Source organism: Pseudomonas sp. FG-3G, from assembly GCF_901007645.1.
GTDB classification, from domain to species: Bacteria; Pseudomonadota; Gammaproteobacteria; order Pseudomonadales; family Pseudomonadaceae; genus Aquipseudomonas; species Aquipseudomonas rhizophila.
The window spans coordinates 1-57,671 of record NZ_CAAKGZ010000042.1 but is presented as its reverse complement, the minus strand read 5'-3'; the positions used below and the strand labels follow the sequence as shown (position 1 = coordinate 57,671).

The following is a 57,671-nucleotide window of genomic DNA, read 5'->3' as shown; positions in this document are numbered from 1 at the left end:
TTGAGGCCCGACTGCGCCAGGCCATACAGCCCGGCACTCAACAAGGCCGCCAGTGCGGCGCTGTAGAGCGCCTGCAACACCACGAACAACAACAGCGCCGCCGTAGAAACCCCCAGCAGGCGCAACACCGACAGTTCCCGGCGCTTACGCTCGACCGCCGCCAGGGCACCGGCAAAAATCGCCGCGAACGCTCCCGCCAACGCCAACCCAGCGATGATCCAGAACACGATCGACAGGTTGCGGCTCAGCGATTGCACCTGTGCGATGGTCTGGGCCTGGGTGGACACCAGCAGGTTCTGCGCCGCGAAATACTCGCGCAGCGGCTCCACATCACCCAGGCTGCGGGCGTACAGGCGAAACGCCGGGTAGACCCGCTGCGCGCTCTGTCCCACCGCGTCGCCCGGCCAGCCGAATGCGGGCACGGCGCGACCGTCGCGGTAATCCTCGGCCGCTTCCAGCAGCGCCAGCGGCGCGAACAAACCATCCCGGGCAAAGGCTTGCAGCGGCAGTACGTGCAACACCTGCACGCGCGTGCGCTGCGCCTCGCTACGACCGGCCACCTGCCGAGCGAAACTGGCCTGCAGCCAATCACCGGCCCTGGCGCCGAGCTTTTCGGCGGCGGTGTGGCTGAGCACCACTTGATCCAGCCCTTGCGGCACCGGCAGGCGCTCAAACAAAGGATCATTGGCCGCCGTGGGGATCATCTCGACGGTGACGGGCTCAGCCTCGCGGCTCAAATCCGCAGTGGCCGCAATCTGCCGCGTGCGGGCCAGGGCAAACGCCACGTCGTTGCGCCGGCCCAATTGCTCGACGAACTCAGCGCTGAACCGGCCGCCGCCCAGCGGGATGATTTCCCGGGTAGCCGGGTCATTCTCGAGGCGCTCGGTGAGGCTGCTGACCAGACCGAATTTCAGGCCGAACAACACCAGCAACGGCGCGACCACCGCCACCAGCGCCAGCACCGAACAGGCCGACAGCCAGGCATCGTTGCGGTAATCCTGCCAAGCCAGGGAAGCCACCAGCGCGCCGCGCATCAGCAAGCCTCCCCAAGGGTTGCGGTGACACCACCATCGGCGTCGCGACGACAACTGATGCGCCGCACCTGCAAACCGCTGGCGCGGGCCAGTGACTCATCGTGGGTGGCGACCACACAACACACACCGTGATCGCGGGCCTGGGCCACCAGCAACTGCATGACCCGCTCAGCGTTCAGTGGGTCGAGGGCTGCGGTGGGTTCATCCGCCAGCAACAGGCGCGGCCCATGCGCCAAGGCGCGGGCGCAACTGACCCGCTGGCGCTGGCCGACGGACAAATCCGCCGGCTTCTTGCCCAGTTGGTCGGCGATGTCCAGTTGACCGACCAGGCGCGTGACGCTGCCGTCATCCGCCATGCCAAGCAGTTTGCGCGACAACTCGATGTTGCCGCGCACGTCCAGAAAACCCAGCAAACCACCGGTTTGCAGCACATAACCCAAATGCCGGCTGCGCAGGTCCGCCAAGGCGCCCTGCTGCCCCGCACGCCACAGCGCGGCGATGTCCAACGGCGTGTTGGCCGGTGTGAAGTCAAACTGCCCGGCCTGATCCGGCGCCAGCACCAAGGCCAGCAGATCCAGCAAAGTGCTCTTGCCGCAACCGCTGGGGCCGACCACCGCCAGTTGTTCGCCGGCACGCAATTGCAGCCGTGGAATCACCAGGCTGTAGCGCTGGCTGCCGACGCCCCGGCTTTTGTGTACGGCGCTCATATTCAGCATCACGGCAGCGTCGACAATGGAACGCGGTACAGGGCATCGCCCGGCTCGGCATCGCCGAACCGCACCCAGTTGGCCAGATCGTTGTGGAAGGTCTCGTAGAGGCGGATTTTCGAATCCAGCTCGTCGATGAAATCTTCCTGCTCGGCCACGCTCAGGGACAGCCACAAATCCTGGGTCATGTTCAGCGACTTGCTGCGGTACGGCAGCCCTTCGAGGTACTCACCGAGAATCCCACCGTCAGCCAGGTTGCCGCCCTTGCGCAACGCCGAAGGATCGCGGCTCATGTAGGCACTGGCGCTGGCGATTTCCTGGAAGAAATCCTTGGGCGAAGTCTGGGTCTTGCGCGCCGCATCGACGATCAGCTTCAGCGACTGCTGCAAGTCGTTGAGTTGCAGTTTGGTCAGCATCACGCACACCTGGAACGCCGGCAGCGCCGGGTTGGTCAGGTCACGGTCGGCGGTCCAGGCGCTGACCAATTGCGGGGCCTGGCTGGCGGATTTGCGCCCCAAAAAGTCCATGTGCATCGCGTAGCCCACCGCCGCCGATTTATCGCTCAGGCTCGGCGCCGCGCCCAACTGCGGCACGCTTTGCGGTTTGTTGCTGCGCACCTGGTGCACCAGGTCGGCGAACACCGAGCCGATCTCGTCGACGCGCTCACCCAACTTGCGCACATCGGCGCCCGGCACCGGAATGTACAGGTCACCGATCTGCGGGTTGGCGTCGGCGGTCAGGGTGCGATATTGGCTCTGCGCACCGCCGTGGGTTTTCTTGCCAGCGTCGCTGAGCAGGTGGAGGGCGTAGATCTTGATCTGTTTACCCAGCGCCGCCTGCCGCACTTCGGCTTCGTTCATTTGCGTGGCGGCAAACGGATCGTTCTTGCGCAGGGCGCCAGCGTCGGTGACCAACAGAATCAAGCGCCCGCCATAACCGGACCAGTCCATGCCCTCCACCGCCTCCATGACGCCGGCAAACGCATCCTCGTTGAACGAATGACTCGACACCGTGGACGCCTTGACCTGTCGCGCCATCTCCATGAAGCGTTGCGGGTCGCGGCCCTGCTCCAAGGTGATCAGGGTCTTGGCGACGTATTCCAGGCCGGGGGTTTTCTGGGTGCTGCTGCGAAAACCCACCATGCCGAAGCTGACACTGTCCAGCTCGCCACGCTCGGCGATGCGGCTTTGCAGTTCGTGGACCACGTCGCGAACCTGATCGATGTAGGGTTGCATCGACACAGTGGTGTCCACCACCAGCACCACTGCGGTACGGAACGCGTCGGCGTTGGCGTTGGCGGTGCTGATCGGCGTGTTGGTGGTAGCCCTCGGCGTATTGCCAGGGTCGATGGACGCCACGTTCAGCAACTGCACCGGCTGGCCGGTCTCGTCGAAGCTTTCGCGGGAATCGAAGATCGGCAACAGATAGAACTGATTCTGCGGCACAGCGCTGGCGGCCGGTTCCAGGGCCAGCACTTGCTGATTGTCTTCTCGGTTCTGCTGGGCCTTGAGCAAGACATTCCTGGCCGCTGAAGGGTCGGCCAGCAGCTTTTCCACTTCGCCGGGCTGGCGCAGGAACATTACCGGCGCACGACCGGAACGCTCGGTGAACTTGAGCACCAGGCTTTGCTTCCAGTCGCTGACCTGCGTGGCCGGCAACCAACCGTCGCTGCGCCCGTCCGTGGCCGCGCCGACCCGCAACCAGGGGCTGCCATCGAGGTCTTTGCGCTCATACACGTAGAGCACGGAAAACGCCGGCAACGCCTTGCCCGGCGCAGCGCCCGCTTCTTCAGTGAGCTTGGCGCCCGGTTTGCTCAGCACTCGCTGGAACAGGGTTTTCTTGCCAGCCATCAACAATGGACGCTGGCCGCCATCGGCCTGCGTTGCCACAGGCGGTTTTGCCGGGGGCACATCTGGAGTTTTCACCGGCGGTGGATTTACCGGCGGCGTCGAGACAATCGGCGGCTTCGTGGCTTCTCCACCATCGCCCGACAGCCACCAATAAGCCCCACCCCCCAACGCCAGCGCAACGGCCACCGCAACGGCGGCCAGGGCGAACAGCGGAGTCTTGGGCTGCGACGAAACGCTAGGGCGTTGAGTCGGGTTCACCGGCGGCGGGGTTGGCTTGGGCTGGGATTGCGGCTGTGCCGGCCCTGTCGGAATATCGATGGACACCGGAGTCAATCCAGCCAGGTCAGCGCCGCTCGGTGGCGTCGATACGGGCAGCGGCAACGGCCGGATCAGCGTCGCTTGCGCCGATTCCTCAGGCAGATTGTCCAGCGCCCGCAAGAGAGCCGCTGCATCCGGGAAACGCTCCGCCGGGTCTTTGGCCAGCAGTTTGCGCAGTACGTCCTGGTAATGACCGTGATGCACCGGCAACTCCGGCAGCGGTTCGGTCAAGTGCGCCAGGGCCGTGGACAGCGCGTCGTTGCCGGTATACGGCAGTTTGCCGACAAGGATTTCGTAGAGCACCACGCCCAGGGCATACAGGTCGGCCCGACCGTCGATGTCTTGCCCACGGGCCTGTTCCGGGCTCATGTAGCTGGGCGTGCCGACGGCGAAACCGGCCTGGGTGAATTGGGTGCGGTCGTCCAGGGACTTGGCGATGCCGAAGTCCGAGAGCACCGCCGTACCGTCAGCGCGGAACAGGATGTTGGCCGGCTTGACGTCACGGTGCACCAGACCCAAGCCATGGGCGTAGCCCAGGGCCGAGGCAATCTGGCGGATGTAGATCAGGCCCTGCTCCGGCGACAGGCCGGCGGCGATGCGCTCCTTGAGCGTGCCGTTGGGCAGGTATTCCATCGCCATGTAATACAGCTCACCGACGTTGCCGATGTCATGGATGGTGACCGTGTGCGGGTGGGACAGACGCGCCAGGGTCTTGCCTTCGCGCAGGAAGCGCTCGCAGAACGTCGGGTCGGCAGCCAACGCGGCCGCCATGACTTTCAACGCCACCTTGCGCTCCAGGGAACGCTGGGTCGCCAGGTAGACGCTGGCCATCGCGCCTTCACCGATCGGCCCTTCGATGTCGTAGCCAGGGATGACAATGTTCAAGGTCAAGCTCATGACGGCACCTTCACGACAACCACGGTGATGTTGTCCGGCGCGCCACGCATCAGGCCCAGGGACACCAGGCTACTGGCGATCTCGCCGGGATCATCGTGGTTCAGGACTTCACGGATTTCATCGTCCTCGACGGTCTTGGTCAGCCCGTCGCTGCACAGCAGGTAACTGTCGCCGGGCACCAGCAGCAGCTCGACCATCGCCAGATTCAGTTGCGCCTCGACCCCGATGGCACGGGTGACGATGTTGGCCCGTGGATGCACCCGGGCTTCGGCCTCGCTGAGCAGGCCACTGTCCTGCAGGTCCTGGACGTAGCTGTGATCGCGGGAGATGCTGTCGAGCTTGCCGTCGCGCAGGCGATACAAACGACTGTCACCGGCCCACAGGCACATGCCGCGCAGGTCCCGCGTAACCAGCACCACCACAGTGCTGCCCATCATGGTCACGCCACGGTTGGCGGTTTCTTCACGCACGGCGGCGTTGACCCGCAGCAAGTCGCTGTGCAGCGCGGCGACGTATTCGTCCAGCGAGCGGCCCGCGGCAATGCCGCGCAGGCTGTCGACGATCAGGCTGCTGACGTAGTCGCCCGCCGCGTGCCCACCCATGCCATCGGCGACCACCCACAGGCCGTTTTCCGGCAGTTCCAGGCACGCGTCTTCGTTGACCTGGCGAACCATGCCGACATGGCTCTTGCTTGCAGACTTGAAGGCTTTCCCAGCACTTGGACGCATCTACACAACACCTTCTTGGCCGAGCAAAAATTGCGCAAAATCAGCGGCGGCCGGCAAACCCTGGCAGCGCATCAGACCGGGCGCGATACGTTCCGAACCCTGGCCCCACCACACGCTCACGCCTTCGCAGGCCGCTTCGGCCAGGGCGCTCATGCGCCGCTGCGGGTCGGTGGCATCGAAGCGATGCAGGCTGGCAAAGCGGCTGCTCGGCGTGCGCGGCAGGTACATAGGGCTGCCGAGGGTCTCCAACTGTTCGTTGAACGCCTCGAAACTGGCCTCCACACTCAACGTGCTCAGCAACAGGTTCTCCACCCGCTCAAACCACTCGTCCGCACCGCCCACCACGGACGCCGGGTCCGCGTCGGGCTCCAGCAACACCGCGACGGTCAGCGGAAAATAGCGGCCGACCCGATCGATACTCGGCATCACCACGCCCACGGCGGCGTCGGGCCCACAGACCCCGGGCGCGACCATGAAGCGCCACAGCGGGCTGACCAGATAGGCATCCAGCCAACGCTCGCCCAGGCCGGTCTGGCTGGCGAGCAATCCCGCCGCCAGCCACGAATCCCACGGGCCGATAAAACTCTGGGGCAAGCCCCGGCTGACGAAGTCCCCGCGGCTGGCCAACTTTCCATAGAAGCCCGCTGTACTCATAGACGCTCCGGCAGGCTGAAGCCGCTGAGCACGCGGCTCTTGAACGGGTTGAAGGCACTGTTGGCCCGCAGCTCGTAAGAGGCGCTGGCGCCGTCGACCCGCAGCCGCAGGTTGAAGCGGTCTGGCGAGTTGCCGGCGGTCAGGTCCGATTGTTCCAACAGGCGGAACCAAGCCCACGGGCCGTCCAGAGTGATACCGGAGCGCCCATTGGCCGAGGGCGGCAGGATCGAGATCCGTACCACGCCGATGCTGCCGGGGTTGGGCCACTGCATGGCGGTCGGACGACTCGGGCCGTGGTCGTAGCTCAGTTGCTGGCCGTCGAGGTCGAGCAAAAACTGGGTGATGGTCGAGTCCATCGCCACCGGCTTGAGCTCGAAGCGCACCATCGGCTGGGTGCCGCCGGAACGGAAAAACGCATCGCGGATGGTGGCCGCACGCTGGAAGGTTTGCAGCACGCCAGGGGCGATACCGAGCTTCTGTGCCGCACCCGGCTGCCAGCGCCAGGCCGGAGTCGAGGTGTCGACGTAGGGCTGCAGGTATTTGCGGAAGTAGTTGTCCATCACCCCGCCGACGCCGAAGAACTGACCGAAGTCGTCCAGGGTTGCGTCCCGCGCACTGCCCGGCGACATGGGATAACGACCGGCCAGGGACTGGCGGTAGATGTTCACCACTTCGCTGGTCCAGGCGGCGTTCAGTTGATTGCGCACCCCGCCCATCATGCTGTTGGTGGTGGAGTTGACCACCGATTTGACCAGGCCTTGCACCAGCGGCGGCTGGCGTTCGGCGTTGAGGCTGACCCTTGTGGCAGCAGCCTGGGCCTGGTTCTTGGCTTCGCCGAGCAGGGCGTCGCCGCTGGCGCCGACCATGGCGCTGACCTGCACGTACAAGGCATTCATGTCGGCGAGCAGGCCATCGATAGCCGCCGGTTCGCCTTCGTTTTTGCTGACGATGCTGTTGAGCTCGGCGAAATGCGCAGTGACCGGGTCAACGCTGGCCTGGGGTGCGTTTTGTGCCGCCTGCTCCTGGCCGAGCAAGCTGCCCAGGCGCTCCTTGAGCTTGTCCACACCGCCTTCGACCTGCTCGCCTTGGGCCGCCAGCAAGCGTTCCTCCTGCTGTAGGTCGGTCTCTTTCGCCACCGCCACCAGCAGTTTTTTCAACGGCGAACTTGGCCCGGACAGAACCCGCAAGACATCGGCGGCCTGAGCCACGCTGGTGATCGGCACAAAGTCGATGTCGGCCAGCAAGGCGTCCCATTGGCGCTGATAGTCCTGGAAATACAGGCGGCGCACTTCGGCGGCCAGGCTGGCGACGTCCTGCTGCCCGGCCTCGTCGCGCCCCAACACCCATTGCTCTTCAGCCAGCGTTCCAGCCTGGTTCAGGCTGGTGAGCAAAAAGCCCTGGCGGTAGCCCTTGACCGTGAAGAACCCGCTCAGTGGCTCGCCCAAGGGTTTGCCGCTCTTGCGGCTGAACACCAGCGCAGCGTCGCGCCCGGCGGCTTCGTTGAGGCGAAAATCGGCGATGCCCTCGGGCAGTTTCTGGCGCTTGACCCGGTCATAGACGCGCTGGGCCACGGGCAGTTGCTGCAACTGCCGGCGCAGGTCTTCGATCAAGCGCGGGTCCAGGCGGGCGGTGGGCGGACGACGCTCGAACAGCGCCTGCAAATGCTCGCCCAGGGCCAGACGTTGATCGGCCGGCAGGTCACGCGGCAGGCTGCGGTCCCAATCCAGAGCAACCCAGGCCTTGATGAAGTCGGCATCGTAGTGCTCGTTGTCAGCGAGCATCAGGTAGGCCTTCAATCCTTCATAGAGGAAATCCGAACTGCCGCCGCTGTGCAGTTGCTCTTCGATACGCGTCAGCAAGCGTGGCGCGAACACGGCGATCAGCAGCTTGCGATAGACACTGCCGGACTCGGCTTCGAGCATGTCGCCTTGATACAGACCCAGGCCCTCGGCCCAATCGGGCGCGTCGTCGGCCAGGTGCTTCACGGCGTTGAGCAATGGCAATACGGCGAGGACATCGCGTTGTGCCGGACTGAGGCTCTGCACGGCCTGACCCAGCGGCGCGACTTTCTGATCGACCTGGGTGATGTACGCCTGGTTGGCCCGATAGCTGATCCACCACAACGTCGAAACCACCAGCACCAAAGCCACGGTCGAGGCCAATACGCCCCGGGCGATCCACTTGCGCCGACGCTCGACCTTGGGATCGACGCCCACCAACCCACGCTCGGCGAACGCCACGGCGGTGAAGAGTTTTTCGATGAAGTAACTGCGCCCGGTGCCGGTCTGGCGTGCCAGGTGCTGACGGTCCAGATTCATGCTCTGGGCCATGGAACCGATCAAGCGATCGATCGGGCTGCCTTCCTGGGTGCCGCTGGTGAAATACACCCCGCGCAGCAGCACACGCTCTTCGAAGGCATTGGGTTTGAACACGCCTTCGAGGAAACTTTGCAGACAATCTTTCAGCGCGCCGAACTGCTGCGGGAAACCGTAGATCAAGTCCCGCCGCGCCGGGTCGCGCTCTTGCTGCAAGCGTTCCACCAGGCGGTCGTTGAGGCGCTGCTCAAGGCCGGCGAATTCGCTTTGCAGATGCGCCAACGGGCTGTCGTTGCTCTTGCCATCGTCCAGGGCGAAGGTCATGCCCCAGACCTGGGCGCGCTCTTCCTTGCTCAGGCTGTCGAAGAACTCCATGAACCCGGGGACCAGGTCGAGCTTGGTCAGCATCAGGTAGATCGGGAAGCGTACGCCCAGTTGGGTGTACAACTCCTGGATGCGCAAGCGAATCGCCGCAGCATGAGCCGCGCGCTCGGCGTCGCTGCCCAGCAGCAGGTCCGACAGACTGATGGCAATGAACGCACCGTCAATCGGGCGACGGGCGCGTTGTTTTTTCAGCAGCCCGAGAAAGCCCAGCCACGCGGCCTTGTCGACGGTCGCGTCACTGTCCTGAGTGGTGTAGCGGCCAGCGGTGTCGAGCAGCACCGCCTGGTCGGTAAACCACCAATCGCAGTTGCGCGTGCCGCCCACGCCGCGTACCGCGCCGGCGCCCAGTTGCGCGGCCAACGGGAAATGCAGCCCGGAGTTGACCAGCGCAGTGGTCTTGCCCGAACCCGGCGGGCCGATGATCACGTACCACGGCAGTTCGTAGAGGTTGCGGCGCTCGTCCCCACCCAGCTTGGCTTTCTTCAACAGCGCCAAGGCTTCGTCCATGCGCTGGCGCAGGGTTTCGAGTTCTTCGGCCGTCGCGATGCTGGTAGGGTCGGGTGGGGTTTGCGCGGCCAGGCTGCGCATGACTTCGGCGGCCTGCCGGCGCGCCTGGATGATGCGAAACACCCGATAGGCGATCCACACCGCAAACACCAGGATGATCAACGCCCAACGACGACCTTCGGGCACCAGCCAGTCCAGCAACGGGCCGACGAACCAGATGATCAAGCTCAGGGCGATCAGCCCCAGCAGCGGGATGACCCAGCGGATCATAAAACTGAAAAACGCCTTCACTCGACCCCCTCCGCCAATACTGTGATTTCAACCCGACGATTGCGCGCACGCCCCTCTGCGGTGGCGTTGGAAGCCAACGGCTCGGTGTCGCTGCGGCCTTCGGCGCTGAAGCGCTCGGCCTGGCCGGTCTTGGCCGAAAGGATTTGCAGCACCGACTTGGCCCGCGCTTCGGACAACGCCCAGTTGGATGGGAACCTGAGGGTGGCAATCGGGCGATTGTCGCTGTGGCCGGTCACCAGGACCTGGCCCTTGACCTTGCGAATGGCATCGGCGATGCGCAGCATCAGCGGCTCCAGATCATCGGAGATGCTGGCGCTGCCCGAGGCGAACAGTTCATCGCCACGGATGGTCACCACCGAGCGATCCACGGCATCTTCCACCGCGACCCGACCGGCCCGGATTTCATCGGCCAGGAAACCGGCCAGGCGTGGTCGTTCGATCACTTTGGGCTGCACCACGGGGCGGTCGATGGCCTGCACCGGGATTTCTCCCAGGGCATGGATGTTCTTGAACACCGGCTCGGCATCGGAAGCCAGTTTCATGCGCAGACCGAACAGCAGCGCCAGCAACAAGGCCGCGCCGATGGCCACGGCGATCCACGGCGGCATGAATTGCGCCAGCCGATCCCGGGCCACGGTAACGCCGCGCCAGTGCGGCGACAGCTCACGTTCGTAGTCGCCACGGGCGCTGCGGATCACCGCGCTGGTGCGCTCGCGCAAGGCTTCCAGTTGGCTGCGCCCGTCGTTCATCACCCGGTAGCGCCCTTCGAAACCCAGGCACATGCACAGGTACAGAAGCTCCAGCAGGTACAAGCGCTCCCGTGGGCTTTGCAGGCAATGCTCCAGAAGCTGGAACACCTTCTCGCCGCCCCAGGCTTCGTTGTGCACGGTGATCAGCAGGCTCTGTTTGCCCCAGTCGCTGGTGCCGCCCCAGGGGGTACTCAACACGGCTTCATCCAGGGCGGTGCACAGGGCGTAACGAGCCAGCAGCACGTCATTGCGCACCACGCCGGCGGCTTCGGCGCGCTCCTCGAATTGACGCAGGTACGCCAACAGCTGCGCCCGCAGGCTGGCCGGAGCCGGATGGGCAATGGTGTTGCGCAGGCGCGTCAACAGCGCCAGCAGCGGACCGGCCGCGCTTTCCAGCGGGTTGAGGCCTTGGGCCTTACCGGTCAGGACCGGGGCGGCCGGCATCGACAGCGGTGCGGGCGCCGGCTGTGGACGACCAGGGTCCGGACGGCCAGAGTCCGGGCGGAATGGGTCGGCGCCACGGCCACCGGGCGTCGGCATGAACTGAGTACGATCGTCGTTGCCCATCGCGGTTTATCCTCGGATCGCCCAGAAAGCCAGATTCAGCCCCGGGAACTGGCCGGCGATGTGGAACGCGAACCCGCCGGAGTTGCTCAATTGCTGCCAGTGATCGCTACCGCGGTCGAGTTCGTAGTAAGTGGAGCCGGCGTGATACGGAAGCTGGCGTGGCGCCACCGGCAACGGCAGCAGGCCGATGCCCGGCAACTGCAGGTTGACCAGATCGCGAATGTGCTCCACCGAACCGACCTTGCTCTGCTGGCCGAAGCGACCGCGCAGGGTTTCGGCTGGGACATCGGCACGCACCACCAGGATGAAACTGGCGCTCTCGAGCAGGGTTTTGTCGGCCAGCATCGCCACGTGGATGCCGTAGGCTTTCTCGACAATCGGAATCGGCGTGGCCTTGCTGTCGATCAGCATCGACAGGGCCTCACGCAGGGCTTGCATGACCGGCGCGTAGCTGAGCGCCAAGTCATCGTGCTGGTATTGCGGATACTCCTGCGGCCGACGCCCCGAAGCGGTGAAGGTCGAGAACTCACCGGCCAGGCTGACCAGCTCGCTGTAGAACCGTTCGGGGTGCAACGGGCTCAACTGGCTCAGGTGCTGGATCAGCGGCTGTGCGCGGTTGACCAATTGCAGCAGCATGAAATCGGCGATCTCCGAGGCGCCCCCGGCACCGGACGCCACCACCCGCCCGGCGAGGGCTTCGCCGCGTTGATGGAGCAGGCCCAACAGTTCGCTGCGAAACGCGGCCAACGGTTTGGAGGCGGCCACATCCAGCAGCGGCGGGATGTAGCTGTCGTCCAGCACCAGGGCGCGGTCGGCGCGTTTCTCCTTGATGCGTACCAGGCCGATGGCGGCGTAGTCACTGATGCCGTCCTGCGCGGTCAACAGGCGCAAGGCCCGCGAACCCAAGGCAACCGGCGCACGGTTCTCGAACGGTGCGTTATCGTCACGCACTTCGCACACTTGGCTCACGTAGCGCGCAGCGCCGAGGGCTTCACCTTCGTCAACGGTGTCACGCGCACCGGCACGCTTGAGCGGCAAAGCCAGGTACACCAGACCATCGCGCAGGTTGTCATCGACGTTCAGCGCAGGCGGCGCCAAGTCATCCTCGGGGATGTTGAACGGTGTGCCGTCCGGCAGCAGGCCCCGCGCCGAAACGATCGCCAGCTTGCCCTGGGCCAGCAGGCCCTGGTCGATCAGCAATTGGGAAAAACCCCAGGCGCCGGCCGACAGCGGACGGCTACGGGCGTCGATGAGGTTTTCCAGGTAACGGTCATGCTGCTGGAAGTGCTGCGTTCCAATGAACATGCCTTCCGACCAGACCACGCGATTGTTCCAGGACATGGGGGCTCCGATTGCTTATTGGGCAGGGCTGGATGGGGGAACGACGACGGCGCTGCGCACGGCGCGCACGTCGAGGCTGATCTGGTATTCGGTGTATTGGCGCGGCGGGACATTCATCACCGTGCGCCACAGTGACCGGTCCAGTTCGCGATAGCCCACCAGCACGCCGATATGGCGGGTAGCCGGATCGAGATCGCGTTGCAGGCTCAACTGCTGACCGGGCTGGACCAGCACTTCGTCCTGATCGATCAGGTCGGCGCCGAGGGTCGCCTGGGCCCGTTCGGCCAGGGCGAAATAATCGGAGCGGGCGAAGGTGGCGGCGTTTTTCAGTTCGAAAATTCGCACCCGGACCGGCGCCGGATGGCCGGTGGCGCCGGGGTTGAGGCCGGCAATGGCGTGAAAGTGCAGTTCGACGGCGGCGGTGTCAGCCTCTTCGGACTGTGGATCGGCCGCATCCTTGGCGCATGCCGTCAGCAGAAGCACGGTGGCGACTGCGAGTAAAAACCTGAAAATCATCCTGCGTCCTCAATGACGTTTGAGCTATCCGTTGATTGCTTTTAAAAGTGTTATAGGCGGCGCTGTCGCGCGCTGTGCTCTTCGTAGGCGCGACTGAATTCGCGTCCGAACAGGTCCTGGAAATCCTCCTGGGCTTCCCGGGAAATGTTGCTGTAGAGCTCGGTGAATTGCTGCCAGTACTGAGCCTGTCGCGAGCCGTTGAAAATGCTCGACAGGCCCGCGGGTTTGCCCATGCGCTCTTCCAGTTGCGCCGGCTCAAAGCGCGCCAGCAAATGCTTGATGGCCGCTTCCACGCCGGCCATCACTGCCAGTTGGTGAGCGCGCAGGTCGTCGAAGCTGTCACGCACCGCCACATCCGGCGCCATGAACGCCTGGTTGCCATGGCGCAGCAGCAACAACATGGCCTCCTCGACATTGGGGGCGAACTTCAGCGGGTTGTTTTCCACCGGCTGGATCATCGTTTGCTGAATGCGGAACTCGCCCTTGAGGCTGCTGCGGGCACGCAGGACATCGATCAAGCCTTCGACCATCAGCCGATAGCTGCGCCCGATGCTTTCCATCTGCGCCTCGGCCTGGGCCTGGTCCAGGCGCAACTGATCCAGCCCGGCGCCGCGCAGGAAGGCTTGCAACAGGTCGGGTTGGGCGGCGTCGAGCGGCTTGGGCGGCGTGGCCGGGGTTTGAACGCTGGTCACCGGCGCCTCGCGCAGCGGCGCAGGTTCGGCGGTGGCGTGGACCTGAGGCGGGGGTGTCGGCACCGGCTCTACGACAGGCGGCTCTACGACAGGCCGCTCGACAACGGGCGGTGGCGCAACCGGTGGCGCAGCGACAGGAGTCGGAGCAACTGCCACGGGCGCGGGCTTGTCGCTGAACGGGTCCCAGTCCTCCGGTATCACCGAGGCCGAGGCCTGCGCCACAGGCTCGATCACCGGCGGCGGGCTGGGAGGAGCAATGGGCGTCGGTGGACGGAAATCATGCTGTTGGGCCGGCACATGGTCAGGCTGGGTGGCCGGCGGGACGCTGCCCGGGCTCAGGAAGTCGAACAGGTCGGGCAAGGTGTCCATGGCCGAGGCGCCCTGGAAATGGGCCGGGGGAGCCACGGGCATCGGCGTAGGTGTATTCAAGCCGGCACCCTGATGTCCCATCAAGGCTTCGAAGCTGCTGGGCGCCTCAGCGAACGGATTGCTGTCGGAGACTGGCAGGTTGAAATCCACCCGCGCCTGGATTTCATAATCGCCAATGCGGATAACTTCGCCGTCTTGCAGCGGCTCACTGTTGCCCTTGCGCAAACGGACACCGGCCTTGACCAATTCCACACCATTAGTGCTGTTATCGGTTAAGTAATAACGTCCATCTTTGTATTGAATAACGCAATGTTTGCCGGAAACCAGGCGCTCAGGGTCCGGTAATACCCAGTCATTATCGGAATTACGGCCAATTGCCATCACTCCCTGGTCCATGGACTTCTCAGAACACTGGCCCGGGGTAATCTTGTGATAACTAGTGATAGTCAAACACAGCGCCATCTTGCCTCCTTGCTGAACACTTGCGCATGCGATCGAGTGCCGGGATCTACGCCCGAACGACTCGCCGACAAACCTTTGCAACCGACTGCGAAACGGCTTTTTGCCAGCATGATTGCTGATATTAACCCGCCTGCGTGACAAAAAACCTGCATCAGTGCCTGCCTTGACCTACTGGTCGCGCAGGTTGTTAAGCGCCTCACAACTGTCACACAGGGGAAATAGCTTACCTTGACAAGCCATAAGTACTACACCAAAAATGCACAACTTCTTGAATATACGTGATGGCACTTTAAGATCATTAAGCATCTAAAGAGCCATTAGCCTCAAGGAACATGTGGAGTTCCATTCGGAACTTGCGTGTGCACTGCCCGAGTTATTCAGCGGGCGATAGGGAGATCGAACGAAGTGGATGTGCCTCTGCTGCTCGCCGCCGTATCCGCGACTTCGCCGTGCGGTGAAGATTTGGAATATGACGCGGATTTCTTGCGCCTGGAACGCGATTCCCAAGGTCAGCCCGAGCGCAGCATGGGCGATTCGATATTGCCTGCCGAACCCCCTGAGTGGCGCAGCATCCAGCAGCAAAGCCTGGACCTGCTGCAACGCAGCAAAGACCTGCGCATCACCCATTTCCTGCTGCAAAGTTCCCTGGCCCTGGAAGGCATACCGGGCCTGGCCCGTGTGTTGACGCTGACCAGCGAATTGCTCAAGCAGTACTGGGCCGAGCTGCATCCGCGCCTGGACGCCGAGGACGACAACGATCCCACCGTGCGCATCAACGCCCTCGCCGGCCTGACATCCGATATCACCATTGGCCTGCTGCGCGAAAGCATTCTGGCCCGCTCGCGCACCTTCGGTGCCGTGAGCCTGCGCGCCGCCGCCAATGCCAGCGGCCTGCAAAGTTTCCCGAATGAAAGCCTCGGCGCTGAACAGCTCGCCGGAGCCCTGCTCGACAGTGATCCCGAGCAGCTGGAAATCACCCGCGCCGCCCTGTTGGAAGCCCGCAGCGCCGCCGAAGCCATCGAGCAACACGTCAGCGATCAAGTCGGTTCCGCCCAAGGCGTGGACCTTGGCCCGCTGAAGCAACCGCTCAAGATGGCCCTGCAGATTCTCGGCCAGTTCGCCCCACAGAGCGGCGACAGCGCCCTGCCCGAAGTCATCAGCAGCGGCGACGACAACACCGCGCCGGTTGAACACGCCACCGCGCCGAGCGCGGGCGCGCCACGCAGCACCGCCCCTGGCGAAATCAACAGCCGCGACGACGTGCTGCGCAGCCTGGACCGGATTCTCGCGTACTACGCCCGTCAAGAGCCCTCCAGCCCCCTGCCGGTGCTGTTGAATCGGGCCAAGATTCTGGTGAACGCCGACTTTGCGACCATCGTGCGCAACCTGATTCCCGACGGCATGAGTCAATTTGAAAACCTGCGCGGCCCAGACAGCGAATAAAAGCGAACGGATCACGCAGTCACGTCACCGGCACCCCCGATGACGCCAACACCGTCGCTCAAGCGACCAGGAGCAGCAACGTGGCGAAGCAAAGTTCTCAGAAATTCATCGCGCGCAACCGTGCGCCTCGAGTGCAGATCGAGTACGACGTCGAGCTCTACGGCGCCGAGAAAAAGGTCCAGTTGCCCTTTGTCATGGGGGTGATGGCGGACCTGGCCGGCAAGCCCGCCGAGCCTCTGGCACCTGTGGCCGATCGCAAATTCCTTGAAATCGATGTCGACAATTTCGACTCGCGCCTCAAGGCCATGCAGCCTCGCGTGGCGTTCCATGTTCCCAACGAACTGACCGGCGAAGGCAACCTGAGCCTGGACCTGACCTTCGAAAGCATGGACGACTTCAGCCCGGCGGCCGTGGCCCGCAAGGTCGACTCGCTGAACAAGCTGCTCGAAGCGCGCACCCAACTGGCCAACCTGCTGACCTACATGGACGGCAAGACTGGCGCCGAAGAAATCATCATGAAAGCGATCAAGGACCCTGCCCTGTTGCAGGCCCTGGCCAGCGCGCCCAAGCCCGCCGACAACGAGCCCAAGGCTTAATCAGGACGAATGATCATGAACGAATCAGCACGTGAAAATCAGTCCCAGGCCCTGGGCACCACCGAAGTACCCAGCGAGTTCGCCTCGCTGCTGATGCAAGAATTCAAGCCCAAGACCGAGCGCGCTCGCGAAGCCGTCGAAACCGCCGTGCGCACGCTGGCCGAGCAGGCCCTGGCGCAGACTGACCTGGTGTCCAACGACGCCATCAAGTCGATCGAATCAATCATCGCCGCCATCGACGCCAAGCTCACCGCCCAGGTCAACCAGGTCATCCACCACCCCGACTTCCAGCAGCTGGAAAGCGCCTGGCGTGGCCTGCACTACCTGGTCAACAACACCGAGAGTGACGAGCAGCTCAAGATCCGCGTGCTCAACATCTCCAAGACCGACCTGCACAAGACCCTGAAGAAATTCAAGGGCACCGCGTGGGACCAGAGCCCGATCTTCAAGAAGATGTACGAAGAAGAATACGGCCAGTTCGGCGGTGAACCGTACGGTTGCCTGGTGGGCGACTACTACTTCGACCAGTCGCCACCGGACGTGGAGTTGCTGGGCGAGCTGTCGAAAGTCTGCGCCGCCATGCACTCGCCGTTCATTGCCGCCGCATCGCCGACCGTGATGGGCATGGGCTCGTGGCAGGAACTGTCGAACCCGCGCGACCTGACCAAGATCTTCACCACGCCGGAATATGCCGGCTGGCGTTCGCTGCGTGAATCGGAAGACTCGCGTTACATCGGCCTGACCATGCCGCGCTTCCTGGCGCGCCTGCCGTACGGCGCCAAGACCGACCCGGTGGAAGCCTTCGCCTTCGAAGAAAACACCGACGGCGCCGACAGCTCCAAGTACACCTGGGCCAACGCCGCTTATGCGATGGCGGTGAACATCAACCGTTCGTTCAAACACTTCGGCTGGTGCTCGCGCATCCGTGGCGTGGAGTCCGGCGGTGAAGTGGAAAACCTGCCAGCCCACACCTTCCCTACCGATGACGGTGGCGTGGACATGAAGTGCCCGACCGAAATCGCCATTTCGGACCGCCGTGAAGCGGAGCTGGCGAAGAACGGTTTCATGCCGCTGCTGCACAAGAAAAACACCGACTTCGCCGCGTTCATCGGCGCCCAGTCGTTGCAGAAACCGGCCGAATACGACGACCCGGACGCCACCGCCAACGCCAACCTGGCCGCGCGCCTGCCGTACCTGTTCGCCACCTGCCGTTTCGCCCATTACCTCAAGTGCATCGTGCGCGACAAGATCGGCTCCTTCAAAGAGAAGGACGAGATGCAGCGCTGGTTGCAGGACTGGATCCTCAACTACGTCGACGGTGACCCGGCGCACTCCACCGAGACCACCAAGGCCCAGCACCCACTGGCCGCCGCCGAGGTCATCGTCGAGGAGGTCGAAGGCAACCCGGGGTACTACAACTCCAAGTTCTACCTGCGTCCGCACTATCAGCTCGAAGGGCTGACTGTGTCGCTGCGCCTGGTATCGAAACTGCCTTCGGCCAAGGGTGCGTAAAGCTTTACTGAACGGTACAAGGCCAATGTGGGAGCGAGCTTGCTCGCGATGACGGTGGATCAGTTGTCATCAGCATGCCTGACACTCCGCTATCGCGAGCAAGCTCGCTCCCACAGGGGGTCTTCAGTGAATTGGAGATCGCCTTCGTAGCGTTTAGCAGAACAGATTTCGCAAGGTCGGCGTCAATCAAACAATGTGGTAGAGACCACACAGGGAGAAAACATGGCTGTTGATATTTTCATCAAGATCGGCGACATCAAGGGCGAGTCCATGGACAAGGCCCACAAGGACGAGATCGATGTCCTGAACTGGAGCTGGGGCATGTCCCAGTCCGGCAACATGCACGTGGGCAGTGGCGGTGGCGCGGGCAAGGTCAACGTGCAGGACCTGTCGCTGACCAAGTTCGTCGACAAGGCATCGCCCAACCTGATGATGCATTGCGCCAGCGGCAAGCACATCGACAAGGTCAAGCTGACCGTGCGCAAGGCCGGTGGTGAAAGCCAGGTCGAGTACATGATCATCAACCTGGAAGAAGTGCTGATCACGTCCCTGAGCACCGGTGGCTCGGGCAACGATGATCGCCTGACCGAAAACGTCACCCTGAACTTCGCCAAGGTGATGGTCGACTATCAGCCGCAAAAAGCCGACGGCACCAAGGAAGGCGGCCCGGTCAAGTTCGGCTGGAACATCCGTCAGAACGTCAAGGTGTAATCGAACACGCCCCCGGTGCCAGGCGCCGGGGGTGTTTGGTGCTTGCTCGAATCCAATCCTTTCCCACCCGGTATCTGAGTCATGGCCAAGCCTTCGTTTATCAATTTGTGGAACAGTTATCCCGCAACGTCAACGCCCTGCGATGGGCCTTGGGATAATCAATGCGCGATCAGGATGAGCATCACGCTCAATGCGGAACAAACGATCAAGGTCAACAAGTCGACTTATAGCGAACCCAAGTGTGCGCACGAACATGCTCGGGGTGCCGAGTCGTTGGCCAACTGGCTTTGGCGTCATCATCTAGGTCGTCCAACGATTCTCACGGGAAGCGCCGAGGACCGCCGCACACTCAATCAGAAGACAGGAATCATTTTCTTCAAGGACTGTTTTGCACGGCTCGGGCAATCCGAGGAGGCGCGCACCGGTGACCATATCGATCTATGGAATCGCGGCAGGGCCACTGGCGACTTCGCCGATCAGGCTCATCGTTCAAAGCAAGTCTGGTTTTGGGAGCTGACATGATCAAGCGAGCGCTGCTATTGGCGTTGTCGAGCTGTCTTTTCCTAAGCCTGAACGCCTGCGCCGAACAAACCGACCCTCCGGCGGCACAAAACGTTCAGGTCGATCTCGCCGGTCAGATCCTGACCCTGGAAAACCATAATCAACGCTGTGCCTTGCGCAAACCGGACCAAAGCCTATTCACCCTGGACATGCCGTGGCCCTGCCACTTAAGCGTTGACCGCAAAGGCTTGCCACGCGTCGAAAGTTTTAACAACGCCTTGATCATCATCGTGCAGCATTTCGAACCAGAACCTGCGCCAAGCACTGAGTGTCGCTCTCAATACCAAGCCATCAGACAAATCGAAGGCCTTCTGGAGGCATCGATTGTGGCCAGTGGTGGCCGTTGCATGGCCGGCGCCCTTGACCAGAAAAACTTTGTGGCCCTTTTTACGTGGTAACCGAAATCGCCACCCGCGATCGCCTGCAACCGTCCCTGTTGGACCGGTTGACCGACGACGATCCGAGCAACCCCAAGGAAAGCGCCGACAAGCGCGTGTTGTCGCTCACCCAGTTGAAAGCCTCGGTGCTGCGTGACTTGGCGTGGTTGCTCAACACCACATCGCTGCTCGATACCGACGCCACGCTGCACACCCCGGCAGGCACATCTGTGGTCAATTTCGGGTTGCCGGCGCTGGCCGGCAACAGCGCATCGAACGTCGATCTGCCGGCCTTGGAAGCGTTGATCCACCAAGCCATCGCCACGTTCGAACCGCGCATCTTGCGCCACACCCTGAGGGTGCGAGCCCGAGCAACCGCCGAGATGAACCACAACGCCTTGAGTTTCGAGATCGAGGGTGACCTCTGGGCGCAGCCCGTGCCGCTGCGCCTGATGCTGCAAACCGACCTGGACCTGGAAACCGGCCACGTGCGCGTGGTCCATGCCGACCAGCGGAGACGCCCATGAATCCGCGCCTGCTGGAGCTGTACAACCAGGAACTGCACCACGTGCGCGAAAGCGCGGCGGAGTTCGCCAAGGAATACCCCAAGATCGCCAGTCGGCTGACGTTGTCCGGGATGGACTGCGCCGACCCGTACGTCGAACGTTTGCTGGAAGGCTTCGCCTACCTGACGGCGCGGGTGCAGCTCAAGCTCGATGCCGAGTACCCGACCTTCACCCATAACCTGCTGGAAATCGCCTACCCCCACTATCTGGCGCCCACGCCGTCGATGACCGTGGTGCAACTGCAGACCGACCCCGATGAGGGCTCGCTGAGCGGCGGCTTTGCGCTGCCCCGGGACACCGTCCTGCGCGCCGCCCTGGGGCGTGAAACCCAGACCTGCTGCGAGTACCGCACCGCCCACGCGGTGACGTTGTGGCCGTTGCAGGTCAGCCAGGCCGAGTACTTCGGCAATCCGTCCGCCGTGCTCGGACGCCTGGCCGCCAGCGAACCGAAGGCCAAGGCCGGCCTGCGCCTGACCCTGCGTACAGGCGCCGAACTGCCGTTCAATAGCCTGCCCCTGGACAACCTGCCGCTGTACCTCAGCGGTGCCGACGAACAGCCCTTCCGTCTCTACGAACAACTGCTGAGCAATGCTTGCGCGGTGTTCGCCCGCAAGCCCGGCGGCGATTGGGTTGAACGCTTGCCTCAGGACGCGCTGTGCTCGCGGGGTTTCGACGATGCCGATGCCGCGCTGCCCGTGGTCTCGCGCGCCTTCCAGGGTTATCGCCTGTTGCAGGAATACTTCGCCCTGCCCCATCGGTTCCTGTTCGTCGACTTCACCCAATTGAGCCGCGCGGTCAAGCGCTGCGACGGTCAGGAGCTGGAGCTGATCGTGCTGTTCGACCGGCACGACCCGAGCCTGGAGGGCAGCGTCGGCGCCGCGCAGTTCCTGCCGTTCTGCACCCCGGCGATCAACCTGTTCCCCAAGCGCCTGGATCGCATCCACCTCTCGGAGCGGGTCAACGAACATCACGTCATCGCCGACCGCACCCGACCGATGGATTTCGAAGTGCATTCGCTGACCGGCCTCACCGGCCACGGCACCGGGCCGGAGCAGCCGTTCCTGCCGTTCTATGCCGTGCGCGATCCGTCCCGTTATGGCCGCGACCAGGCCTATTACACAATACGGCGTGAGCCACGAGTATTGTCCAGCGACCAACGACGCAACGGCCCGCGCTCGACCTACGTGGGCAGCGAAACCTTCGTCAGCCTGGTGGACAGCCAGCAGGCGCCCTATCGCCACGACCTGCGCCAACTGGGCGTGACGGCGCTGTGCACCAACCGCGACCTGCCGTTGTTCATGAGTGTGGGCAACGGCAAGACTGATTTCACGTTGGCAGACAGCGCGCCCGTCGGCGCGATTCGTTGCGTCGCCGGCCCCAGTCGACCACGGGCCAGCCATGCCCACGACGCCAAGGCCTGGCGTTTGATCAGCCAGCTCTCGCTCAATTACCTGTCCCTGAGCGAGCAAGGCCAGGGCGCCGCCGCCCTGCGCGAACTGCTGCGCCTGTACGGCGACAGCAACGATGCGGCGGTGCAGTTGCAAATCGAAGGCCTGCGCGAAGTCAGCAGCAAGGCCTGCACCCGACGCTTGCCGATGCCCGGCCCGATCGTGTTTGGTCGGGGCCTGGAAATCACCCTGGAATTCGATGAAAACGCGTTTCGCGGCACCGGGGTGTTTTTGCTCGGCGCGGTGTTCGAGCGCTTCCTGGCACGCTACGTGTCGATCAACAGTTTTACCGAGACGGTGATCCGTACCACCGAACGCGGCGAGATCATGCGATGGAAAGCCAAGCCCGGACGTCGTCCGACCCTTTGAGTACCCTGGACGCGATGCACCAGGAGCCCTGGGAATACGACTTCTTCCAGGCCTTGCGCCGTATCGAGTGCGAATCCCCCGAGCTGCCGCGCCTGGGCCATTCATTGCGCCTGGCCGACGACCCGCTGCGCCTGGGGCAACAGGCCGAATGCACCTTCGCCCCGGCGACCCTGGCCTCGGTGCAACCGGGCCTCGACGGTGCGCCGGCACGCCTGGAGCAGTTCTTCTTCGGCCTCGGCGGCCCCAACGGCCCGCTGCCGCTGCACATCACCGAATACGTGCGCGAACGTCAGCGCAACAACGCCGACAGCACCAGCAAACGTTTCCTCGATGTGTTCCACCATCGCCTGCTCAGCCTGTTCTACCGGGCCTGGGCCGAAGCGCGGCCAACGGTCAGCCATGATCGCCCGGACGATGACTACTGGTCGGCGCGCCTGGCCGCCCTCAGTGGTCGGGGCATGCCGAGCCTGCTCAAGCAGGGGCTGATCCCCGACACGGCGAAGCTGCATTACAGCGGCCACTTGTCGGCGCAAACCCGCTACCCGGACGGCTTGAAGGCCATCATCAGCGAGTACTTCGGCCTGCCGGTGGAGATCGAAGAATACGTCGGCCAATGGCTGGAACTGCCAGAACGCAGCCGCGTGGGCGTCAGCGCCCATCAGTTGGGCGTGGACTTTTGCCTGGGCCGCTACGTGTGGGATCGCCAGCACAAATTCCGCATTCGCCTGGGGCCACTCAAGCTCGATGACTACATGGGCATGTTGCCCGGCAGCCAACCCTTCAACGAGCTGGTGGCCTGGGTCGCCGAATACCTGGGCCATGAACTGGACTGGGACCTGAACCTGATCCTGGAACAACCCGAAGTACCGGCGCTGCAACTCAACGGCAGTTTGCGCCTGGGGTTCAACACCTGGTTGGGACGCCCCGAAACAGATGCCAAGGATTTAATACTGGCCCGGCATTACGCCGAACAGGCCAACACCTCACAGACCTCAAGGAGCCATGAGCATGGGTGAAATCAGTCGCGCCGCGTTGTTCGGCAAACTCAACAGCGTGGCCTACAAAGCCATCGAAGCCGCCACCGTGTTCTGCAAGTTGCGCGGTAACCCCTACGTGGAACTGGCCCACTGGTTTCATCAGTTGCTGCAACTGCAGGACTCGGACCTGCACCGCATCATCCGCCAGTTCAATATCGAGCCGGCACGCCTGGCCCGCGACCTGACCGAAGCCCTGGACCGCCTGCCACGGGGCTCGACCTCCATCACCGACCTGTCTTCCCACGTTGAAGAAGCCGTGGAACGCGGTTGGGTCTACGGCAGCCTGATGTTTGGCGAAAGCCAGGTGCGCACCGGTTACCTGGTGCTGGGCATTCTCAAGACGCCAAGCCTGCGCCATGCGTTGCTGGGGCTGTCGTCGGAGTTCGACAAGGTCAAGGTCGAGGCCTTGAGCGAGCGCTTTGACGAATACGTCGGCGACTCCCCGGAAAACGCCCTGACCGCCAGCGACGGTTTCAACGCCGGCGCCGTGCCGGGCGAAGCCAGCGGCGCCATGGCCCCCAGCGCCATGGGCAAACTGGAAGCCCTCAAGCGCTTCACCGTCGACCTCACCGAACAGGCGCGTAGCGGTAAGCTCGACCCCATCGTCGGTCGCGACGAAGAAATCCGCCAACTGGTGGACATCCTCATGCGCCGCCGGCAGAACAACCCGATCCTCACCGGTGAAGCCGGCGTGGGCAAGACCGCCGTGGTCGAAGGCTTTGCCCTGCGCATCGTCGCCGGCGACGTGCCGCCATCGCTCAAGGACGTGGAACTGCGCAGCCTCGATGTCGGCCTGTTGCAGGCCGGCGCGAGCATGAAAGGCGAGTTCGAACAGCGTCTGCGTCAGGTCATCGAAGATGTCCAGGCGTCGCCCAAACCGATCATTTTGTTCATCGACGAAGCCCACACCCTGGTGGGCGCCGGTGGCGCTGCCGGCACGGGTGACGCGGCCAACCTGCTCAAGCCGGCCCTGGCCCGCGGCACCCTGCGCACGGTAGCGGCCACGACCTGGGCCGAGTACAAGAAACACATCGAAAAAGACCCGGCCCTGACCCGGCGTTTCCAAGTGGTGCAAGTGGCCGAGCCGTCCGAAGACAAGGCGCTGCTGATGATGCGCGGCGTGGCCTCGACCATGGAAAAACACCATCAGGTGCAGATCCTCGACGAGGCTCTGGAAGCCTCGGTCAAACTGTCCCACCGCTACATCCCGGCGCGCCAGTTGCCGGACAAATCCGTGAGCCTGCTGGATACCGCCTGCGCCCGTGTCGCTATCAGCCTGCACGCGGTGCCGGCCGAAGTGGACGACAGCCGTCGGCGCATCGAAGCGCTGGAAACCGAGCTGCAAATCATCGCCCGTGAACACGCCATCGGCATTGCCATTGGCAGCCGTCAGACCCAGAGCGAAAACCTGCTGAGCGCCGAACGCGAACGCCTGGCCGAACTGGAAGGCCGCTGGGCCGAAGAGAAAGCCCTGGTGGACGAGTTGCTCGCCACCCGCGCCACCCTGCGCGAGCGCGTCGGCGTGGTAGACAGCGAGGATGGCAGCGAGACTAGCCACGAACTGCGCGAGCAACTGGTGGACCTGCAACAGCGCCTGACCGCGCTGCAAGGCGAAACCCCATTGATTCTGCCGACCGTGGACTACCAGGCCGTGGCCTCGGTGGTCGCCGACTGGACCGGTATCCCGGTGGGCCGCATGGCTCGCAACGAACTGGAAACGGTGCTCAACCTCGACCAGCACCTGAAAAAACGCATCATCGGCCAGGACCACGCCTTGCAGATGATCGCCAAGCGCATCCAGACCTCCCGCGCCGGCCTGGACAATCCGAGCAAACCCATTGGCGTGTTCATGCTCGCCGGCACCTCCGGCGTGGGCAAGACCGAAACCGCCCTGGCCCTGGCCGAAGCCATGTATGGCGGCGAGCAGAACGTCATCACCATCAACATGAGCGAGTTCCAGGAAGCCCACACCGTGTCCACCCTCAAGGGCGCGCCACCGGGCTACATCGGCTATGGCGAAGGCGGCGTACTGACCGAAGCCGTGCGGCGCAAACCGTACAGCGTGGTGCTGCTGGACGAGGTGGAAAAAGCCCACCCGGACGTGCATGAGATTTTCTTCCAGGTGTTCGACAAAGGTGTGATGGAGGACGGTGAAGGCCGGGTGATCGACTTCAAGAACACCTTGATTCTGTTGACCACCAACGCCGGTACCGAACTGATTGCCCAGGTCTGCAAAGACCCGCAGAACGTGCCCGAGCCCGAGGACATCGCCAAGGCCCTGCGCCAGCCGCTGCTGGAGATTTTCCCGCCGGCCCTGCTGGGTCGCCTGGTGACGATTCCGTACTACCCGCTCAGCGACGAGATGCTCAAGGCCATCACCCGCCTGCAACTCAACCGCATCAAGAAGCGCGTAGAGAACACCCACAAAGTCGCCTTCGACTACGACGACGCGGTGATCGACCTGATCGTCTCGCGCTGCACCGAAACCGAAAGCGGCGGACGCATGATCGACGCCCTCCTGACCAACAGCCTGCTGCCGGACATGAGCCGCGAGTTCCTGACCCGCATGCTCGAAGGCAAGGCGCTGGCCGGCGTGCGGATCAGCGCCCGGGATAACGAATTGCAGTACGATTTCAGCGACGCGGCCTGACGGTAAGGAACACCGTAAAACCCTGTGGGAGCGAGCTTGCTCGCGATAGCGCAAGTACATTCAACATCAATGTTGACTGATACGCCGCCATCGCGAGCAAGCTCGCTCCCACAGTGGCATCTTCCACAGTGGGGGTTGCGTTCCTTCAGCTATTACAACTTGCACGGGACACTCGATGTTATTCAACCAAGCCTCACGCCTGGCCAAAATCACCAGCCCCCTGGGACCTGAGGTGCTGTTGCTCAAGGACATGGGCGGCGGCGAAGAGCTGGGGCGGCTGTTCAACTACGAGTTGCAGTTGCACTCGCTGGACAACGCCATCGACCTCAACCAGGTGCTCGGCAAACCCATGTGCGTGAGCCTGCAACTGGACGGCGGCGGCGAGCGGCATTTCCACGGCATCGTTTCGCGCTTCAGCCAGAACGTTGACCAGGGACAGTTCGCCAGTTACCAGGCGACCTTGCGGCCCTGGCTATGGCTGCTGACCCGTACCTCCGATTGCCGGATTTTCCAGAACCTGACCATCCCGCAGATCATCAAGCAGGTGTTTCGCGACCTGGGTTTCTCCGACTTCGAAGACGCCCTCAGCCGCCCCTATCGCGAGTGGGAATACTGCGTGCAGTATCGCGAAACCAGCTTCGATTTCGTCAGCCGCCTGATGGAACAGGAAGGGATCTACTACTTCTTCCGCCACGAACAGGGCCGTCATGTATTGGTGCTGGCCGACGCCTATGGCGCCCATACCACGGTGCCCGGCTACGGCTCGGTGCCCTACTACCCCAAGAACGAACAGCAGCGCGAGCGCGACCATATCCACGACTGGCACCTGGCCCAGGAAGTGCAGCCCGGCTCGCTGGAACTCAACGACTACGACTTCCAGCGCCCCAGCGCGCGCATTGATGTGCGTTCGGCCATGCCGCGCCCGCACACCGCCGGCGACTATCCGCTGTACGACTACCCCGGCACCTACGTGCAGAGCCAAGACGGCGAACACTACGCCCGCACCCGCATCGAAGCCTTGCAGACCCTGCACGAGCAAGTGGAGCTGGCCGGCAACGCTCGCGGCCTGGGCTCGGGCCACCTGTTCAGCCTCACCGGCTTCACCCGCCAGGACCAGAACCGCGAATACCTGATCGTCGGCGCCCGCTATTACGTGTCCCAGGAAAGCGGTGAAACCGGCGGCGGCGCACCTTCGGCCCAGTTCGAAAGCAACCTGACCTGCATCGTCGCCCAACAAAGCTACCGGCCGCTGCCCACAACCCATCGCCCCATCGTCAAAGGCCCGCAGACCGCGTTGGTGGTCGGCCCCAAGGGCGAGGAAATCTGGACCGATCAGTTCGGCCGGGTGAAGGTGCATTTCTACTGGGACCGTCACGACCAGTCCAACGAAAACAGCTCGTGCTGGATTCGCGTGTCACAGTCCTGGGCCGGGAAAAACTGGGGCTCGATGCAGATCCCGCGCATTGGCCAGGAAGTGATTGTCAGCTTCCTCGAAGGCGACCCCGACCGGCCGATCATCACCGGTCGCGTCTACAACGCCGAACAGACCGTGCCTTATGACCTGCCCGCAAACGCCACCCAGAGCGGCATGAAAAGCCGTTCGAGCAAGGGCGGCACGCCAGCGAATTTCAACGAAATCCGCATGGAAGACAAAAAAGGCGCCGAGCAGTTGTACATCCATGCCGAGCGCAACCAGGACATTGTGGTGGAGGTGGATGAAAGCCATTGCGTGGGCCACGACCGCAACAAGAGCATCGGCCACAACGAGACGGTGACCATCGGCAATAACCGCCTGCGCATCGTCAAGCAGGAAGACATCCTGTCGGTGGGCCTGCGCAAGACCGACAGCATCAGCCAGAGCTACGTCATTGAAGTGGGCGAGAACCTGCGCCTGGTCTGCGGCGAAAGCATTCTGGAGCTCAACGCCAGCGGTCAGATCAATTTGACCGGCGTGCAAATCAGCTTCTATGCCAGCGGCGATGCCGAATTCAACACCGGCGGCGTGCTGCACCTGAACAACGGCGGCGGTCCCGGTGCCACGCCCGACGGCCAGGGCGTCAAGGCCAGCATCGACGCCAATATCGCTGCCGCGTTCCCCAAGGGTTAACCTCGAGATTTATGCGCCATGACTTACCGCATCAATGAATTTCAGTTCCAGCTGCCGCCCAGCGAGTTGCTGGATGCAACGATCAACATCCTCAAGTTCCCTGAACTGGGCACCTCCTTGATCGTCAGCCGCAGCTTGCTGGCCGACGGCGAAACCCTGCAGAGCAACCTCGACGAGCAGCTCAAACGCCTGGAAAAACAGGTCCAGGACCTGCGCGCTCAACCGGGCGTCGCCGTGCGCCTGGGCGCCAATCAGGAAGTCGAAGGCATCGAGCTGCGCAGCCAGTTCAACAAGGGCAACGAAAAGGTCTTCCAGTTTCAGCTCGCCCTGGTACTGCCCGGCACGCGCAAGATGCTTGCCTTGAGCTATGTGAAAGCCGAGAAGCTCGGTGATGCTGAAGCAGCGCATTGGGCGACGATCAAGGGTTCGTTGTTGTTTGACGTTCCGGCTTGATGAGCGAACTGCATGTCTGACGCTCTCTGGGCCGCCCGGCTGGGCGATGCGCTGGACCACACCTCAATGATGGCTGACATTCTTGGAGGCGTGCTGGAGGTAGCAGCCAACATTGCGATTACCGCCCTAGCGACGGCTGCGGTAGTGGCGGCTACGGGCATCACAGTCGCCACAGGCGGGTTAGGTTGCTTCCTGCTCGGCGCCGTGGTGGGCGCCGTCGTTGGCCTTGCCATGAGCAAGACTGGGGCCGACGAAGGGCTGAGCAATATCTGCGAAGGCATTGGCAACGCGCTGTTCCCGCCCACGGTGCAAGCGAACATCCTCACCGGCTCAACCAACACCCTGACCAACAACATCCCAGCCGCTCGCGCCGCTGGGGCGATTCAATCCCATGTCGCACCAGCAGGCACCGAGCTTGAGGCACCTGAGCCGCAAGCCGAGCCCAGCTATCTGGACATGGCCGAGAACTTTTTCTCGCAGATGTGGCGCCCCACTGTTGCAACACCCGCGCCCGGCGCCGTACCCAAGCCGCTGGACATGATCGCGTGCATGAAACATCCGCCGATGCCGCCGCAGTTTTTGGCCGAAGGGTCGGACAAAGTCACCATCAACGGCCAGCCAGCAGTGCGCAGCGGCGACCGCAGCACCTGCGATGCCAAGGTCGTGTCATCCGGGCTGATTTCACCCGATGTCACCATTGGCGGCGGCTCGGTGGTGGTGCGCGAGATTCGCAGCGGCAAGACTCCGGGCGTCGGTCTGGCAGTCACCGCGCTGCTGATGCTCAAGGGCGGCAAAGGCAAGTTCCTGAGTAACCTGCCGTGCATGCTGGTGGGCGGTGCGGCGTCGATGGCGGTCAGCAGCGCGATGGGCGCCGCGGCCAACGCTACTATGGGTTCGTCGAACCCGGTGCATGCCGCTACCGGGGCCAAAGTTCTGGGCGATGTAGAGGAGATGGACTTCGTCCTGCCCGGCATCTTGCCAATCGACTGGCAACGCTTCTACAACAGCCGCGACGAGCGCCGCGAAGGTATGTTCGGTGCGGGCTGGAGCGTGGCCTACGAGGTGCGCGTCGAGATCCTGCCTCACCCCGAGGGCGGTGAAACGCTGGTCTACACCGATGAACAGGGCCGGCGCATCGACATGGGTTCCATCCCTCTGGGCGGCGCCGTGTTCAGTCCCGGTGAAGGGCTCAGCGTACGACGGCATGCCAATGGCCAATTGCTGATCGACAGCTCAGACGGCCTGTACCGGCTGTTCGAACCCACCCCGGGCCGTGCATCGCTGCTGCGCCTGAGTCAGTTGGGCGACCGCAATGACAACCGCATCTACCTCGACTACGACGACACAGGTCGGTTGGTACAGCTGCGAGACACCTTTGACCTGACCAGCATCGCGCTGGCGTACCACAAACGCTGGCCGCAACGGGTCAGCCGGATAGACCGGCTTTACGCTGATCAACGCCGTGAAGTGCTGATGCACTACGATTACGACGCCCAGGGTGATCTGACCGAGGTCCGTCAATCCAACGGTCACGTGAAACGCCGCTACGCCTACGATGCCGGACGGCGCATGGTTGAGCACCAACTGCCCACCGGGCTGCGCTGCTTTTACGAATGGGCCTTAATCGAAAAGCGAGAATGGCGGGTTGTTCGCCACTGGACCGACGCGGGCGACACTTACGCCTTTGACTACGACCTGGCTGCCGGGACTACGCGCATCACCGACGGTTTGAATCGCATCAGCACCCGTCGCTGGGATAGGCGGTATCAGATCACCGAAGCCACCGATGCCCTGGACCGTACCTGGGTCTTCCAGTGGAACGACGAAAGCCAGTTGGTGGCGGCAACGGCCCCCAACGGCGGACAACATCAATTCAGTTATGACGAGGCGGGTAACCTTTGCCAGACGTCTGACCCACTCGGACGCAGTGAGTCAACACTGTGGCTCGAACACTGGGCGCTGCCCCTGACCGAAACCGATGCCGCGGGCAATACCTGGCAGTACCGCTATGACTCGCGTGGCAACCGCATTCGCGAAACCGATCCGTTGGGCAACGTCACCCGCTATCGTCATGACGCCCACGGTCAGGTGGTGGAAGTTGTCGACGCCATCGGCAAACGCAAAACCATGCGTTGGACGCCCCTTGGCCAGCTCAGCGAGCACACTGATTGTTCCGGCTACACCACACGGTTCAGTTATTGCGAGCGCGGGACGTTGCTCAGCAGCACCGACGCACTGGGGGAACGGACGCTTTTCAGCTATGACGACCAAGGCAGGCTGCTGACCAAGCAATTACCGGACGGACGTACCGAGCAATATCAGCGCGATGCGAGCGGCCAGTTGATCGGCTACAGCGACCCCGCCGGGCACACTACGCATTTCCAGCACACCCTCAATGGGCAACTGCGCGTGCGTACCGACGCGCATGGTCGACGGGTAGAGCTGAGCTACGACAACTACGGCCGCCTGCTGGCGCTGACCAACGAAAACGGTGAATGCTACCGGTTTGCCTGGGACGCTGGCGACCGTTTGACCGCCCAGCACAGCCTGGACGGCAGCCTCAAACGCTACGCCTACGACCCGCTGGACAACGTCACCCGCATGGAAGCGCTCGCGGTTGCGGGCAGCACCGACCTGGACCTCGCGCCGCAAGCATCGATCACCCATGAGCTGGAGCGCGACGCAATGGGTCGGCTGGTGGCCAAAGTCACCACAGACGGGCGCACCGAGTACTGCTATGACGCGCTCGATCAGGTCAACACCATCACCTTCACCGCGCTTACCGGTGAGCAGCAAAGCATCGGCTTGAACTACGACGCTCTTGGGCAACTGATCGCCGAGCAAGGCTGGGCCGGACGCCTGGAGCATCGCTACGATGAGCTGGGCAATCTGACCCAGACGCTGCTCCCCGATGGTCGCTGGCTAAACCGACTGCATTACGGCAGCGGCCACCTGCACCAGATCAACCTTGACGGCCAGGTCATCAGCGACTTTGAACGCGACCGCCTGCACCGTGAAGTGCTGCGCACCCAAGGGCGCCTCAGCACCCGCAGCGAATACGACCGCAGCGGTCGCCTGCGCGCACGCCAACGTCGGCAACAGGGCCAGTCCGCGCTGTTACCACCGGCGGCGCAATCACTGTTCGGCTATGACAGCAGTGATCAACTGGTAGAACGCTTCGACAGCCAGCCTGACGCCCCTCATCGCCATCTGCTGCACTACGACGCCACCGGACGCATTCTCGCCAGCCAGGACAATCTCCAGGGCCAGCGTGAAGGCTTCGCCTATGATCCGGCCGCCAACTTGCTCGATAGCCTGGGCACCGAACGGGTCGCTCATAACCGTTTGCTGACCTATCAGGACAAGCGCTACCGCTATGACGGCTTCGGCCGCATGGTGGAAAAGCGCAGCGCCCGGCGGGGTGTCCAGCGCATGCGCTACGACGCCGAACAGCGTTTGGTGGAGGTTAGAAACGATAACGGCTCGGTCGTGAAAATGACCTACGACCCGCTGGGCCGGCGCATCGAAAAAGCCGAATACGACCGCCATGCCACCCTGCTTAGCCGCACCCGCTTCACCTGGGATGCACTGCAACTGTTGCAGGAACACCGCGACAACCAGACCAGCCTGTACATCTACGCCGACGACAGCCACGAACCGTTGGCAAGGGTCGACGGCCTGGGTGAACACCAGAAAATCCGTTACTACCACAACGACTCCAACGGCCTGCCCGAACAACTCTCGGAAGCCGACGGGCACACGCTTTGGCGGGCCCGTTACCAGGTGTGGGGCAACACCGTAGAAGAGCTACGCGAACCGTATTACATCGAAGAGCAGAACCTGCGTTTCCAGGGCCAATACCTGGACCGGGAAACCGGGCTGCACTACAACACCTTGCGCTTCTACGACCCGGACATCGGTCGCTTTACCACACCGGACCCCATCGGTTTGGCCGGTGGGCTGAACCTCTACCAGTACGCGCCAAACCCGGTGAGCTGGATCGACCCCTCGGGTCTGATGAAGTGCTCGACGCCACCTAAGGGCCGCAAGGTCAACCGGACGGTTTATCGCTTTGAAGAGCCAGGACGGATCAGCACAACCTGGACGGCGCACAAGTGGAACGTTGCCTCCAGACACCGTTACACCGCCCCCGGACTGGGTGGTGTCTATGGCGCCAACTCACGCAAGACCGCCATGGGCGAGGTCAACCACTGGGGTGTGGACCTTTCCACCCGGGTGTTGGTAAGCAAGAAAGTGCAACTCAACAACGTTCTGGATCTGACCCGGGCTGATGTGCGTAAACAACTGGGGGTTTCGCTAAAGAGCATTACCGGCAACAAATACACCCAGACTCATCAAATAGGCGCCTGGGCCAAGGCCAATGGTTATGATGGGATCCTGGCACCGTCGGCGCGAAACCCGACCGGCAGCAACTTGATTTCCTTTGCAGGTTTTTAAAATGGGACTGGAAGACGAATACGTCGGCGATGCCGATTGGCAAACTTTCGTGCGGTTGTACGAAGAGGACTACCTCGACGACAACGCCCGCATGCTGGCCAAGGCCATGGATGACAACCTCGACATGGCAGTGGTGCTCTACGGAAAAAGGGGGCTCAAGGAAGGGTTCTGGTGGCTGGAACAGACCGTGCCCGCCCTGGGTAACAAACGCCCGGCCGATTGTCTCAAGACCCCGAAACTGATCAAGCGTCTGAGAATGGCCTTGATGAGCATGCCCTGATACGCCAGTAGCGTGTTGGAGAACGTCACCCCGCGATGGCCTCTACCCCCCTAAGAATTTCGCCGGAAAGCCCTCATGCTTTGGCCTACGAGAGACGCCATGAGTCTGAAACAAGAGTTCGTTGCCTTCACGGCAACCCGGCAGCAACAAACCTGCGCCGTGGTCTTGATCGCTGGTGGCGCATCCAGGTGAACGAAAGATCAGGATCAAAAGATCGCAGCCTTCGGCAACTCCGACACTGCACCCCGCCCTTCGTCGCCTGAAAAGGAACTTCGCCCCGAATCCCTTATCTCAAAGAGCACTTCGCCATACTGGCGGGCTTTGGAGCAAGCGCGTGCCAATCCACAGCAGTGCACGTTCTTTGAGATTTGTGCCGATGGTCGACAAGAACCTACAGGATTCGTCCCAACCTCACTGGCCCGAAGCGGCCCAGACGCTCATGGCGCTGATGCACGCCCAGGGCGAAGTCGCGCGCCTGAGCGAGCGTGAGCAGCTATTCAGCTCATTGCTGGTCAGCGTCAACGCGGTGCTCTGGGCGTTCAACTGGGAAACCCGACAGGTCCTGTATGTCAGCCCCGCCTATGAACGAATCTTCGGTCGGCCGGCAGGTCTGGTGCTGGCTGATTTCAATGAATGGCGCGACGCAATCTACCCCGACGACCTCGAATACGCTGAGCGCAGCCTGGCCGAAGTGCTGGTCAAAGGTGCCGTGGAGGATCGTGAGTACCGCATCATCGCTGCCAATGGCCAGATCCGCTGGCTGAGCGACAAATGCTTCATCAACCGTAAGGCTGAGTCGGGGCAACCGGTGATCGTGGTGGGCATTGCCGAAGACATCACTGAAAAGAAGCTGCTGGAAAGCGAACTGCAACGACTGGCAACCACCGACGTGCTGACCCAGAGCAGCAATCGCCGCCACTTCTTCGAATGCGCTCACCGTGAATTCGAGCAGGCACGACTGCAGGGCACACCCATGGCGTTCCTGTTGCTGGACATCGATGATTTCAAAGTGATCAACGACACCTACGGTCATCAGGAAGGCGATAACGTGCTGCAGAAAATCGCCGAAAGCGGACGTTCCGTTCTCAGACGCGGTGATCTGTTTGGACGAATCGGTGGTGAAGAATTCGCCGCGGTGTTCCCTGGCTGTGCCCCGGACATGGCACTGCAAGTCGCCGAGCGTCTGCAGCGCGAGATTCAGCGCCTGGCTTTCCGCAGCGGGGAGAAAGGCTTCGGCATCACCGTCAGCCAAGGCTTGACCAGCCTTACCGCCGAAGATCAGAGCCTCGACACCCTGTTCTCCCGCGCCGATGCGGCCATGTACGAAGCCAAGCGCCAGGGGAAAAATCGCATCATTGCGGCTTGAGCAATCTCGTGGCCAAGGCGTCAGCAAAACTCCAGTCATACCCCCTGTGGGAGCGAGCCTGCTCGCGATGGCAGACTGACAGCCAGCGCATCGGTGAATGGCACACCCCTCATCGCGAGCAGGCTCGCTCCCACAGGGTTGGTCAGCGGCCTTACTTGCGGCGCAATCGCATCAACTCCGGCAATCCGATCTTCAGCAAACGCGCCGTGCGCCCACGGGCCAGCTCTTCCAGCCCTTCATGCTCGGTCAGATGGGCCATTTGCGCCGCCATATTCATCACCAGTGCCTCGCGGGAGTAAACCCCGCCGCCCAGGCCATAGGCCGCCGCAATCAACTCCCGCAGCTCCAGCGGCAGACGCCAGCGGGTGCGCAGCGCGGAACCGAAGCTGGCACCGAACTGATCGAGCAAATTGCCCACCTCCTCCGATTCGTCGAGCTCGCCGCCGGCCTGCGTCCATTCCTCCAGGCATCGCAACAACGCCAAGTCCCCCAAGCGATGCAACAACCCGGCGCAATAGCAACGCTCCTGCTCCAGATCCAGCAGCCGCGCCAGCATCCGGGCGTACTCACCGGTGTGCAGCGACAACTCCCAGTAACGCTCGGCATAGTCTGCCAGGCACGGGACACTGAGCCGGGCACAGCGCTTGAGGGTCAGCCCCAGAATCAGGTTCATGCTCTGCCCGGTACCAAGCTGATGCAGCGACTGCGCGACCGTCTGCACCAGACCGCCGCCCTGGTGCTGCGCAGCGCTGTTGGCCGCAGCAATCAGCACGGCGGTAATTTGCGGGTCGGTGCGGATTTCTTCTTCCAGCAGTTTCAGGTCCAGACCGCCGGGGTTGAGGCTGCGCTTGACTGCCACTTGCACATCGGTCATCAACGGCGCGCCTTCGGAAGAATCACGTCGACGCTCCAGAAAGGTTGTCAGGGTCTGCTCCGGGGCTGACACGTCGGTGGAGCAATCCTCTGCGCTGCTCAACAGTAGCCCCTGCAAACGCTGGGTCAGGTCTTCCCGGTTCAAGGGTTTGGTCAGGTAGGCCGCAGGCGCCAGCGGCAAGACCTCACGTACGCTGGCGCTGTCGTTGCGCCGGCTCATGAGAATGAACGGCAACACCGGTTTTCGATGCTGCTGGCGAAGGCCCCGCAGGATGCTCAGGCCATCGACGCCCGGCAATTCCCAATCGGCGATCACCAGGTCATAGGCGTTGTGCGCAAGCAGATTCAGGGCCTGCTGGCCCTCGCCGCACGTATCCACCCGAGCATCGCAGCGTATGCCCGATAGCACCTGCTCAAGCAGCTCCCGAGACACCGGATCGGCCTCGGCGATCAACACACGGGGTACAGCGGGTAAATCCACGGCAGTCATGCAGCATCGCTCCCTCGCAATACTTGCACCTTAGCCAATGGTGGCCGTTGCAGACAGCTCTACCCTTGGGAATATGTTCCCGAATATGAAAAAACCCGCTGCGAAGCGGGTTTTTTGTGGGTCAGCGCACAGCTCAGGGCTCGTACAATCAGAGCTCGGAGAAGCACTCTTCGATGATTGCCAAGCCTTTGTCCAATTGCTCGTCTGGCGAGGTCAGCGGTACCAGCACCCGCAGGACGTTGCCGTAGGTGCCGCAGGACAGCAGGATCAAGCCCTTGTCGCGGGCCTTGGCCACAACCTGAGCCACGGCCGCCGCGTTCGGCTTGTGGGTGTCGCCATTTTCGAACAACTCCACGGCGATCATCGCACCCAGGGCACGGACTTCGCCGATGACCGGGTATTTCTTCTGGATGGCCTTGAGGCCAGTCACCAGACGCTCGCCCACCGCCTTGCAGCGATCCAGCAAGTGCTCTTCCTCAAATACCTCCATCACCGCCAGCGCAGCAGCGCAGGCAATCGGGCTGCCGGCGTAGGTGCCACCCAGGCCGCCAGGGGCAATAGCGTCCATGTACTCGGCCTTACCGCAGACACCGGCCAACGGGAAACCGCCGGCGATGGATTTGGCGAAAGTCGTCAGGTCGGCGGCAACACCCATTTGTTCCATGGCGAAGAAGGTGCCAGTCCGACCGGCGCCGGTCTGTACTTCGTCAGCGATCAGCAGAATGCCGTGCTGATCACAGAGGGCGCGCAGGCGCTTCATGAATTCCTTGGGCGCCACGTAGAAACCACCCTCGCCCTGTACTGGCTCGATGATGATTGCCGCGATGTCACGTGGTTCGGCGTCGTTCTTGAAAATACGCTCGATGCTGGCAATGGAGTCGTCGATGCTCACGCCGTGCAGTTCGTTCGGGTACAGCGCGCGGAAGATGCCGCCGGGCATCAAGCCCATGCCGGCCGAATACGGCACGACTTTACCGGTCAGGCCCAGAGTCATCATGGTGCGGCCGTGGTAGGCGCCGGTAAAAGCGATGACACCCGCGCGACCCGTGGCGGCGCGAGCGATTTTTACCGCGTTCTCCACCGCTTCGGAACCGGTGGTCACCAGCAGGGTTTTCTTGGCGAAATCACCTGGCACCTTCGCGTTGATTTTTTCGCACAGCTCCACATACGGCTCGTAAGCCAGCACCTGGAAGCAAGTGTGGGTCAGCTTGTTCAGCTGTTCGGTCACGGCGGCGATGATTTTCGGATGTACGTGGCCGGTGTTCAGCACCGCGATACCGCCCGCGAAGTCGATGAATTCACGGCCTTCAACGTCGGTTACCGTGGCATTCTTCGCCGATTCGGCGAAGATCGGGTGAATCTGGCCAACACCGCGTGGTACAGCGGCTTCGCGGCGTTTCATCAGGGAAGCGTTGGTCTTGTTGCTCATTGAATATGTCCTCATTCGCCGCTCATCGGTCGGCGTGGGTCAAGGCGTACATGGACGGGAGGCAACTGCGACAGCATGCGATGATCGACTGTCACAGCGTTCCGGCCACAAGAAACAGAACGGGTAAAACGCGCAAAGGGACAGCGCTCTCGTGCCCTTTGCGCTTGCAGCAGGATCAGATACCGAGGCAGAGGTATTTGATTTCCAGGTAATCCTCGATTCCGTACTTGGAGCCTTCACGGCCCAGGCCGGAGGCCTTGATGCCGCCGAACGGCGCGACTTCGTTGGAGATCAACCCGGTGTTGACGCCAACCATGCCGTATTCCAGGGCTTCGGCCACGCGGAACACACGGCCCAGGTCGCGGGCATAGAAGTACGAGGCCAGGCCGAACTCGGTGTCGTTGGACATCGCGATCACTTCGGCTTCGTCTTTGAAGCGGAACAGCGGCGCCAACGGGCCGAAGGTCTCTTCCTTCGCCACGGCGGCACTCGAGGGTACGTTGGTCAGGATAGTCGGCTCGAAGAAGTTGCCTTCCATGGCCTTGCCGCCAGCCAGCACGGTCGCGCCTTTGCTGACCGCATCAGCGATGTGCTCTTGCACCTTGGCAACCGCTTTCTCGTCGATCAACGGACCGGTGGTGGTGCCATCTTCCAGCCCATTGCCGATCTTGAGCTTGGCGACTGCCACTTTGAGTTTTTCAGCGAAGGCGTCGTACACCGAATCCTGGATGTACAGACGGTTGGCGCAGACGCAGGTCTGACCGTTGTTGCGGTATTTGGAAATGATTGCGCCTTCGACGGCCTTATCCAGGTCCGCGTCGTCGAACACGATGAACGGCGCGTTGCCGCCCAGTTCCAGGGAGACTTTCTTGATGTCCTTGGCACATTCGGCCATCAACTGACGACCGATTTCGGTCGAGCCGGTGAACGACAGCTTGCGCACGATCGGGTTGCTGGTCAGCTCGCCGCCGATGTCGCCGGCACTGCCGGTAACCACGCTCAGCACGCCCTGCGGGATGCCGGCACGGTGGGCCAGCTCAACCAGCGCCAGCGCCGAGAACGGGGTTTGCGAAGCCGGCTTGATGACCATGGTGCAGCCCGCGGCCAGAGCCGGGCCGGCTTTGCGGGTGATCATCGCAGCCGGGAAATTCCACGGGGTAATGGCAGCAGTCACACCGATTGGCTGCTTGATCACGATCAGGCGCTTGTCGGGCTGGTGGCCAGGAATCACATCACCGTAGATGCGCTTGGCTTCTTCGGCGAACCATTCGATAAACGAGGCGGCGTAAACAATTTCACCCTTGGCTTCGGCCAGCGGCTTGCCTTGTTCCATCGTCATCAGGCGGCCGAGGTCGTCCTGGTTTTCGATCAGCAATTCGTACCAGCGGCGCAGCTTGTTGGCGCGCTCTTTGGCGGTGAGGGCGCGCCAGGCCGGCAACGCCTTGTCGGCGGCTTCAATCGCCCGCCGGGTTTCGGCAGCGCCCATCTTCGGCACAGTGCCCAGCACTTCACCCGTTGCCGGGTTGGTAACCTTGATCGTCTGACCATTGTCCGCGTCGACCCAAGCGCCATCGATAAAGGCTTGCTGGCGGAACAACTGGGTGTCTTTAAGCTGCATGTCGGCTTTCCTTAACAGCACCGCGCGCACGCGGAGCGAATTAGATTTGTAGAAAGGCGCCCCAAGGGCTGCCGTCAGGGAAATCATCCACCGGGCTGAAGCACAGAAATAACGCACATAAGCACAGACGTGCGGTTCAGCACCCAGACAAGAGCGTTTGAAATCTCAAACGAATCCTAGGGCCGATGGGGGGGAAGGACAATAGGCTGTTCGAAAAAAAGAACGAAAAACCTGAATTTGCCTGCTTTTTCTGATCAGCGTAGCCCATGCCCGCCTATGCTTATGAAAACACCGGCAAATCAGCAGCATGGACGCCCGCATTGCATATGAGTATCATGGCGCCCGCGTCGCACCAGTAGCTCAGCTGGATAGAGTACTGCCCTCCGAAGGCAGGGGTCGTGGGTTCGAATCCCGCCTGGTGCACCATCTGCAGAATCAAAAGCCCCAGGTCTTGCGACCTGGGGCTTTTTTGTGGACGCTGATTTCACTCAACGCTTGCGCAACGCCTCCAACCGCGCCGGCAAGTCCTCCTCGGGAAAGCGCTGATGCAACGCCAGCAGCTTTTCATCAGCAGCCTTGTCCTCACCCGCCTCGCGCAAGCGCAGGATTTCCAGCAGTTCCTGCTCCAGCGACGGCCGTGCAGCGGGCGCCGATTTGCTCATTTTCGCCGCAGGCTTTTCCGCCAAGGCGTGGTCAGCGCTTGCCGGGGCTTGAGCGATTTCGCCCTGGGGTGCTGCCATGCGGGCTATCGGCGCGGGAGCGGACATGGCGGGCGGCGGTGCGGCGGCGACGGCGGACTCCTGTCGATTGGCGGAAAACTCCATCGGAGCTGGCGCAGACAGGTCGCTCTGAGGTACTGGCAAGCGAACCACCAGACCGATCATCAACGCGACACCGGCGACCGTGGCGAATGCCATCTGCCAGCGCGGCCGTTGGCAGGCCTGTAGCCAGCGTTTCCACAGACTGGGCGTAGGCGTCGGGGCTTCGCGACGGGCGGCAGCCAGGATGAAAGCGTCCAGGGACACGGGCGGTTCGCCGCTGGCGTGTTGACGGAAATGCTCGATCAGCATTTCGTCATCGGGCTTCGGGGTGTGTTTGGAATCAATCATGCGGGTACCTCCTCGGCCAGCAGTCGATGCAATTTTTGCTGGGCGTAACGCAAGCGGCTTTTTACCGTTTCCAGCGGGGCGCCGGTCAGGGCGGCGATCTGCGGCAGCTCCAGGTCGCCGTGCAGTCGCAGCAGGAAGACTTCCCGCTGGTCTTCGGGCAAGGCTTGCAACGCGGCGTCCAGGCGGGCCTGATCGCGACTCAGGCTCAACTGCTGTTCGGGGTTGCTGGTGTCGTCGGGCTGGACATGAACCTGTTCGTCGTAACTGTCGTGCAGCGGGTTGCGGACACCGTGTTTGCGCCAGTGATCAATCAAGCGGTTGCGGGCAATCTGGAACAACCATGTACGAAAACTCGCCCGTCCTTGTGGCTGGGTAGTGCTGCGGATCAGGCTGAGCCAAGTGTCCTGGAAGACTTCCTCGGCCAGTTCGGCTTTGTTGCTCAAGGACACCAGAAAACGATATAGCCCCTGTCGATGGCGGGCGTACAGGACTTCAAAACACGCCCCGTCGCCATCGCGGTAGCGGGCCAGCAGCGATTCGTCGCTGGGACAATCATGCGGAGCGGGCATGTCGGTGACGAACTCCTTTGCGGTTAACACAGTTCTGGCAGGCGACAAGAGAATACCGTGGGAGCGAGCCTGCTCGCGATTGCGTCGGATCAGTCAATAATGATCGTGATCGATCCACCGCTATCGCGAACAGCCTCGCTCCCACATTTGATCCTCGTCGTGGTCAGGATCAGCGCTCAAGGCTCTGCGCGAGTTCCACTAACTGGACAAATTCGGCACGCAGCCCAAACGGATCATCGCCCCGGGCGGAACGGGCCAATTGCGCGGTGTCCTTCAAGCTCATCGTCCCAGTGTAGCGGCCATCCCCCTTGAGCTGTTGGGCGAAGGCGGCCACAGCGGCCGAGAAGCGCAAGTCATCGCTGGCCTTGTCATTTTTTTGCGTACTGGCGACAGGATGCTCGATCAATCGGCTGCTCCCGCCCTCAACGGGCTTGTAGCGCACGCGCAGCATCGCCAACTCCCCTGTCTCGTCGCCCAGCTTAGGTGTGCTCGCATAACGCAACGGTTCCAACCAGCCCTGCTCGCCTTTCGGAACAATTTCATACAACGCGGTCACTGTGTGCCCAGCACCGATTTCGCCCGCATCAACCTTGTCGTTGTTGAAATCCTCACGCTTGAGCGCACGGTTCTCATACCCCAACAGCCGATACTCACTGACCTGAGCGGGGTTGAACTCCACCTGCAACTTCACATCCCGCGCCACCACCGCCAGGGTTGAGCTGAGCTGGTCGACCAATACCTTGCGCGCTTCAAGCAAGTTGTCGATGTAGGCGTAATTGCCATCACCGGCATCGGCCAATTGCTCCATCAGATGCTCATTGTAGTTATCCACACCGAAGCCCAGCGTGGTCAGGGATACACCGCTTTTACGCCGGTCCACCGCCATTTGCTTGAGGCTGTCGAAGTCACTGACGCCGACATTGAAGTCGCCATCGGTGGCCAGCAGAATGCGATTGATGCCTTTGTCGATAAAGCTATCCTGAGCCATCTGATAGGCCAGCTCGATACCCGACGCACCTGCGGTGGAACCGCCGGCGTCCAACTGATCGATTGCGTTGCGGATCTTGACCTTGTCGCGGCCCGAGGTCGGCTTAAGCACCACCCGGGATTCGCCGGCGTACACCACCAGAGACACCCGGTCCTGCTCGCGCAATTGCTCCACCAATAACTTCAGGGTGCTCTTGACTAGCGGCAGGCCCTCGCGTCGGTCCATGGAGCCGGAAACATCCACCAAAAACACCAGGTTGGCCGGTGCTAGGTCCACCACGGCGCGATCGCTCGCCTTGATGCCAATACGCAACAGGCGCGTGTGAGGGTTCCATGGCGACGGGGCCACTTCAGTGGTCACGCCGAAGGGAGAACCGTCGGTGGGCACGGCATAGTCGTAAGGGAAATAGTTGACCATTTCCTCCAGTCGCACGGCGCCTTCGGGCGGCAGGCTACCTTGATTGAGGAAACGTCGCACATTGGCATAGCTGCCGGTGTCGACATCGACGCTGAAGGTCGAGACCGGCGTTTGGGCAACACTATGAATAGGATTGTCCTGCAGTTTTTCATACTGCTCGCGGGGCTCGGCGCGGTAATCCCCCGCGACAGCATCGGTCCTCACCCTTGGCGAGGGCATCGAAACCGGAGCGGCCATACGCTTGACCAGAGGCTCGCGCACGTTAGCAACTTCGCTTTGCCGCACCGGGGCGGGGGACGCAGACGGTGGTTCGGCCGGCGTGGCAGCCTCCCGGGACGAAGACAACCCACAACCGGCCAATGCCACCAGCAAGGTCACGGCGAAGCCCTGGGCTGCAGGACGTAGGAATGAAGGAGGACGGGACATGGGTTGAACCTCGTGAATGAATGATCCGTTCACAAGGTCAGACGCGAGGCACTCGTGGTTCGGGTTAACGACCACGAGATTTTTAATATGCGAGCATGCCTAACGGGACGGAATGGCCCGCAGGTCGTCGGCGATAAAGCGGCTCAGTTGGCCGGTGTAAAAGCCTTCGACATCCGAGTTACCTCTGTTGGTCAGAGCGCCCACCATGCTTCTCATGTTCTGGAATTGCCCGATCGCGCCGCCCGGCATCAGGCCCTGCCGGGCCTGGGCAAAGTGCAAAACCTCTGCGCCGGCCTTCTTCACCTTGACCTGATAGCTGAAATCGACACTGGCGAGGAATGTGCCATCGGCGACGATTTTGCTCATGAAGCCACCTTGGGTATCTTGAATACGTCGCGCGTAGACGCCATTGACGTCCAGCAGATAGTCGGCGGTTTCCTTGCTGGAGGCATAGCGATTGTCCTCGAGCAGGCGGCCGATCAGGTCGGTGTGCAATTGCTCACGGACCTTTTCGTCAGGCAAAAAGCGATCGTTCTTGCCTACGACTTCAACGTCGAAGGTGTCGATCCAGAAGGTGGCGGTCTTGGGGATCGTTACCGGAGTGGCGGAAACGTAGTAATCGGGTTTGGAGGCACAGCCCGCCATAAGGCAGAGGGCCAGGAATATGGCAAAAACGCGCATGTCTGAATTCGTCCCTGAAAGGTAGTGGCATAGTGACAGCGGCATTCTACGGAGTTTGGACGGGTTCTCAAGTTTTGGCGGCAGCGGATGGCGGCAAAACCCCGGCCGCTGCAGACCGGGGCGATTTTATGGGTGCGGCTTCCGGATAACAGTTGCAGACCGCGTCACTCCCCCGCCATCTCTACCACCGTCTTCCCTTGCCCACGCACCTGAGCTACTTGCGCAAACGCCTCATTCACGTCTCCCAGGCCAAACCGATGTGGGTCTACCTTGATGCGCAGCACCCCGGCCTCAACCAAAGCCGCCGCTTTGCGCATTATCCGACCATGGTGCTCGCGCCCCTTGCCGGTCAGCAACGGCATCAAGGTAAACACCCCGGAATAACTCGCCCCCTTGAACGACAACGGTGCCAGGCTGTGTTGTCCCCAGCCCAGACAGCTGAGTACGTGGCCGGTATAGGTTTTCACTGCGTTGAAGGACGCATCCAGTGTCGAGCCGCCGACGGTGTCGTAGACGATGTCGAAACCTTCGCCATCGGTGTGCAGGCCCACATAACTGTCGGTGTCCTGCGCCCGGTAGTCGATAGGGGTCGCGCCCAGTTCACGGATGAAATCCAGGCTGGTGGCCGAGCCGGTGGCATAGACCTCGGCGCCGCGGGCCTTGGCAATTTGCACGGCCATTTGACCGACGCCGCCCGCGCCGCCGTGGATCAGCACTTGTTGGCCGGCCCGAACATTTGCCCGGTCTACCAACCCTTCCCAGGCGGTGATGAAGACCAATGGCAAGGCTGCCGCTTCGCGCATGCTCAACGAACCGGGCTTGAGCGCAATCAGGTGAGCATCGACGGCAATGTATTCGGCCAGCGCACCCTGGGCGCCGCCGATGCCGCCGGCCATGCCGAACACGTCATCGCCGGGGGCGAAATCGTGCACGCCCTCTCCCAGCTCAACGACTGTTCCGGCCAGATCGATGCCCAGTACGGCGGGCAGCGGCTGGCGGGCATGAGCGCCGCCACCTGCCGCGATCTTGGTATCCAGAGGATTGATCCCTGCGGCGTGAACCCTGATCAATACCTGTCCTTTGCCGGGAACAGGCCGGGGGATGTGGCGAACGACCAGCGGAGCCTGAGCGGTTTGGGCAATGGCGGCGAACATGGTGTTGTTCATGACGGTAAACCTCCAATGAGTGGGTGAGTACATGTTGCGGCCGTCGATGCATTCCGATAAGTAAGCAACTATGGATAGGATTTATTCCAACCAGAGGCCAAATCCAGATGGATCTATTCGACGCGATGCAGATGTTCGTGCGAGTGGTAGAGCGCGGTTCGTTCTCGGCGGTCGCCCGGGAGCTGAACCTGGGTCAACCAGCGGTTAGCAAGCAGATCCGCGCGCTGGAACAACACCTTGGCGGTGCGTTGTTTGCCCGCAGTACTCGCCATCTCGCGCTGACCGACCAAGGCCAGCGCTTCTATATCCACAGCAAGGAAATACTCAGCAGCCTCGACACGGCCCGGCTCAGTTTCACCCGTGGCCAGGAGCAGATCGCCGGCCCTTTGCGTGTGGCCGCCCCGGTGAGTTTCGGGCGGCTGTGCATTGCGCCCTTGATGAGGGAGTTTTTGGCGCGCCATCCACAGGTTCAAATCGACCTGAAACTGAACGACCAAAATGAAGATGTGCTGAAAGAAAACATCGACGTCGCCATTCGTATCGGCGTGGTGAAAAACGAAGGGCTGGTCGCGGTTTCCCTCGGCGATAGTCCGCGCCGGGTGTATGCCGCTCCCGCCTACCTGCAACAACACGGCACCCCGCTGGAGCCGGCGGATCTTGCCCGCCACAATTGCTTGGGCTTCACGCTGCTGGAGCATTACGACGTTTGGCGTTTCGACCAGCAGGACAAACAGCACCGAGTGACGATCAAGGGCAATGTCACCAGCAACAGCAGCGAGGCAATTCGCGAGATGGTTCTTAGCGGGCTGGGCATTTCGCTTTCACCGCAGTGGTTATTCGCCGCGGATGTTCGCCAGGGAACCGTGTCCAGCCTGCTGGAGGCTTATCAACCCGTAGCGCTGCCCATCAGCGCCGTGTTCAGCCAAGACCGGCGCCGCTCGGCAAGAACTCGCGCCTTTGTGGATTTTCTGCGCGAGCGTCTTTGAGCAGCCGGTTATGCGTAACGAACCTGACTGATATCAATCGCCACCAGCAATTCCCCCTCCACCGCCTGATCGTCCGCATCCCGCCGATACGCCCGGCGCTTGCTGGGCATGCACAGCCCATCGGCCTTGATGTAGTCCTCCACATACTGGGCCGCCGGCAGGCCACCGCTCACGTCCACGGTGTAATCATGCCGGCGCAGCAGATAGTCATCGCCAAAGTAGAAGTCCTGGACCGGGCAGTGAGTGGCGAGGGTGTCCGGGAAGTTCACCCGCAAGCGGCGCCAGACCTGGCCACCTTCCTTCCAGGGTTCCAGCTCCTGGCTGGTGACACCCGGAAAAGTAAACAGGAACGGCATGGTCAGGTAGGACCAGAGCGCATATCCATTGAAGTAGGCACGGTGAAGCGGATCCCACGGAGTGGTTTGCTCGTGCTTGAAGAACGAAGCCCTAGGGTCCGAACGCTCAGCGATCACTTTGCCCTCGGTGGTTTCGATGGCGATGCGATCAGGCGTGAAGGCGGTGCGCTGGTTCAGCGCACCGAACGGCATGACCGAGGCGCGCTGTTCATGCAGCCAGACAGTCATCTGCCGGGGTGCATTGTCTTGCGTTAACCCCTTCATGGCCCACAACGAACCGCCGGTCACAAGGGTGACCTGGACAGTGTTGAAAGTGTTCCAGCGCTCGAGACCGCCGTGGGCAATCAGGACTTGTTCCAGCAGGTCGTGCTTGTGCGCCTTCATGATGGCCGTCCTCCTCGAGTTGGAAACGGGGTCATTCATGAGTGTAGTCGTGCACCTGGGGCAGAGTCCTTACGATTCACAGGCCAACGAGGCCTGCGCGGTCTTCGAATGCCGGGCGGGAAAATACGCCGCCGCAGCCACACCCACCGCGCCCATCACCACGCAATACCCCACGCACACCCATGGGCTCCACGGCACCAGTGCGATCAGCACCAAAGGCGTCACGCTGGCCCACAAGGCATAGGCAATGTTGTAGGTGAACGAGATGCCGGACACGCGGATTTTCGGCGGAAACAGGCTGACCATCACCGATGGCACCGCGCCAACCACGCCGCAACCCAGGCCCGCCACAGCGTAGGCCAGGCCCAGCCAGGCGCCGCCGCTGATCAGGCTGGCGTAGAGCACGGCGATGCCCATCGGCAACAGCAGGCTGTAGAGCATGACAGTGCGCCAGGCGCCGATGCGGTCGACGATGAGGCCGGCCAGAACGCAGCCGATGTTCAGGAAGACGATGCCCAGACTGCTCAAAGCGAACGTGTGACTGGGGGTCATGCCGAAACTTTTTTGCATAACGGTCGGGGTGATGACCACGAACACCACCACGGCGGACGTCAGCACGCAGGTGAGGATGGCGGCGGGCAACAAGGCGTGGCGATGGTCCCGCAGCACGGTGCGTAGCGGCAGTTCCGTCGCACCTTCGCGCTTGGCTTGCAGGGCCATAAAGATCGGCGTTTCGCTCAGCCAGCGACGCAGCCAGACGCCGATTACACCGAAGACCCCACCCAGCAGGAACGGCAAGCGCCAGGCGTAATCGAGAATTTCTGCTGCCGTGAATATCTGCGCCAGCGCCGTGGCGGTCAGGGCGCCCAGCAAATAGCCGAAGGTCAGACCAGCCTGGAGGAAACCCAGTGCGTAGCCGCGATGCCGCAGCGGTGCATGTTCGGCCACGAACACCCAGGCGCTCGGTACTTCGCCGCCCACCGCCGCGCCTTGCAGGATGCGCAGCGCCAGCAGCAACAACGGGGCGAAATAGCCGATTTGCGCGTAAGTCGGCATCACGCCGATAAGCAGGCAGGGCAAGGCCATCATCAGGATGCTCAGGCTGAACACCCGCTTGCGCCCCAGGCGATCGGCGAAGTGCGCCATGAGGATGCCGCCCAGGGGGCGTGCCAGGTAGCCGGTGGCGAAAATCCCGAAACTTTGCAACAGGCGTAGCCATTCGGGCATTTGCGGCGGGAAGAACAGTTGGCTGAGCACCAGGGCGAAGAAGACGAAGATGATGAAGTCGTAGATTTCCAGCGCGCCACCCAGGGCGGCGAGGCCCAGGGTTTTGTAGTCGGATCGGCTGAATCGGGCGTCTGGCAGATGAGTTGTGGCAGTCATGGGCAGATTTAAACAAGAAAAGTTTTTGAGAAGGACGGTTCAGGCGTCTTGGCCGTCGTCCATGGGCTGTGCCGGTGGTTGGTCTGGCTCAGCGTCTTCGGCCTCTTCAGCAGGCAGGAAATCCTTGCGGCTCTGGGCGATGGCCCGGCGTATTTCGTCGCCTTTGGTGGGGCAGTTCTTGAGGCGGGCGATGCCGTCGGGTTTCTGCGTCATCGCCATCCTCCGGTATGAATGAACAGGGGCTCGATAGTGCTCGCTTTTGGCGCGTGATGCCAATTTTGTGGTTGAGGGTTGCTGCCCGACCCAGCGGGAGCAAGCTCCCTGGCCACAGGGAGCTGTTGCTTGGATTAGCGGTGGTAGCGACGCACTACGCTGCTGTTGCGCAAGACGTGACCGTTGATTCTTTCCATCAGTTGAGGGCGTGTGAGGCCGGCTGGCAGGGCGTGCGGGGGCAGGTCGAGCGCGTATATCTGAATCAGGTAATGATGAGCGCTGTCGCCAATGGGCGGACAAGGGCCAATGTAGCCGCGGGTGTTTTTACTGTTGGTGCCACTTATGCCTTCAAGGGCGGACTGGGTGCCCATGCCCGTCGGGATTTGCCGCGTGCTGGCCTTGATGCCGTAATGAACCCAGTGGTCGACGCCCTGGCCTTTCTGGCCGTCCGGGTCGTGCATGACAATGGCGTAGCTGAGGGTGCCAGGCGGGCCCGCTGTCCAGCTCAAGGCCGGGGAAATGTTCTTACCGCCGCAGTTGTTGGCGTCACTGGCGGCCGCCGCGGTGAACAGCCGGTTATCCGACACACCTGGCATGCTGAGGGTGAAACGTTCCTGAGCCTGGGCCGCCCCTTGTGCGCACAGCACGAGGGCGATGGCCGCCAGCCAGGGAGTAAGGGAAGTCGATCGAGTCATACCGGGCACCTTATGCAGATCAGGCCATGGACGGCCTGCGAACTATAGCCGCAGCGCCTGCCAGGTTTCAGTGACAATTACGATGAACTTCGAATCCGCCACATTGATCTGCGTTGACCGTGATTCGCGACATCACCCATCCCCCTGTGGGAGCGAGCCTGCTCGCGATGGCGATGGTTCAGTTGGCATCCATGTTGACTGAAATACCGCTATCGCGAGCAGGCTCGCTCCCACATTTTGATTTGTGCTGACCGTACTCTGTGGGAGCGAGCGCGGAGTTTTGAAGGAAATCTCCGAGGAACTGGAAAGCAACAAGATCAACAATCACAGCCTGCGGCAGCGCTTACACCGAGTGATCGACCGGCAGGTGAATCACCCGGGGCCTTTCCAGTGGTGCCAGTGGCGGCGGTTGCAGTTCCGGGCTCAGCAGATGGAAATGCGCCACGACGTGGCTGATATCACCGTCCTGGTTGTTATGGATGATCTTGGAGCCGGGCCGGCGCAACGTGTCCAGACGCGCGTCGGTCAATTTGAAGCTTTCGCTCAAGCCTTGATCGTCCACCACCGGCGCTGGCAGCCGACGCTGGGCGAAGCTGCGGCTTTTGCGCTGCTGATAGCGCGCCCAGGTAATCAGGATCACCGCGTTGACCAAGGCGATCCAGCCATATATCTGCAACGTCCCGAGCGTGTCCATGAGCGAGCCACCTAGGCGCGGGCCTGCCTGGCTGTCAAACAGGGGCCAGAGCCCGTTGACCAACAGATACAACAGCCCCAGCCACGCCAGCACGGTAAAGAGCGCATCGATGACCACCAGAAAAGGTCTTTGTCGGGTCCTGATAATTTTCATCGGATCACTTCCTCTTCTTCGTCATCGAACGGTTTGATGCCGCGATCCGGGCTGACCCAGCGCGCGCGTTTCTGATGCTGCCCGAACAGCACTTTCGGGAAACTCACCAAGGTGGTGAACAGACTGATCAGCCAGAACACCAATGGGTACCACACCACCCAGAACATGATGTGCCACAAACCCTTTTCGTAACGGCGATCGATCAGGATGCTCACCGCGAACTGCATCAGGCACACCACCGCCAACAGCAACCCGGTGAAGGCCGGCGGCATGAGGTGATCGACCGCGATGGCCGCTGGCATTTCGACGAATTTACCGGCGCCCCAGAAGATCACCGACAGCAGGAACGTGAACGCCCAACCGGTGGACAGGCAATATTCGAACAGCAGCGGCCACAGGTAGCGGTGGCGGTATTGCCAGATGCCGCGGATGTTCTTGAACAGCACTTCGGCCCCGCCCTGGGCCCAGCGCAGGCGCTGCCGCCACAGGCCGCGCAGGGTTTCGGGCATGAGGATCCAGCACAGGGCACGGGGTTCGTAGAAGATGCTCCAGTGGTCCAGTTGCAGCTTCCAGCTGATGTCGATGTCTTCGGTGATCATGTCCGGGCTCCAGTAGCCGACCCGGTGCAGGGCCGTACGACGGAAGGCGACGATCACACCGGAGACGGTGAAGATCCGCCCGAAGACGCGCTGGGTACGCTTGATCAAGCCAATGATCGAGGAGAACTCGCCAACCTGCACCCGGCCGATCAAAGTCGAACGAGTACGGATACGCGGATTACCGGTCACTGCACCGAGGCGGGCATTGTCCAGCATCGGTGCCACCAGGTAGGCGCAAGTGTTGGGTGCCAACAGCGCATCACCGTCGATGCACACCAGGTATTCACTGCGCGCCGCGATGGCGCCCATGCGCAGGGCCACGGCCTTGCCCTGGTTTTCCGCCAGATGCAGCACGCGCAGGCGCGGGTCATCAGCCGCCAGTTGGTCGAGCACTTGCGCGGTGTTGTCTTTCGAGCCGTCGTTGATGGCGATGACCTCGATGTTCGGGTAATGCTGGCCCAGCGCGGCGTGTATGGTATCGGCGACGTTGTCGCCCTCGTTGAAGCACGGAATCAGAATGCTGATCAGCGGTTCCCCGGCCAGCGGCGGCGGCAGGGTGTCGTCCTTCCACGGCCAGTGACGCTCCCAGTGCAGCCAGAAATACAGGCCGCCGGCGATCCACAGCCCGGACATGAACAGCGGGTAAAAGAACACGAAGTCCATCAGGAATTGCCCGGTGACCAGGAAGATCAGGCCCAGGGGCACCCCAAGGACGATCGCCAGCACCAGCAGGGCGAGCAGTCTGTCGAGCATGTCAAGGATTCCACTTGTTGGAGAGCGCCGGCCGCACGGTTTTCACAGCGGGCTGGTCTTCGATGAAGTTGTCCGGGTAGTAGCCGAAACTGGTCACGCCTGAACGCTTGAGGCGTCCCATCCATTCGGCCAATTGTTCGCCGTCGATGTCGCTGACCGGTTTGCTGTGCCAGTCACGGGCCTGCAATTCGAACACCGTGCGCTTGAGCGCACCGGGGCGGGCCTTGACGGTCTCCACCAGGCGCTCAAGCCAGGGACCGGATTGCTCGCGGGTCTGCTTTTCCATCAACGGCATGGCCATCGGGGCCGTCCAGTTGTAGGCACCGAGGAAGTCGTCCAGGTTCTGGGCGAACCAGGCTTCGCTTTCGGGATTGAGCATCGGTTCGGCGAAAATATTGCGCGCTGTCAGCACCTGCGGGCCACGAATCGCGCGGACCTTGGCAGTGAGCTCGTGGGTGAAGTCGATCAGGTAGCGGCTCTTGAAACGGGTCCAGCGCTGCATCGCCGCTGGGTCGTCCCGCAGAGCGGCGATGGACGTCGGCAGGCCGTTGGCGGCATAGACTTTCAGGGCAGCGGGGCCGGCGTCCTCGAAGTCAGAAAACACGGCGTCGTCGTGGTACAGAACGCCGTCCACCGAACTCATCCGCGCCAGGTCTTCGTAGATTTCGCCGATGACCCGCCGCACGCTCGGATCGAAGGGCGACAAACGTACGTACTGATCCGGGTCCACACCCGTGCGGCCGGTTTCCGGGTCCCAACGTTGTACGCGGGGCAGTTTCGAATCCAGGCCAAAACTGAGCACTGGCATCCAGGCGAAGACCTTGGCGTTGGCCCGGGTTTTCAGTTGCCACGCAACCCGATCGAACAGATCGGCCCGTACCGGCAGATGACGGTTGGGAAAGTACAGCGAATGCACCAGACCATCACCTTTCGGATCGGCAAAGGCTTGCAGGAAAACGGTGTTGGCGCCCAGGTCGTAAATGCGCTGGATCAGCTTGCCGACATTGGCTTCCTGCTGCACAGGATCCGGGTCATAGACGTAATCCAGGTCGACATGGACCACCCGCAACGGGTCCATGGTCTGCACGCCGACGACGCTCTCGGCGAAGTGCGCACCATCCGGATCGGAGGCCACCAGAAAACGCGGGCCACTCATCAGGTTATTGAGGCTGTCCAGACCATCTTCCAGAGTCAGGGCCATTTGGTAGCCTTCGCTGCCAATCACCTGCAAGGCGGTGCCATCGGCGGCACCGTAGGGCCAGACCCACACGCGCGGACTGTAGCCGGTGACCTTGCGGATCTTCTCGGAAATGGCCACCACGTCCTTGCGCTGGCGAGCCTGGAAATCAGCTTCGCTTTCATAACGACCGGTGGCGGGATCGTAGCGCCGGGTCGTCGCCGCCGGTTGCAGGTTGCCTTGCGGGTTGGCCAGTACCCCTTTGTGATTGGCGTCGGTGTGGGCGGCGATTTCCACCAGGCCCGATTTCGAGACCTCGCGAATTTGCTCCCAGGTCAAAAACTCGGAGCGCTTGCGCGGCACTCCAGCGAAGTCCACCGGCTGGTTCGACGGCGTGTCGATCCAACTACCGACCGGGGCCAATAGCGCCGGCCAGTTATAGGCGCGCAGGATCGGCATGACGCGGGTGTAAAAGCTTGAGTAACCGTCGTCAAAACTCAACAACACCGCCCGCGGCGGCAGTTCCGGGCCACCGTTGCGAGCGGTGATGATCTGGTCCACGGTGACCGGCTGGTAGTTGTTTTCCCGCAGCCAAGCCAATTGCTCGATCAGGCGTTCGGTACGCACGGCCACGAGCGCCTGGTCGGGGTCGCGGTCTTCCACGTCGTGATAGGCGATGCCGAGCACATGGTTTTTCGGCCACGGGGCGTCGTTGGCCGCCAGCGGGCGCTGTGAGGGCGCTGTGAACGCCGGGGCTTGCTGGGCACAAGCGCTGATCAGCAAGACCCCCAGCAGAAGGATGAATCGCGAAATGACAGGCATCTTCAAACTCTTCTAGAAGCGGTAGGTGAGGTCGACAAGCAGGCGCAGATCGCTTTCGCGGTCGCCGTCATAGGGGCGGTTGAGCCAACTCAGTGCGGCACCTGCCTCAAGCACGTCGTTCCAGATAAAACGCTGGCCGTAGCTGAGCAGGCCCATGGCACCGGTGCTGTGGTCGCGCTGGCTGTAGGTACCGGCGCCGGCCTGGAACTGCTGACTCCACGTCGTTTCGTAGCGGCGGTACAACACATGATTGGCGCTGACGGTCGGCATGACGCTCAGATCTGACTTGGGGTTGAAGTAGGGGACTTCGTCAGAGCCGCTGTTGCGACTGGCACCCACTTCCAGGCCCAGCTCCACTTGCAGCCGCGGAGCGCTGTAAATGCCTTCGCGACCGGTGAGCAGGGTTTCGAGACGGTTGTTACCGTCACTGAAATGCGATGGGCTGACCGCCAGTTGCCACTCCCGGCTTTCGTGGGCACGCCAGCGAACGAAACCACTGCCGCCGTTGGCGCGGATACCGCTGTTGAGCGCCCGCAGCGGGGTGGCGGCCGAGAGGTAATCCAGGCTGCCACCGTACTGCCAGTGATCGTTGATGTCCCGGGCCACGGCCAGACGTGCCCCCTGCTTGTCACCGGAGCCGTAAGAGTGGTTGGAGACTTCCGCTTCCAGCGTCATGTCACGGGTGCGGCGCTCCACACCCAGACGCTGCCAGCGATGGTGGCCGGTGCCTTCTTCGAAATCGCCGGTGGCGTAACCGACGCCACCGAATAGCCGCCAGTCTTCATTGATGGGTGGGCTGTAGAGCAGCGTTTCAATGCCGAAGTCGCGACTACCGGTGACTGCACCGGCATCGCCGCTGCCGCCGCCATAACTCTTGCCGGTGTAGGCTTCGATACGCAGTTCGGCCATGTCGTGCACTTCGCGCTGGCGTTGCAGGCGTTTGACGTGGGCGTTCTCCGGGTACCGGGCGACCACGTCATCGGTCAGCGCGTCCATCTGCCGCCACTCCTGCAGATCCATGGCGGCGCGGGCCTGGGCGACTTCCAGCTCACGGTTACGCGGGGTCGTGGTCTCGACTTCCTTGAGCAGGCTTTCAGAACGTCGCGGCCATTGCCGGGCCTGGTACAGATCAGCCTGGGCCAGTCGCAACCCGATGTTGCCGGGGCCTTGATTGACCAGGGTCGCCAGACGCGTCTCGGCGGTGGGCAGGTCGGCGCCATATGTGCCGGCCTGAGCGGCGAGTTGTTGTGCGTCCATCCACTCGTCATTGGGGTTGCCGATGGGCAGCCCCTTGAGCTCGACGCGTGGTTGCTGGGATTTGGCCAAGTCTTCAGCCAGGGCACGGGCCTCTTCGGATTTTTCACTTTCCAGCAGTGCGTAGTAGAGCGCGGTGCTGTCTTCGAAGCGGTCCGCCGGATCGGCATCAGGTGCCGTCAGTACCCGGCGGTACAGATCGACGGCAATCTCCGGTTCACGCTGCTCCAGATAGGAGGACGCCACCCAGCGCAAGGCATAAGTGGGAATGGCAACCCCTTCGGCGAGCAGCCTTTGGTATTCAGCAATCACTTCAGCTCGTCGAGCACGGGCGTTCAGGGCGCCGATGCGGTCGATGCGCCAGCGCAGTACATCGTCATGAGCCTCGGCCACCGGAGTCCAGGTGGCGAGCAGTTTGTCGTAATCGGCCAGGGCGCGGTCTGCGATAACGAAGCGATCCTTCTCGCTGCGGCTCGCCATGTCCGCCAGGCGCACCCGTTCAGCCGCAACATCGCCCTCCAGTCGCCGCTGCACGCCCTGATCGATCAACCCGGGTTGCAGACGAGCCAGGCGCAAGGCCGGCTCAGGCAAGCGGGCACGTTGCAGCGCAATGATGTATTCGCGGGCGACCTCGAGATTGTTACCGGCGCGAGTAAAGGCCTGGTCGTATTCGAACAGCGCCTCGTGTGGACTGTTGGCACGGGTCAGGGCATAACCCAAGGCCAGTCGACGCGTCGGGTCCTCAGGTTTGGCTGCAACCATGGTCCTGGCACGACTGACTGCTTCGTCGGGTTTACCGGCGTCGGCCTGGGTTAAGGCCAGCCCCAGTTGCAGATGGGGATTCTGAGGTTCGACGATTAAAGCCTGGCGATAGAGCGCGGTGGCCGAGTCCCAACGCTTGAGATTGCGATAGGCACGTGCCGTTGCAGTCAGCGCCGCAACGGGCAGGTCGCGATAGCGGCCTTGGGCTTCATAGACTTTCACCACCTCGGCATCAAAACCGGCCCAGCTGGCAATCTGCAGATGGTCACTGATTTGCGCGGTGCTGGCCTGATCGACCGGGACCTGGCGCAAGGCGGACAATGCAGGCGTGTAATGGCCGGCGCGAGCGTCATGCACCATCTGGTCATAGGCGGTATCGGCAAACGCCAGCACCGGCCAGCACAATTGGCTGCACAGCGCGAGGCGAAACAACGGGCGCAAACCACATTGAATAAAGGGACCCACAGTACGCGGCATTCGTCAGCATCCTTACATGGCCAGCCGGGTCGCAGTGCCCCCTTGCCCATCAAACAGGAAGCCGGATCAAAGGAATCCAGCCAAGCTCTAATGGACCTAGTTTTGCACTCTGGAGCGGGTCGTTTTCCAAAACGCCATAATTCTTCAGAATCGATGCAGATTTTCGCGGGCAAAAAAAACCGGCCTGTGCGCAATGCACAGGCCGGGCTTTGGATGTTGCTCCAGTCGATTACTGGATGGTTACGCCGCCACCCAACTTGTTCATCACAAACGCGGTGAATTGTTCGACTGTCATCTTCTGACCGTTGAAATCAACTTGATTGTTGGCGTAGTGCAGCTTGGTGACCACATCGTTGCCTTCAAGCGTTGCCAGCTCTGTGCCCACCGCCATCGCGCTGAACATATCGCTGGTGGCAGTGGCCTGATCGGCGATCAACTTGGCGTCGGTCTGGCCTTCCATTTGCGCCTGCACGGTCAACAGATCAACCAGCATCGGCTTGGAGACTTTCAAATTGAAATCCAGCAAGGCGAGCAACTGACGACCCAGTTGATCAGGCGGCAGGTCCATGGATTGCGGCTTGGTAAGGTCGATGACCAGCGTCGCGCGGCTTTCGCCATTGGCTGTAGTGAACGACAGATTTTCCAGTGCCACTTGCGGGCCGCCGGCCAGGAGTTTTTCCAGGTCGGCCTTGACCTGCGCCTCCTCAGCCTCGCTCAGCACCAGCTCCGGCGCTGGCTCACCGGCTGCTGCCGCTTCAGCCGCCGCCTGCTCGTAGGGTTGCAGCTTGGTTTGATAGACCTGCATGAGCGACATGGTGGCCGGGATGTCCAGGTTCTTCAGGCTGACCGCCATCTGCGCAGAACCGATAGCCTTATCGTTGAAGGACAACTCACCGACCTTGTAATCAGCACGCCCCGATGCGCTGGTGCCATTTTCGGTGCTGTTGTTCTTCATTTCGAAGTTCTTCAGGCCCAAGACCGACTTCTGCTCACCAAAAGTAGTCTTGCTGTTGCTGAGCATCAAAACGTTATCACCCATGTAATAACCATAAGTGCTCTTGCTCAGGTTGCTGGCGAGCGTCAGGCCGTTGAGCTCGACTTGCACCGGCGTCTGGTCCTCAGCGACGGTGGTCAGCTTGAAGCTGTCCATATAACCGTCAGCCTTGATTTTCTCTGCCTGGGCGCTGGAGGCCAGGTCGATCTTCAGACCAGAGAAACTGAGCTCGGACTGTTCATCCAGCTTGGTGTCCAGGGGCAGCAACTCGAACGTGCCGTGGGTCGACTGGTCGTAGCCCAGGTTGACCACACCTTTGAGCGGCGACTTGTCCTTGGCAGCGACGAACCATTTCTCGGTCAACGGCGTGCGTTCAAGTTCGGTGTGGCTGGTAGCCATGACCGGCAACCATTTGAGCGTCATCAGGCGCGAGAACGGCAGCGGGCCATGTTCGATGTTGTCGACGAACAGCAATTCAACCGGTTCATCACCAAACATCTCGCCTTCACCTTTGAGGCGATAATGGGCGGTGCTGCTGAAAGTCCCACGGTCCAATGACACCAGCTCGATCGAAGCCGTGCCATTTGACCCAGCCAGGGCCGTTTGCATTTGCTTGTTGCTGTCGGCAATGGCGGTTTGCAGCACTCCTTCGAGTTTCGTTCCGGTGTACCAGGCGCCACCCGCGCTGATTGCACCGACGACCACAACGATTCCCAGAAGTACGCTTGCTGATTTATTCATGAGTGATCCGATCATATCCATGGTTGAAAAAGCCGTCGTCTTCCCTGACACCGCTAAGGGTGTGGCTCGACGCCGCGAAGTGGAGGGAGATTACCATCAGGCATGCCAACGGGCCCAATGTTTAAAGGGGGGAAGCGTTTTCTTGAGAGAGGGTCTACGAATATTGAACTTCAATCTCATCGAGTTGATGGTCGAACGTCTTCAGCCGTGCCGTCCAGGTGTACACCAACACTTCGAAATCACGATTGATCACCGTCGCGCCCGATGAGTCCGCGCGAGGATCGCAGAAGTCCAGTTGATAGCGCTCCCGCGCCATAGCGTTAGCGACGTCGCAGAGCTCACGAGCGTTGTTCAGCCAATGCCAGTCGTCTTCGGCGACCTGTTTGTCCAGTGCCGCACATTGGGTCTTCAAGGCCTCGAGACTTTTTTCCAATGGAGTACCGGTGAGTTCACCCATGACTTCCTGGAATGTGCGGCCAGGCTGCCAGTAACTGCCCCAGAAATAACGATCGAAGACCGTTTCGACCCGGCGTAATGCAACCTTGGTATCCCAGATCAGCACCAGAGTCTTACCCTGCTCAAGATGCTTTTTTTTGATGCGTTGCCCTTGGAGCGATGCCCAGGCCACGATTGCGATGGATATCACACCGATCAGCGCAGCCGCGCTATCGAGGAAGATCAGTGCTTTGTCGATCTGGTGAGTCAGCATGACGCCATAGAAATAAGTGGCCGAAAGCAACACCAACGCTGCGAGGGCGCACCAGAAGCCAGGAGCATAAGGGTTTTTCATTATTGGAATCCCCATGACCAGTGACATCGCGGGCCATTTTTCAGATGCCCCGACTATCACAGCATAGCAATGGCCACAGGGTTTGCCGTGTGTGGACAGCAATCATGAGGGGCGATCCGATTACCGGCCCAAAACGACAGAACCCCTGTCTGCATCAGCAGACAGGGGTTCTGGGAATTCAATCTTGACGATGACCTACTCTCACATGGGGAAACCCCACACTACCATCGGCGATGCATCGTTTCACTGCTGAGTTCGGGATGGGATCAGGTGGTTCCAATGCTCTATGGTCGTCAAGAAATTCTGTGACCGGCCCGTTCAACAGCAACGTGCCAGCGAAAATCGATAACTTCTACT

Annotated in this window: 44 protein-coding genes, 1 tRNA gene and 1 rRNA gene (1 of these 46 running past the window's edge); 17 read left to right on the top strand and 29 right to left on the bottom strand. The window is 62.0% G+C overall.

The window, feature by feature from the left end; translation table 11 throughout:
• The 10 genes in view from PSEUDOMOFG3G_RS24890 to tagH are tightly spaced (at most 50 nt apart) and all read right to left on the bottom strand, a layout consistent with a single transcriptional unit that may run on beyond the window.
• On the bottom strand, positions 1 to 1,034 hold the 5' portion of the coding sequence (locus PSEUDOMOFG3G_RS24890) for an FtsX-like permease family protein (RefSeq protein WP_139048775.1). 163 nt of this gene lie to the left of the window's left edge; 1,034 of the gene's 1,197 nt are visible here — the first part of the coding sequence; it begins with the start codon at positions 1,032 to 1,034; its stop codon lies off the left edge, out of view.
• The gene (locus tag PSEUDOMOFG3G_RS24885) at positions 1,034 to 1,750 is read right to left on the bottom strand and encodes an ABC transporter ATP-binding protein (RefSeq protein ID WP_139048778.1); all 717 of its coding nucleotides are present in this window, start codon (positions 1,748 to 1,750) and stop codon (positions 1,034 to 1,036) included. Before PSEUDOMOFG3G_RS24885 ends, PSEUDOMOFG3G_RS24890 begins: the two co-directional genes overlap by 1 nt.
• Positions 1,750 to 4,806, bottom strand: coding sequence for a serine/threonine-protein kinase (locus tag PSEUDOMOFG3G_RS24880; RefSeq protein WP_139048774.1), 3,057 nt, complete (start codon positions 4,804 to 4,806; stop codon positions 1,750 to 1,752). The genes PSEUDOMOFG3G_RS24885 and PSEUDOMOFG3G_RS24880 overlap by 1 nt, the downstream gene beginning before the upstream one ends.
• Positions 4,803 to 5,534 (bottom strand): PP2C family serine/threonine-protein phosphatase, encoded by a 732-nt coding sequence (locus PSEUDOMOFG3G_RS24875; protein ID WP_139048773.1) that lies wholly within the window; start codon positions 5,532 to 5,534, stop codon positions 4,803 to 4,805. The genes PSEUDOMOFG3G_RS24880 and PSEUDOMOFG3G_RS24875 overlap by 4 nt, the downstream gene beginning before the upstream one ends.
• Positions 5,535 to 6,188, bottom strand: a complete 654-nt coding sequence (gene tagF / locus PSEUDOMOFG3G_RS24870; RefSeq protein WP_076383101.1) for a type VI secretion system-associated protein TagF — start codon at positions 6,186 to 6,188, stop codon at positions 5,535 to 5,537.
• Positions 6,185 to 9,685, bottom strand: a complete 3,501-nt coding sequence (gene tssM, locus PSEUDOMOFG3G_RS24865) for a type VI secretion system membrane subunit TssM (protein ID WP_076383102.1) — start codon at positions 9,683 to 9,685, stop codon at positions 6,185 to 6,187. The genes tagF and tssM overlap by 4 nt, the downstream gene beginning before the upstream one ends.
• The gene (locus PSEUDOMOFG3G_RS24860; RefSeq protein WP_139048772.1) at positions 9,682 to 11,001 is read right to left on the bottom strand and encodes a DotU family type VI secretion system protein; all 1,320 of its coding nucleotides are present in this window, start codon (positions 10,999 to 11,001) and stop codon (positions 9,682 to 9,684) included. The genes tssM and PSEUDOMOFG3G_RS24860 overlap by 4 nt, the downstream gene beginning before the upstream one ends.
• Positions 11,002 to 11,007: 6 nt before the next feature.
• On the bottom strand, positions 11,008 to 12,342 hold the full coding sequence (gene tssK / locus PSEUDOMOFG3G_RS24855) for a type VI secretion system baseplate subunit TssK (protein WP_047226777.1): 1,335 nt from the start codon (positions 12,340 to 12,342) through the stop codon (positions 11,008 to 11,010).
• Between the two features lie 15 nt (positions 12,343 to 12,357).
• Positions 12,358 to 12,858 (bottom strand): type VI secretion system lipoprotein TssJ, encoded by a 501-nt coding sequence (gene tssJ, locus PSEUDOMOFG3G_RS24850; RefSeq protein ID WP_047226776.1) that lies wholly within the window; start codon positions 12,856 to 12,858, stop codon positions 12,358 to 12,360.
• A gap of 50 nt (positions 12,859 to 12,908) precedes the next feature.
• Positions 12,909 to 14,381: a type VI secretion system-associated FHA domain protein TagH gene (tagH, locus tag PSEUDOMOFG3G_RS24845; RefSeq protein WP_139048771.1), complete on the bottom strand. Its 1,473-nt coding sequence runs from the start codon at positions 14,379 to 14,381 to the stop codon at positions 12,909 to 12,911.
• Positions 14,382 to 14,786: 405 nt separating this feature from the next.
• Between tagH and tssA the strand changes: the two genes are divergently transcribed.
• The 15 genes from tssA to PSEUDOMOFG3G_RS24770 all read left to right on the top strand — a co-directional run bounded on the left by tssA (position 14,787) and on the right by PSEUDOMOFG3G_RS24770 (position 34,315).
• Positions 14,787 to 15,824 carry a type VI secretion system protein TssA gene (gene tssA, locus PSEUDOMOFG3G_RS24840; protein WP_107323118.1) on the top strand — a complete coding sequence of 346 codons (1,038 nt, stop codon included), beginning with the start codon at positions 14,787 to 14,789 and terminating at the stop codon, positions 15,822 to 15,824.
• A gap of 80 nt (positions 15,825 to 15,904) precedes the next feature.
• Positions 15,905 to 16,420, top strand: a complete 516-nt coding sequence (gene tssB, locus PSEUDOMOFG3G_RS24835) for a type VI secretion system contractile sheath small subunit (RefSeq protein WP_047226773.1) — start codon at positions 15,905 to 15,907, stop codon at positions 16,418 to 16,420.
• A gap of 15 nt (positions 16,421 to 16,435) precedes the next feature.
• Positions 16,436 to 17,932 carry a type VI secretion system contractile sheath large subunit gene (gene tssC, locus PSEUDOMOFG3G_RS24830; RefSeq protein WP_047226772.1) on the top strand — a complete coding sequence of 499 codons (1,497 nt, stop codon included), beginning with the start codon at positions 16,436 to 16,438 and terminating at the stop codon, positions 17,930 to 17,932.
• 222 nt (positions 17,933 to 18,154) lie between these two features.
• Complete coding sequence (locus tag PSEUDOMOFG3G_RS24825; protein ID WP_047226771.1) at positions 18,155 to 18,643, top strand: type VI secretion system tube protein Hcp; 489 nt, start codon at positions 18,155 to 18,157, stop codon at positions 18,641 to 18,643.
• 81 nt (positions 18,644 to 18,724) lie between these two features.
• Positions 18,725 to 19,165 carry a type VI secretion system amidase effector protein Tae4 gene (locus PSEUDOMOFG3G_RS24820; RefSeq protein ID WP_139048770.1) on the top strand — a complete coding sequence of 147 codons (441 nt, stop codon included), beginning with the start codon at positions 18,725 to 18,727 and terminating at the stop codon, positions 19,163 to 19,165.
• A 17-nt stretch (positions 19,166 to 19,182) separates the two neighbouring features.
• Complete coding sequence (locus PSEUDOMOFG3G_RS24815; protein WP_306670309.1) at positions 19,183 to 19,602, top strand: hypothetical protein; 420 nt, start codon at positions 19,183 to 19,185, stop codon at positions 19,600 to 19,602.
• Positions 19,596 to 20,108: a type VI secretion system baseplate subunit TssE gene (tssE, locus tag PSEUDOMOFG3G_RS24810; protein WP_076383105.1), complete on the top strand. Its 513-nt coding sequence runs from the start codon at positions 19,596 to 19,598 to the stop codon at positions 20,106 to 20,108. Before PSEUDOMOFG3G_RS24815 ends, tssE begins: the two co-directional genes overlap by 7 nt.
• On the top strand, positions 20,105 to 21,964 hold the full coding sequence (gene tssF / locus PSEUDOMOFG3G_RS24805) for a type VI secretion system baseplate subunit TssF (RefSeq protein WP_047226767.1): 1,860 nt from the start codon (positions 20,105 to 20,107) through the stop codon (positions 21,962 to 21,964). The genes tssE and tssF overlap by 4 nt, the downstream gene beginning before the upstream one ends.
• Positions 21,928 to 22,980 (top strand): type VI secretion system baseplate subunit TssG, encoded by a 1,053-nt coding sequence (tssG, locus tag PSEUDOMOFG3G_RS24800; protein WP_047226766.1) that lies wholly within the window; start codon positions 21,928 to 21,930, stop codon positions 22,978 to 22,980. The genes tssF and tssG overlap by 37 nt, the downstream gene beginning before the upstream one ends.
• On the top strand, positions 22,973 to 25,651 hold the full coding sequence (gene tssH, locus PSEUDOMOFG3G_RS24795) for a type VI secretion system ATPase TssH (RefSeq protein ID WP_139048768.1): 2,679 nt from the start codon (positions 22,973 to 22,975) through the stop codon (positions 25,649 to 25,651). Before tssG ends, tssH begins: the two co-directional genes overlap by 8 nt.
• Positions 25,652 to 25,826: 175 nt before the next feature.
• Complete coding sequence (locus PSEUDOMOFG3G_RS24790; protein WP_139048767.1) at positions 25,827 to 27,758, top strand: type VI secretion system tip protein VgrG; 1,932 nt, start codon at positions 25,827 to 25,829, stop codon at positions 27,756 to 27,758.
• Between the two features lie 18 nt (positions 27,759 to 27,776).
• Positions 27,777 to 28,211: a DcrB-related protein gene (locus PSEUDOMOFG3G_RS24785; protein ID WP_047226763.1), complete on the top strand. Its 435-nt coding sequence runs from the start codon at positions 27,777 to 27,779 to the stop codon at positions 28,209 to 28,211.
• A gap of 12 nt (positions 28,212 to 28,223) precedes the next feature.
• Positions 28,224 to 32,669, top strand: a complete 4,446-nt coding sequence (locus PSEUDOMOFG3G_RS24780) for an RHS repeat-associated core domain-containing protein (RefSeq protein ID WP_139048766.1) — start codon at positions 28,224 to 28,226, stop codon at positions 32,667 to 32,669.
• A gap of 1 nt (position 32,670) precedes the next feature.
• Complete coding sequence (locus tag PSEUDOMOFG3G_RS24775) at positions 32,671 to 32,949, top strand: hypothetical protein (protein ID WP_107323122.1); 279 nt, start codon at positions 32,671 to 32,673, stop codon at positions 32,947 to 32,949.
• A 376-nt stretch (positions 32,950 to 33,325) separates the two neighbouring features.
• Entirely contained in the window at positions 33,326 to 34,315 is a 990-nt protein-coding gene (locus PSEUDOMOFG3G_RS24770; protein ID WP_047226760.1) for a sensor domain-containing diguanylate cyclase, read from the top strand.
• Between the two features lie 151 nt (positions 34,316 to 34,466).
• Here the strand turns inward: PSEUDOMOFG3G_RS24770 and PSEUDOMOFG3G_RS24765 are convergent, their stop codons facing one another.
• The 3 genes from PSEUDOMOFG3G_RS24765 to gabD all read right to left on the bottom strand — a co-directional run bounded on the left by PSEUDOMOFG3G_RS24765 (position 34,467) and on the right by gabD (position 38,725).
• Entirely contained in the window at positions 34,467 to 35,678 is a 1,212-nt protein-coding gene (locus PSEUDOMOFG3G_RS24765; protein ID WP_076383109.1) for an HDOD domain-containing protein, read from the bottom strand.
• Positions 35,679 to 35,826: 148 nt separating this feature from the next.
• Complete coding sequence (gabT, locus tag PSEUDOMOFG3G_RS24760) at positions 35,827 to 37,107, bottom strand: 4-aminobutyrate--2-oxoglutarate transaminase (protein ID WP_047226758.1); 1,281 nt, start codon at positions 37,105 to 37,107, stop codon at positions 35,827 to 35,829.
• 175 nt (positions 37,108 to 37,282) lie between these two features.
• Entirely contained in the window at positions 37,283 to 38,725 is a 1,443-nt protein-coding gene (gene gabD, locus PSEUDOMOFG3G_RS24755; protein ID WP_139048765.1) for an NADP-dependent succinate-semialdehyde dehydrogenase, read from the bottom strand.
• Between the two features lie 349 nt (positions 38,726 to 39,074).
• On the opposite strand from gabD, the gene PSEUDOMOFG3G_RS24750 reads away from it, so the two are divergent.
• Positions 39,075 to 39,151 (top strand) — tRNA-Arg (locus PSEUDOMOFG3G_RS24750).
• Positions 39,152 to 39,213: 62 nt separating this feature from the next.
• On the opposite strand, the gene PSEUDOMOFG3G_RS24745 is transcribed toward PSEUDOMOFG3G_RS24750, so the two are convergent.
• The 5 genes from PSEUDOMOFG3G_RS24745 to PSEUDOMOFG3G_RS24725 form a co-directional block, all read right to left on the bottom strand.
• Complete coding sequence (locus PSEUDOMOFG3G_RS24745; RefSeq protein WP_139048764.1) at positions 39,214 to 39,834, bottom strand: hypothetical protein; 621 nt, start codon at positions 39,832 to 39,834, stop codon at positions 39,214 to 39,216.
• Positions 39,831 to 40,403 (bottom strand): RNA polymerase sigma factor, encoded by a 573-nt coding sequence (locus PSEUDOMOFG3G_RS24740; RefSeq protein ID WP_047226755.1) that lies wholly within the window; start codon positions 40,401 to 40,403, stop codon positions 39,831 to 39,833. The genes PSEUDOMOFG3G_RS24745 and PSEUDOMOFG3G_RS24740 overlap by 4 nt, the downstream gene beginning before the upstream one ends.
• 169 nt (positions 40,404 to 40,572) lie before the next feature.
• Complete coding sequence (locus tag PSEUDOMOFG3G_RS24735) at positions 40,573 to 42,234, bottom strand: VWA domain-containing protein (RefSeq protein WP_139048763.1); 1,662 nt, start codon at positions 42,232 to 42,234, stop codon at positions 40,573 to 40,575.
• A 99-nt stretch (positions 42,235 to 42,333) separates the two neighbouring features.
• Complete coding sequence (locus PSEUDOMOFG3G_RS24730) at positions 42,334 to 42,915, bottom strand: hypothetical protein (protein WP_139048762.1); 582 nt, start codon at positions 42,913 to 42,915, stop codon at positions 42,334 to 42,336.
• A 164-nt stretch (positions 42,916 to 43,079) separates the two neighbouring features.
• Positions 43,080 to 44,081 carry a zinc-dependent alcohol dehydrogenase family protein gene (locus PSEUDOMOFG3G_RS24725; protein ID WP_139048761.1) on the bottom strand — a complete coding sequence of 334 codons (1,002 nt, stop codon included), beginning with the start codon at positions 44,079 to 44,081 and terminating at the stop codon, positions 43,080 to 43,082.
• 107 nt (positions 44,082 to 44,188) lie between these two features.
• Here PSEUDOMOFG3G_RS24725 and PSEUDOMOFG3G_RS24720 point away from each other — a divergent pair, with 107 nt between their 5' ends.
• Entirely contained in the window at positions 44,189 to 45,067 is an 879-nt protein-coding gene (locus tag PSEUDOMOFG3G_RS24720; RefSeq protein WP_107321442.1) for a LysR family transcriptional regulator, read from the top strand.
• Positions 45,068 to 45,075: 8 nt separating this feature from the next.
• Here the strand turns inward: PSEUDOMOFG3G_RS24720 and PSEUDOMOFG3G_RS24715 are convergent, their stop codons facing one another.
• The 11 genes from PSEUDOMOFG3G_RS24715 to rrf all read right to left on the bottom strand — a co-directional run bounded on the left by PSEUDOMOFG3G_RS24715 (position 45,076) and on the right by rrf (position 57,612).
• A complete protein-coding gene (locus PSEUDOMOFG3G_RS24715) occupies positions 45,076 to 45,807 on the bottom strand; it encodes a hypothetical protein (RefSeq protein WP_047230319.1) in 732 nt (243 codons plus the stop codon).
• A gap of 69 nt (positions 45,808 to 45,876) precedes the next feature.
• Positions 45,877 to 47,190, bottom strand: a complete 1,314-nt coding sequence (locus tag PSEUDOMOFG3G_RS24710) for an MFS transporter (RefSeq protein WP_139048760.1) — start codon at positions 47,188 to 47,190, stop codon at positions 45,877 to 45,879.
• A 39-nt stretch (positions 47,191 to 47,229) separates the two neighbouring features.
• Positions 47,230 to 47,403: a hypothetical protein gene (locus PSEUDOMOFG3G_RS24705; RefSeq protein ID WP_171061296.1), complete on the bottom strand. Its 174-nt coding sequence runs from the start codon at positions 47,401 to 47,403 to the stop codon at positions 47,230 to 47,232.
• A 134-nt stretch (positions 47,404 to 47,537) separates the two neighbouring features.
• Complete coding sequence (locus PSEUDOMOFG3G_RS24700) at positions 47,538 to 48,098, bottom strand: YbhB/YbcL family Raf kinase inhibitor-like protein (protein ID WP_139048759.1); 561 nt, start codon at positions 48,096 to 48,098, stop codon at positions 47,538 to 47,540.
• Positions 48,099 to 48,441: 343 nt separating this feature from the next.
• Positions 48,442 to 48,945: a poly-beta-1,6-N-acetyl-D-glucosamine biosynthesis protein PgaD gene (gene pgaD / locus PSEUDOMOFG3G_RS24695; RefSeq protein ID WP_139048758.1), complete on the bottom strand. Its 504-nt coding sequence runs from the start codon at positions 48,943 to 48,945 to the stop codon at positions 48,442 to 48,444.
• The gene (gene pgaC, locus PSEUDOMOFG3G_RS24690; RefSeq protein WP_076383117.1) at positions 48,942 to 50,297 is read right to left on the bottom strand and encodes a poly-beta-1,6-N-acetyl-D-glucosamine synthase; all 1,356 of its coding nucleotides are present in this window, start codon (positions 50,295 to 50,297) and stop codon (positions 48,942 to 48,944) included. Before pgaC ends, pgaD begins: the two co-directional genes overlap by 4 nt.
• A 1-nt stretch (position 50,298) precedes the next feature.
• Positions 50,299 to 52,296: a poly-beta-1,6-N-acetyl-D-glucosamine N-deacetylase PgaB gene (gene pgaB, locus PSEUDOMOFG3G_RS24685; RefSeq protein ID WP_047230324.1), complete on the bottom strand. Its 1,998-nt coding sequence runs from the start codon at positions 52,294 to 52,296 to the stop codon at positions 50,299 to 50,301.
• Positions 52,297 to 52,308: 12 nt separating this feature from the next.
• Entirely contained in the window at positions 52,309 to 54,789 is a 2,481-nt protein-coding gene (pgaA, locus tag PSEUDOMOFG3G_RS24680) for a poly-beta-1,6 N-acetyl-D-glucosamine export porin PgaA (RefSeq protein WP_139048757.1), read from the bottom strand.
• A 229-nt stretch (positions 54,790 to 55,018) separates the two neighbouring features.
• The gene (locus tag PSEUDOMOFG3G_RS24675; protein WP_139048756.1) at positions 55,019 to 56,524 is read right to left on the bottom strand and encodes a YdgA family protein; all 1,506 of its coding nucleotides are present in this window, start codon (positions 56,522 to 56,524) and stop codon (positions 55,019 to 55,021) included.
• A 154-nt stretch (positions 56,525 to 56,678) separates the two neighbouring features.
• The gene (locus PSEUDOMOFG3G_RS24670; protein WP_047230327.1) at positions 56,679 to 57,314 is read right to left on the bottom strand and encodes a hypothetical protein; all 636 of its coding nucleotides are present in this window, start codon (positions 57,312 to 57,314) and stop codon (positions 56,679 to 56,681) included.
• A gap of 182 nt (positions 57,315 to 57,496) precedes the next feature.
• Positions 57,497 to 57,612 (bottom strand): 5S ribosomal RNA (gene rrf / locus PSEUDOMOFG3G_RS24665).
• Positions 57,613 to 57,671 lie beyond the last annotated feature (59 nt).

What these genes read in the sequence shown, in the direction of transcription:
- PSEUDOMOFG3G_RS24885 (WP_139048778.1), bottom strand. Translation starts at nt 1,750, where the DNA reads ATGCTGAATATGAGCGCCGTACACAAAAGCCGGGGCGTCGGCAGCCAG.
- PSEUDOMOFG3G_RS24880 (WP_139048774.1), bottom strand. Translation starts at nt 4,806, where the DNA reads ATGAGCTTGACCTTGAACATTGTCATCCCTGGCTACGACATCGAAGGG.
- PSEUDOMOFG3G_RS24875 (WP_139048773.1), bottom strand. Translation starts at nt 5,534, where the DNA reads ATGCGTCCAAGTGCTGGGAAAGCCTTCAAGTCTGCAAGCAAGAGCCAT.
- tagF (WP_076383101.1), bottom strand. Translation starts at nt 6,188, where the DNA reads ATGAGTACAGCGGGCTTCTATGGAAAGTTGGCCAGCCGCGGGGACTTC.
- PSEUDOMOFG3G_RS24860 (WP_139048772.1), bottom strand. Translation starts at nt 11,001, where the DNA reads ATGGGCAACGACGATCGTACTCAGTTCATGCCGACGCCCGGTGGCCGT.
- tssK (WP_047226777.1), bottom strand. Translation starts at nt 12,342, where the DNA reads ATGTCCTGGAACAATCGCGTGGTCTGGTCGGAAGGCATGTTCATTGGA.
- tssJ (WP_047226776.1), bottom strand. Translation starts at nt 12,858, where the DNA reads ATGATTTTCAGGTTTTTACTCGCAGTCGCCACCGTGCTTCTGCTGACG.
- tagH (WP_139048771.1), bottom strand. Translation starts at nt 14,381, where the DNA reads ATGGCGCTGTGTTTGACTATCACTAGTTATCACAAGATTACCCCGGGC.
- tssC (WP_047226772.1), top strand. Translation starts at nt 16,436, where the DNA reads ATGAACGAATCAGCACGTGAAAATCAGTCCCAGGCCCTGGGCACCACC.
- PSEUDOMOFG3G_RS24825 (WP_047226771.1), top strand. Translation starts at nt 18,155, where the DNA reads ATGGCTGTTGATATTTTCATCAAGATCGGCGACATCAAGGGCGAGTCC.
- PSEUDOMOFG3G_RS24820 (WP_139048770.1), top strand. Translation starts at nt 18,725, where the DNA reads ATGGCCAAGCCTTCGTTTATCAATTTGTGGAACAGTTATCCCGCAACG.
- tssF (WP_047226767.1), top strand. Translation starts at nt 20,105, where the DNA reads ATGAATCCGCGCCTGCTGGAGCTGTACAACCAGGAACTGCACCACGTG.
- tssG (WP_047226766.1), top strand. Translation starts at nt 21,928, where the DNA reads ATGGAAAGCCAAGCCCGGACGTCGTCCGACCCTTTGAGTACCCTGGAC.
- tssH (WP_139048768.1), top strand. Translation starts at nt 22,973, where the DNA reads ATGGGTGAAATCAGTCGCGCCGCGTTGTTCGGCAAACTCAACAGCGTG.
- PSEUDOMOFG3G_RS24790 (WP_139048767.1), top strand. Translation starts at nt 25,827, where the DNA reads ATGTTATTCAACCAAGCCTCACGCCTGGCCAAAATCACCAGCCCCCTG.
- PSEUDOMOFG3G_RS24785 (WP_047226763.1), top strand. Translation starts at nt 27,777, where the DNA reads ATGACTTACCGCATCAATGAATTTCAGTTCCAGCTGCCGCCCAGCGAG.
- PSEUDOMOFG3G_RS24780 (WP_139048766.1), top strand. Translation starts at nt 28,224, where the DNA reads ATGTCTGACGCTCTCTGGGCCGCCCGGCTGGGCGATGCGCTGGACCAC.
- PSEUDOMOFG3G_RS24775 (WP_107323122.1), top strand. Translation starts at nt 32,671, where the DNA reads ATGGGACTGGAAGACGAATACGTCGGCGATGCCGATTGGCAAACTTTC.
- PSEUDOMOFG3G_RS24770 (WP_047226760.1), top strand. Translation starts at nt 33,326, where the DNA reads ATGGTCGACAAGAACCTACAGGATTCGTCCCAACCTCACTGGCCCGAA.
- PSEUDOMOFG3G_RS24765 (WP_076383109.1), bottom strand. Translation starts at nt 35,678, where the DNA reads ATGACTGCCGTGGATTTACCCGCTGTACCCCGTGTGTTGATCGCCGAG.
- gabT (WP_047226758.1), bottom strand. Translation starts at nt 37,107, where the DNA reads ATGAGCAACAAGACCAACGCTTCCCTGATGAAACGCCGCGAAGCCGCT.
- gabD (WP_139048765.1), bottom strand. Translation starts at nt 38,725, where the DNA reads ATGCAGCTTAAAGACACCCAGTTGTTCCGCCAGCAAGCCTTTATCGAT.
- PSEUDOMOFG3G_RS24745 (WP_139048764.1), bottom strand. Translation starts at nt 39,834, where the DNA reads ATGATTGATTCCAAACACACCCCGAAGCCCGATGACGAAATGCTGATC.
- PSEUDOMOFG3G_RS24740 (WP_047226755.1), bottom strand. Translation starts at nt 40,403, where the DNA reads ATGCCCGCTCCGCATGATTGTCCCAGCGACGAATCGCTGCTGGCCCGC.
- PSEUDOMOFG3G_RS24735 (WP_139048763.1), bottom strand. Translation starts at nt 42,234, where the DNA reads ATGTCCCGTCCTCCTTCATTCCTACGTCCTGCAGCCCAGGGCTTCGCC.
- PSEUDOMOFG3G_RS24730 (WP_139048762.1), bottom strand. Translation starts at nt 42,915, where the DNA reads ATGCGCGTTTTTGCCATATTCCTGGCCCTCTGCCTTATGGCGGGCTGT.
- PSEUDOMOFG3G_RS24725 (WP_139048761.1), bottom strand. Translation starts at nt 44,081, where the DNA reads ATGAACAACACCATGTTCGCCGCCATTGCCCAAACCGCTCAGGCTCCG.
- PSEUDOMOFG3G_RS24720 (WP_107321442.1), top strand. Translation starts at nt 44,189, where the DNA reads ATGGATCTATTCGACGCGATGCAGATGTTCGTGCGAGTGGTAGAGCGC.
- PSEUDOMOFG3G_RS24715 (WP_047230319.1), bottom strand. Translation starts at nt 45,807, where the DNA reads ATGAAGGCGCACAAGCACGACCTGCTGGAACAAGTCCTGATTGCCCAC.
- PSEUDOMOFG3G_RS24710 (WP_139048760.1), bottom strand. Translation starts at nt 47,190, where the DNA reads ATGACTGCCACAACTCATCTGCCAGACGCCCGATTCAGCCGATCCGAC.
- PSEUDOMOFG3G_RS24705 (WP_171061296.1), bottom strand. Translation starts at nt 47,403, where the DNA reads ATGACGCAGAAACCCGACGGCATCGCCCGCCTCAAGAACTGCCCCACC.
- PSEUDOMOFG3G_RS24700 (WP_139048759.1), bottom strand. Translation starts at nt 48,098, where the DNA reads ATGACTCGATCGACTTCCCTTACTCCCTGGCTGGCGGCCATCGCCCTC.
- pgaD (WP_139048758.1), bottom strand. Translation starts at nt 48,945, where the DNA reads ATGAAAATTATCAGGACCCGACAAAGACCTTTTCTGGTGGTCATCGAT.
- pgaC (WP_076383117.1), bottom strand. Translation starts at nt 50,297, where the DNA reads ATGCTCGACAGACTGCTCGCCCTGCTGGTGCTGGCGATCGTCCTTGGG.
- pgaB (WP_047230324.1), bottom strand. Translation starts at nt 52,296, where the DNA reads ATGCCTGTCATTTCGCGATTCATCCTTCTGCTGGGGGTCTTGCTGATC.
- pgaA (WP_139048757.1), bottom strand. Translation starts at nt 54,789, where the DNA reads ATGCCGCGTACTGTGGGTCCCTTTATTCAATGTGGTTTGCGCCCGTTG.
- PSEUDOMOFG3G_RS24675 (WP_139048756.1), bottom strand. Translation starts at nt 56,524, where the DNA reads ATGAATAAATCAGCAAGCGTACTTCTGGGAATCGTTGTGGTCGTCGGT.
- PSEUDOMOFG3G_RS24670 (WP_047230327.1), bottom strand. Translation starts at nt 57,314, where the DNA reads ATGAAAAACCCTTATGCTCCTGGCTTCTGGTGCGCCCTCGCAGCGTTG.